Below are 50,404 nucleotides of genomic sequence, written 5' to 3'. Positions count from 1 at the left end.
AATCGGACAGACCAAATGATAAAGCAGCAAACTTTTGTTATGACTCTTGTGAATATGATCACTCATAAACAAAAATACTTATTTTATCACCCAACCCGATGAAAACTCTTTGTTTTCAAACTTTCAGCTGTGACCGCCGAAGCAGAGCTTCGGGGTATTTTTTGAATAAACACTTAACTAATATTTAAATTGGTACAAGCTTTTAAGATTTGCTAAGTTTTTCACCTGAATGATTTAAAGTTCCCTTTTGTAAGATTGTATTGATCAACTTAAAGTTCTGACTGTTCATCTTTTTATCGAAAGATAAAAAATTCAAATATTTAATCGGTGATCATAGATTAAATTGTAAAACTATTTTTGAAAAATATATTCATATAACGTTAAATGAGTTAAGAGTTGTATATCTCCTTGCCAAGAACAGAAGTGCTCTTCATTAATTCTATCCATTAGCACCATTATTCCATTATTTTTCTCAATTATCTTTGTTATCCTAAATATATACTGTTGATTAGTAGTTTTTATATTTGCTAACCGAATTTCTTTGCCAATAAACTTTGATAACAAATTATCATACCGTTTATCGAAGTACAGCATTTTTTTAGGAACATTAACTATCTTTCCGGGAATGAATATTGGATAACTAACACTTTTAGAGGATAAGACTAGTGCCACGACTATAAAAGTAAGCAGGTATACACCCCACTTCGTTACAAAAGATGGCTTCTTCTTTAGTATTTTTTGAAATTCCAGACTTCTTTTGAAAGTTTCCATATCAATAACCGAGCTCGAGCTGATTTCTGACCAAATTATAATACTGACCTTTAAGATTGACTAGTTCTTTATGGCTTCCCTGTTCAACGATTTCTCCTTTATCGAGAACAAGTATCTGATGTGCGTTTTTTACGGTACTGAGTCGATGAGCGATTACCACAACGGTACGTCCCTTAAAATATTCGTTAAGATTTTCCATAATGACTTTTTCATTGTTAGCATCTAAAGAACTTGTAGCCTCATCAAAGAATAGAAATTTAGGATTTTGATAAACCGCTCTGGCAATCAATATACGCTGTTTTTGTCCCAAGCTAATGTTACTGCCTGCATTTCCAATAACAGTTTTATACTTGAGGGGTAGGAGTTCTATGTAGTCTTGAATATTTGCCATCCTCACAGCAATTTTAAGTCTATCTTGATCAATATTACTTTCTCCAAGGGCAATATTATTTTCTATGGTTGTAGAAAAGATATAACCATCCTGCATAACCACCCCGCATCTCTTCCTCCACTTACCGGCATATAGAGCATTGAAATTTTTTTCGCCTATTTTTATTTCCCCTTTATCAAGTTTATAAAATTTCAGTAGAATCTTCATCAATGTTGTTTTTCCGCTTCCACTTGTCCCTACAATAGCAGTAATCTTACCTTCTGGGATGTGTAGCGACAGGTTATTAAGGACAACTACATTTGTTCCATCATATTTGAAAGACGCATTTGAGACAATAATATCAGCAGAATTAGCTCCATGATCCAAATGTGTATCAATATACTCATAAACAGAGGCGTCCTCATCATCTCTGTTGTTTATTTCATTAAGCCTATCTAAGCTGATTTTCGCATCTTGAACTGAACCAACAAAAGAAATAAGCTGAGATATCGGAGCATTCATTTGGCCGATAATATAGGAAATGCTGAGCATTTCGCCGAGCGAAAGTGTGCCATAAATAACTGCCCTGGCGGCAATAAAGGTAATTGCTATGTTTTTAAGTTGCGTAAAAAAGCCATTTCCTATCGTCTGGTATTGCTCGAGTTGAAGTCCTTTTGAGGTTAATGAAAACAATCTGACCTGGATATCTTCCCATCTCCAACGCATCGCATCTTCCGCATTATGAAGTTTAATTTCAGACATTCCCGAAACGAGTTCAAGTATATTGTTACTATTTTCAGAGGCAATATCGAATTTACTATAGTCTAATGATGCTCTTCTTTTCATGAACAACAGTATCCAACTAACAGAGAAAATACTGCCGGAAAAAAAAATGAGGAAGATCTTTAAACTGTATGAAGCTAAGAGAATAGAAAATAGTGTAAAATTACCCAGTGCAAAAAAAGCCTCCAATGTAGAAACGGTAAGAAAACGTTGTATCCTGTTATTATCGTTTAACCTTTGGATAATATCTGTTATTAACTTCACATCAAAATATTTCATAGGTAATTTCATCATCTTGATGATGAAATCAGAGGTAAGTGTAATACTTACCCTACTATTAACAAAAAGCAATATCCAGCTTTTAAGTAGCTCTAAAACAGTAGAACCAAAAAAAACAAATAGTTGGGCGATAAGGATAACGAAGATAAAATTAACATCTGAAAAAGCTATCCCAGTGTCTACAATCCGTTGATTAAGAATAGGAAACAGCAAATTAAGGACAGATCCCAGAATCATACACACTACAAGTGCAAAGAGGTTATTCTTATAATCTTTAACATAACTGATTATAAACTGGAGACCTTTTTTTTTCTGAGTTTTGTTATTGCTGACAGCTAATTCCATCACATTAAAATTTTCATTCTTTTCTAGCAAAAGGACTATCCCTTTTTTTGAATCTGATCCTGCCGTCCAGTTTCGCATTATCGTTTCTTGTGAAAGGCTGATTATCCCATAGGCAGGATCTGCTACAACAAATCTTTCGTAACAGAAGTCAATCTTCAACAGTTTTATGACAAAATGGATACGCCTGATTTTCTTCAGAACAACAAAATGATTCTGACGCCAAAAAAGTATACTTGGGGGAGCGGTATTGTTAACCAATTGATCAATACTGATTTCTGTTGCAACAGCATTCATACCTAAAGAAAGTGCGGCCTCCTTTAACCCACCGAGATTTACACCCTGACGAGTATTATTACATAGTTCTCTTAAATATTCAAGGGAAACTTTTTTTCCGTAAAAATTGCAAATCATCTTTAAGCACGTAGGACCACAGTCCATCATGTCGAGCTGCCTGAAAAATCTGAACCGTTTTTTTAACATACTCCATCACCATTTTGGAAAATCTGGAAAGTATTATTTCCTGCTTCTACCAATCGATCGGTTATAAACATACAATACCTTAATTCAGAATCCCTGATATCTTCTATAAGATCAGGTTTTGCTTTCCAAAGACGTTGGAAAGATTCTGTTGAAATAATCTCAGTAAGCTGATTATGATTTACATTACCGAAGGAATTAGGATGAAGCAAGCAGTTTTTAATATGTCCAAACTTATTTATAGCTACTTTCCCATTATAATAAGGGTTTGCATTAAGTGCTTCATAGAAAAAGTTCATATTTACGAAATACTTGTTTTTGGGATATGGTTTATAAAACAGTGTCTTACTGATGTCTTCATGGGTTAAGATGATCCGATTATCAGCCGAGCTTTGCGATAAAGATTCGGAACCATAAACAATCAATTGCCCAAGTTTGTTATATCGCGTCATCAAGGATTCCAATTCATTGATCTTCATACCTATATTGTATCTGACCAAAAGGCAAATATAGCGTGTAGTAGTACCTTCACAATAGCCTAATACTTTATGCATGTGTTCTATTGATACATTGTTATCATCAAAACGAAGTTCGATCTGCTTGCAGTTCATCTGATCTAGATTGTCAAATAAGGCTAAGATATCATACCCTTGAGGTTCACCATATTCTATTACAGCATTTGAAATAACAGATGGTTTATAATAATGATCTTCTATTTGCGGAAAATCTTTTGGAGTATCGGTAATGAAGGCCCAATTGTGTTCCAATAGAAAGGTAAGATACTCTTCAAAGGTTTCTCTACAATGATGATAACTTTTCCTAATACTTGAAACAGGTTCAAGTTGTAATTCTTTTATCAACTCATACATCGCATTTGGAATGAGCTTTATAAATCCAAGCGACAGATTATAAAGCGCACTCCGTTCTTTCCCTAAAACTGGAACACAATCGGCATATATTCTGAGATAATGATTGTTAGAATTGTTGGGTATCATTGATAATGGGAATGTCAAGGTAAATATTGGAAATTGGTTTCTCTATGTCGAAGGTCAAATAGGCATCTGCACCATGCCTTTTGCTCTGACTATATTTGGCGCCAATGCGGAGTTCAGGGACATGATCGGTTGACATTTTGGTTAGAAACCGATAGCCAAGTGGTAATTTTTTTATAGTCTCGGCTGAAAAAATTATTTCTTTGTTATCTTGTATGTTCATAAATGATATCTTTAGATTTTATCCATTCCGCAATTTTTTTTTCAATAAAATAATTATTCCTGTATGAACCTGCACCATACTGACCTACAGGATTAACCTCAATAAAATAATATACTCCATCTTTGTCTTTAATTATGTCGATAGACCCCGTATTTAGGCCTACTTGGAACAGGGTTAGATGGAGTTTTTCTTTAATATCGTTCGGGAGTATATAGGGCACCCAATGTGTAGTATCCAGTGATGCACTCTCTTTAATATCTATACTTTCTGACTGACCTGAGAGGAGCACCGCAGAAGAATAAAATTCTCCATCGAGATAGAAACTCCTTATTTCAAAATCGGCAACAATCCTCTCCTGAAATAAAGTCAGACCAAACTCTTCTGGTAAATGCTCAAGGTCTTTTTTTGAAATCCCTTTTACGTACATAAAATGAGTGTGCTCTTTTGTTATGAAATAAGATGAGTGATTAACAGGTTTAAAAATGACTCCGTTTGGACATCGCTCAAGGAAGCTTCCTAGTTCTTTCCTTCTATTTACTACAACTGATGCGGGAACATTCATCCCATTTGATTTTGCGATGCTCAATAATTCAAGTTTGTTTACCTGAAGAACATGTGGTTTTGGCATCCAGGTTTTTTCGCGCAGTAAAAAAAAGAAATATTCAGCAAGGTATTTGGCCTCCTGTCCGAGTTCATTATTAAGTTGACGAAAAAAAAACTCATCTTCCCCAACATGTTCAACACTTTGGAAAAGTCTTCTATAGCAGATCACATTTACTTCTTTCACCAAATCGATATCGCCATAATAAACCGCTCCCAAGTCCATATTAAACTTTAGCCTCGAAGTGGAACTTACAAAATCATCAATAGTTAGTTTTAAAAATCTTACATTAAAATGTATCAGCCAGTCAATTATAGGATCAGTTCCCTGTTCAAATTTTTTAAAAGAGAGTATTAGTACCATAGTTATATATCAACCTACCTGAAAATTCAAGCAGGTTGATTTTTAATTTTTACTAGTCGTTATTTGAACTCGTATCGTAGTTGTTTGATGTATCATGATTGTTCGAATTATCATGATCATTCGAATTATCATGATCTTTTGATGCAAGTGCTGCTAAAGTACCTCCATAAGTAGACATTAACAATGTTTCTTCATTCATTGACTCGAACTGGTTCAAGCTTAAAAGTTCTTTTTTCATTTTTTTTCTTTAGATTTTTATTGCTTACTCTGCTAGGTTTTCAGCTTCCCCTATACACGGCCTATGTAGTTTCTTATTTAAAAATTACTGCTTTATCCTTTGACTCTCTTGTTTGTTTCCCTTTTCGCGTTTGCGTTCTTCAAACGGTTTACCTTTAAAAAAACGATATGATACAGAAAGGCTGATCTGCCTACTATCCTGTTTGAAGTGTGATGTTGTGTTTTGGTTGAGAAAATTAATGAGCGTATTTTCTTGGTTGGTGTAAAAAATATCGCTTCCTCTGAGTGAGATAGAGGCATTGTCTTTTAAAAACGACTTGCTTGCTCCTACGGAAACGCTACTTTTATGTTTAATCAACTCGACGCCTGAGGTATGGGGAGAAACATAGAATCCAGAAATATCAAGATTAATACCATGTGGCAGTTTGATGCTGTTATATATATTGATATCTATAGAACTCTGGCTCGAACGGAATCCGTTTCCAGAAGTGAGTACGGTGGTATACCTGTTCAAATAATAAGATAAATTGATATTGGACGAAAACCATTTCGCAAAAGTAATGGGTATAGTCAGCCCGATATTATAGTTTAGAAACCGATTGAGGTTCTGGTATTCAACTGCCGTTATCTTGGACTGATCGTTTTGTACCGGAACGGTAGCATATGCATTATTGGTTTTTGCAGCAGAAACCGTAAGGTAGTATTTGTTTAGGAGCATATAGCTTAGTTCTACTGTATGAGAATACATCGGACTTAGGTATGGATTTCCCTTTGAGAAATTATATCTATCCGTATAGATAATAAAAGGATTAAGATCTGAATAATTTGGTCTATTGATACGCCTATTGTAGGAAACATTCAATTGATTCTTTTCGTTGATATTATGTTGAATGGCAATCGTTGGAAAAAGATCAGTATAGTTTTTGGTGATATCTGATTCTCCATTGTTAAGAATTCCCCTAGTATGTGTATTTTCAAGACGCAGCCCTGCATTGAAATTCCATCTTTTTCCTTCCTCTCTCGTCCAGGAAACATAGGCAGCGGTGACCTTTTCGTTATAACTAAAAATATTACTGTTGTTTACTGTTGAAATGGTACTATAGGATATGCTATTATCTGTTCCAACCTTACTGTATTTCGATCCAAATTCAAGATAGTCCTTGTTTTTGAGTAAAGCCTTATAGTCACCCCTTACGGTGAGTATACGGATATTAGTGGGGCTATTATAGTTGATCAGGAAAGAAAGCCCTGGTGCGGATGATAAATGGTCAAAGGTGGTAGAACTGCTCTGGTACTCCATAAGATCCCTATTCAGGTTATAATCAACATTAAATTTAAAGCTTGACCCTGAAGTATCTGTTAGCAAAGTATAATTCAAATTTGTATTCAGGTCATTAATCTTTTTCAGCAATTCGCTTCCAATAATGGTAAGAGAATCGGGAGACGATGAAAGATTTTTGTAGATATAGGTGGATGATGGTGAACGGTCGTTATTGTTATTATGGCCCGCATCAACCATTAAGCCAATTATATTTTTCTTGCCAATATAAAAATCTGAACCTGCGTTAATAAAATTCTGTCTGGTTGTAGACCTCCCAAATGTCTTGGAAAAATAACGGTAACTGTTTACGTTATCCAAAAAATTTCGTTCTCTCTCTTCATCAGCCAGATAGTTACTTTTATTATGGCTATAATTAATAAAAGTATTCACGACACCTGTTTTATAGCTTATATTTATACCTGCTGTACCATTACCATAAATTCCCTGTGTATAATCCGTGTAAATATCGGTACTGAGACCAAACTGTCTGTTCTTTTTAAGTTTGATGTTAATCAGTCCTGCGGTTCCTTGTGCATCATATTTTGCCGATGGTGAAGTGATCAGCTCTATAAGGTCAATATTGTTAGATGGGGTTGATTTAAGAAAGGCTGCAAGCTGCTCCCTTGTCATTTTAAGCAGTCTACCATTTACCATAAAACTAAGTCCGTTTTTACCGTTAAGTTGTATATTTCCTCCAGTACCTATTACAACACCCGGCAATAGCTGTAGCACATTATTAAGCGTGTTTCCTTTTGCTATTTCGCTTGTTCCTACATTAAAAACCATCCGGTCTATTTTTCTTTCGAACATTGGCGCTTTTCCATTAACTACAACATCGTTTAAGGCAAGTACTTTTTCTCCGAGTATAATTTCTGTTTGTGTATCATTGGTTAATGTGATTTTTTTCTCACTGTTGATAAAATTTAATGATGAAACCAACAAAGTGTAACTTCCTGTAGGTAAATCTAGCATTTTAAATCTGCCATTTTCGTCGCTGCCCGAAGTTCTTACAATAACAGAATCACTCGTCAAAAGACTAACCTTTGCACCCGCTACCCCAACATTTGCTACATCACTGATTTTCCCTTTCAATATTACCTTTTTTTCTTGAGCATTTACACGAAGAAATCCTACCAAACAGATAATGATGAGCAAATACTTTAACGAAATACGGGTTACAGGCAGCTTAAGCATATTTTAAATTGGGAATTTTATCTTATTAAAGTCGATAAATGGGAAAGGATTTTTCATCATGCTCAAAACCTAAGTTTAAATCTATCAAAGAAATACATAATAAAATCGTGGTGGTTTTACAATACTAATTAAGTCACTATTATCAATTGCCGATATCAAAAATCTGTGTATATAAAGAAATCCATTGATATACTCAGGTCATCACTTGTTGAGGTATCATGTTTCTTTGATTCATAATGATTGTGTGATGAATCATAGGATTCTGAATTAGCAAGTTTTCTTACATAAACTGTAGAAATTAATTTTTCTCCCACTAATACTTCAATCCCACAAAATGATTATATATTTTTCATATTTAATTAATTACCTCAAAATTGTATTTAAAAAAAATAAAATAAAATTTTCTGCACCAACTACCATCTAATCGACATGAACAACCATCCAGATCACATAAATGACCATTTTTATATTTCAAGTTTTTTGGCACTTGGAAATATGTAACATAACTATTACTTTAGTCTAAATTATTCCAAAATAGAATAATTAGTTACTATAAATATTTAGGAAAATGTATACTTGCATTGCTATTGATGATGAATCTTTTGCTTTAGAAATTATTACAGATTATATTGCTGCACAGCCAAAGTTAAAATTGCTGAAATCATACAGTGTTGTTGAAAATGCGCTTAAAGAAATCGAAAACCTTAGAAAACCGGTTGATATAATTTTTCTTGATATTGAAATGCCAAGCATAAATGGCCTAGAACTAGCTAAACTGATCAAGCACAAAACCAATAAACTGGTATTTACCACCGCCCATGCTGCTTATGCCATAAATGCTTATGAGTTGGAAGCAGATGCTTTTTTGTTAAAACCATTTTCACAGGCAAAGTTCGATCAAATCATAAAAAAAATATTTTCCACAACAACTTCAACTCAAACCAACAAAACTGAAGATTTTATATTATTAAAGAGTATCGAACAAAGAAACAGGTTTGTTAAAATAAAGCTGGACCAAATTTATGCTATAGAAGCCCAAGAACGCGTAATCAAAGTTCATTTAGAACAGGAAACCATTCTTTCCAATTCAAGTTTTGCCGAAGCTTTAGCTTTATTATCTTCAGAAAAAGGTTTTTCCCAGGTACATCGGTCATTTATTGTTGGGGATAATCAGGTAAAAACATTGGAAAGATCTTATATCATCTTGAACAATGATATCAGAATCAATATCGGGAGGAAGTACCTTTATTTTTATCATAAGATGACGAATAAGAATTAGAATCACGCCTTTTCCGTACTTTTGTGCTATGCTTACCCAACGTCAATTATTTTTACAACACAATGCACAAACCTCTCCCGAACCACTTATGCTCGAATTTGTAAGGGCTAAGGGCGTTTACATCTATGATTCATCAGACAAAAAACATTTAGATCTTATAGCCGGTATCGGCGTAAGCAACGTTGGCCATTGCCATCCGGCAGTTGTTAAGGCCATACAAGAACAGGCCGAAACTTACATGCATTTAATGGTTTATGGCGAATATGTGCAAACACCTCAGGTAAACTTTGCAAAAGCCCTGGCTGATATTTTACCAGAAAGTTTAAGCTGCACTTACTTCTTAAATTCGGGCACCGAAGCCGTTGAAGGTGCCATGAAACTGGCGAAACGTTATACAGGAAGAAAAGGTTTCATTGCCTGTAAAAATGCCTATCACGGGAGTACGCAAGGTGCAGAAAGTTTGATGGAAAGCGATTTTTATTCGTCAGGTTATGGTCCGTTTTTACCTCATGTGAGTTTTATTCAACATAATGATACTGCTGACTTAAATAAAATTACGGATGAAATTGCAGCTGTTTTTATTGAACCGATTCAGGGTGAAGCCGGAATTAGGGTAGCAGACCTGGCTTATATGCAAGCCTTAAAAGCAAAATGCCAGGAAACGGGAACACTCTTAATTTTCGATGAAATACAATCAGGTTTTGGGCGAAGTGGTAAGATGTTTGCCTTCGAGCATTATAATATAGTACCAGACGTTCTGCTACTGGCGAAGGGAATTGGTGGCGGAATGCCCATCGGTGCTTTCATCAGTTCGCTTGAAATTATGTCCGTTCTATCGCATACCCCAATCTTGGGCCACATGACCACTTTTGGTGGTCATCCGGTTTGTTGCGCAGCCGGTTTAGCCACCTTGAGAACTTTGGTGGATAATAAGATTGTGGATGAAGTGGAAGAAAAAGGGCAACTCTTTAAGTCGCTTTTAAAACATCCTGCAATTAAAGAAATCAGAGGGAAAGGCTTGATGCTGGCTGTTGAATTTGAAAATTTTGAGATCAACAAGAAAATCATTGATGCCTGTATCTTAGATGGTGTACTGTCAGATTGGTTTTTGCATTGCAGCAATTCCATGCGTATTGCTCCTCCCCTCATTATCACTAAAACAGAAATTGAGGAGGCCTGCAACATTATCCTGAAAAATATTAACTTAGTTGTTGAAGGGAAGCTGAAAGACTAGAGCAGAAAGAATAAAGCGGAAAGATTAAAGCTGAAAGACTAAAGCAAAGTGACATACTAAAGATTAAAAGCTCAAAGTATATAAATAAATAGCAAAATGAACGTACTTATAGTTGAAGATGAAAAAAGCCTGGCGCTTGAAATGGATGAATTTTTAAGCAAAGAAGGATTTATAGTTGAGCATGCCTGGAAAAAATCATCTGCTGAAGAAAAAATATTCGTTAACAATTACGATTTCATTTTACTTGATTTAGGCCTACCTGATGGTGATGGTTTTGAGGTATTAAAACAACTCAAAGCCATGAAGGATCGTGATGATGCTGTGATCATTTTAACCGCCAGAAGTGCAGTTGATGATCGCATTAAGGGTCTAGATGAAGGTGCAGATGATTATTTACCAAAACCGTTCTCCTTAAATGAACTTTTAGCACGTATGCATGCCATTATCAGAAGGAAACATAAGCTTGAAAAAAATGAAGTTAATGTTCATAACTTCTTGTTAAACATTCAAAACAGAACTGTTTCTTTTGGAGAAGAACGACTGAATTTAACTAAAAAAGAATTCGAAATCTTTAATTACCTTGTATTAAACAAAAATCGCGTAGTGTCTAGAATGAGTTTAACTGAACATGTTTGGGGTGATATTTTAGAAGTTAATTCTGACTCCAACTTTGTAGATGTACACGTTAAAAATTTACGTAAAAAACTGGCCGCAACCACGCCTATTGACTGGTTTGAAACCGTAAGGAGTATTGGATACAGGATTAATTGTTAAGAGAAGAGCTGAGAGATTGAAGAATCGGTTAAAGGGTTAGAAGTTTAGTATTTACAGAGCCAAATAATAGTTTTTAATTAACAGTTTGCGGTTTTAAAATGGGAAGGTAAAGAAGTCGGCTGATTGATTATTATGATTACAAAACATTTAATTCTTAAAATTTATCTTTTTTGACACTCAAAGACCTAAACAATTCGATATCTTATCAATCTAATCCTCTAAACTTCTAACCCATACTAACCCTCTAACTCAATATCCAATCCACCTATACGGCTAAACCCCTAACCTTCTAAACCATAATAACCAACCAAATCCTTCAGCATGAAATTACAGGTTAAGTTTTCTTTATATAATGCGGTAACTAAAATTGCTATTATATTACTATTAGGAGCTGCAATCTTATTTTCTTTGGAAAAGCTTGCCTATAATCAACTGGATAATAGACTGATCAAGAAAAAGAATAAGATTATCAAAAACCTGACAGATAGCGAAATTGATAGTTTACTGAATAATCAGGATTCCTTCACCGATTATAACATTTTAAAAGAAGAGTTTATCGTTTTACAAGATATTCCCGACAATCAAAAGGATTCTTCAGCGATTGTTTATACAGAGAGACGTGAAATTGAAGGCAATATTGAAGTCTATCGCATCTTAAATTATAAGTTCTCTTACCACACCAACTGGTATAACCTGGAAATTGGTGAAACCATGACTACCCTACAGTCAATTAAAAACTCTATTCGTTTTTATACACTCATCGTATTGGTTATTGCCCTCTTGATCACTCTAGTGGCTGATTACGCTTTTTCAAACTATTTGCTCAAACCTTTTTATATGATCATCGATAAAAAAATTAATAAGGTTGATGATCCACTACATTATAATTATCAGAATATTCCTACCACTACTGAGGATTTTAAAATGCTAGACAATAGCGTAAATACCTTGATGCGAAAAATAAACACTCTTTTTGCCTTAGAAAAACAGTTTATCGCTAATGTTTCGCATGAATTACTAACCCCTATTTCTATTTTAAGCACGCGCTTTGAAAATATGTTAAATACGCCAGAAATTCCGGTAGAGCATGAGAATAAAATTTATGCGTCGATTAAAACACTAAATCGGCTGAAGGTGATTATTAATAGTCTGCTTTTAATTTCAAAAGTTGAAAATAACCAATACCTGAAAACAGAAGAGATAGACCTTCGGGAAAAACTTACTGATATTTATGAAGATCTGGAAGATAGAATAGCTGATAAAAATATTAGCTATCACATTGATATCCGAGATGATTACAGGTTCATTGGTAATAAAGCACTTATGCATACACTACTGATGAACGTGATTAATAACGCCATAAAATATAACCGTGATGGTGGGCAAATATCTATAACCGGCAATTTCGTTAATCACAAATATATACTTACCATATCAGATAACGGATTTGGTATGAGTGAAGAACTGGTGGAAAATGCTTTTGATCGTTTTAAAAGAGGAAATACGGAAGAAAATGGATTTGGTTTAGGTTTGGCCATTGTTCAAAGTATAGCCATTTTTCATAAAATTGATATTGAAATTAAATCTGTAGAACAATTAGGTACCAGCATTTCTCTAATTTTTTAGACCTATCCAGGTTAATCACCTATTAATTTCATCTATTTCAAATTCGTACCTTTGGAGCTACATGCCAATGCCACTATTTATTAAGAAAGTTTTTCTGCTCGTTATCGGCTTTTTACTATGGCTTGTACCAGATTTGATGGCTCAAAAAGTGGTACAAATACAGGATTCTATTCCCCAGCATATTTTTACTTTTAAAGAAATTGAGGTTCTGGAAGATTCTGCAGATCAATATAAATTCAATCAAATAAGCAGTAAGGCATTTGAACATTTATTCAAGGCCAGCATCACCAGCACGCCACAGACTAAAAATCTTAATCAAACTTATTGGTTCCGAGTAAAAATCAGGGGAAATGAAAAAATAGAAAAACCATTTTTGCTGGAGTTTTTTGATCAAACCATCGATCACATTACAGCTTTCATTCCACAAGCTGATGGTACTTACCATATTGAATCATTAGGCGACACACAGAATTTTAGTAAAAGACTAATCAACCATAAAAACTTTGAAATTCCTATTAAAAATAATAACAATGATATTCAGACATACTATTTCAAGATAAAATCATCTCAAATCTCTGATATCATTATTGTACTAAGGTCTGCCGAATGGTTCATTTCATATGCACTGGATGAATACTTCTATTTTGGAATTTTTTACGGGATGATTCTGGTATTCAGTTTCTATAACCTGATTATGTATATTTCCATCAGGCAGAAACAATACCTGTATTATGTTCTATATAACCTGAGTGTTGGATTTTTCGAAATGAGTACAGATGGTATTGCCTATCAATATCTGTGGCCAAATGCACCAGCCTGGAATCAGATTGCTTATGCATTTGCGCTTTGTACTACAAGTGTATTTGCATTGCTTTTCACCAGAGAACTATTACTAATTAAATCAAAAGCACCTAAAATAAACAAATTAATTACTGGTGTACTTACATTAAGAATTGCCTTTTTTATATATTGTTATCTTTTTGATCAAACTTTATTCAGTTTTAAATTTATAGAGGCTGTCCCGCTATCAGTCGCTTTCTTCACCGGAATTTATATTTACAAGAATGGCTACAAACCTGCCCGCTTTTTTGTACTGGGCTACAGTTTTCTATTTATAGGCTTTGTGCTTAAGTTCTTAATTATGATGGGCATCAACTGGTTAAACTTTGGTGTCATCAGTTATTACAGTCTTAGTTTTTGTTTTATTATGGAAATGGTTTTCTTATCCTTCGCCATTGGTGATAAGGTAAGGATTTTGAAATTAAACAGGGATAAGGCACAAAAGAAGATCATTCGCCAAATGGCAGTTAACGCACAATTGAAAGATACAATAAACCGTGAACTGGAAAGTAAAGTAGAAGAGCGTACACGTGATGTTTTTCACAAATCGTTAATTATTGAAAGTAAGAACCAGGCATTAGAAGAAGCTAATATTTTATTGCAGAAGCAGGCTGAAGAGATTTCAAGAATGAATGTGTTATTGGAGCAGGACAACGAAGAACTGCAAACCAATGTTGAAAAAATAACCCGAGATAGGGTAATGAATACTGAGGTAGATTTTGAGGAGTTTAGTAAAATTTACCCTGATAAAGAAACCTGTTATGAATTTTTAGCAGAACTTAAATGGAAGAATGGTTACCATTGTAGAAAATGCAGTAATGATCATTATTTTAGTGGCCACATCTTACATAGCCGCCGTTGCAGTAAGTGCGGTTATGAAGAATCAGTTACTACTTACACCATTTTTCACAATACAAGAATTCCAATTAATAAAGCCTTCTATATGATTTTTCTGATTTATTCATCAAAGGGAAAAATCTCATCACATAAACTTTCAGAGTTATTAACTATCAGACAAAGCACTTGCTGGACCTTCGGATCACGAATTAAAAAAGTGATGGAAGACCGCAAGAAAACGCTTAAAAAAAGCGGCAAAAATGGTTGGAGCCAACTGGTAATTGAATAATTCATGGCATTAATTAGTCACATTTTTGTGATTTACCCATCATCAGCAAAATAATTTGACTGGTATTTAAGCGTATCAAGATCGCTCCGAAGCCTTATCCTTTCTAAGTACTTAGCAGCTGATAATCAGGGTAAAGTGTGTTTAAATAACTGCGGTACTAAAGCGTATCATAATTTTTATAAAACACTATAAATCAATTATTTACACTAAAATTAACTTTAATAAAACTTGCTTTTAACATGAATTGCATAGTAACTTTACCTCATATAATATTAACAAAGCAAAAATTATGAGAAAAAAATTTACATTGCTTATGGTATTTTTTCTTGGCGCTATCTCTTGGAGTATGGCACAAAACATTACCGTAACTGGCCAGGTAAAAGATCAGAAAGGTCTGCCTCTACCTGGTGTTTCCGTTAAAGTGAAAGGCTCAAACCTGGGTGCATCAACGGCAGACAACGGAACTTTTACCATTTCTACACCACAGAATGCGATACTGGAATTTTCTTTTATTGGATTTAAACCGATAGAGGAATCTGTAAACAACAGAACCAGTATTAACGTTACCCTATCTGATGATAACCAACAGCTTAATGAGGTGGTTGTAATTGGTTACGGCACAACAACTAAAAAAGACCTCACAACATCGGTGGTTTCAGTCTCTTCAAAAGATTTAGAGAATCAGCCGATCACTAACCCGCTACAAGCTATCCAAGGTAGAGCAGCAGGTGTACAAGTGAGTTCACAATCTGGTAAACCGGGTGCAGGCATTTCGATCAGTATCCGTGGTAATACATCAATCACCGCATCTAATAGTCCGCTTTATGTGATTGATGGAGTGACTTCCAGAGATGCCAGCTTTTTAAATGCCAACGATATTGAATCGATGACGATTTTGAAAGATGCATCCGCAGCAGCTATTTATGGTTCAAGTGGTGCGAATGGAGTGGTTTTAATTACCACTAAAAAGGGATCAGCAGGCAAATTAAAAGTAGCTTTCAACGCCTTTACAGGTTTTTCTAACTTCTGGCAAAAACAAGATGTATTGAACAATGAGCAATATATTGGTTTAATGAAGGAACTAGGTTACACCACTTTCGGTGGAAATAACAATACTGACTGGCAAAAAGAGACTTTTGGCACCGGAACACAAAACCAATATCAGGCATCCATCTCAGGTGGTGTAAAAGGCGGTCAGTATTATTTTTCTACTGGTTATCAGCAAGATAAAGGTGTTGTTGCGCCAGCTAAACTGGATCGTATCACAGCAAACTTCAACGGATCACAAAACATCACGTCTTGGTTAAAGCTTACGGGTAATGCCGTGTTAACATCAAGTAATTCTATCGATGTTGGAGATAACAGCAGTGTTTCGCGTGGTGGCGTAATCCTTGGCGCACTAACTACCCCTCCTACTATTGGTATTTTTGAGCCAAATGGTCAGTATACTACTATTCCGAATGCAGGTGGCTGGGATAATCCTTTAGCTTTAGCTTTCGGATCAAACAATAAAACACGTAATTTCAGATTCATTGGTGCTTTCGGCGCTCAGGTGAGCTTTACTAAAGATTTGTTCTTCAAATCTACCATCAGTACCAATTCGAATAGAAAATTTTACCAGTATCATACTGATAATTTCTTAACCACTTATGGCCGTCAGGAAAGAGGTGTTTACAGGGATAACACTACTAATGACCATGTTTGGTTAAATGAAAACATTTTGAATTACACCAAAAATGTAGGTAAAAATGCTTTTACGGCAACAGGCGGCTACACCATTCAATCTTCAGATTACCAATATAAAAACAACGAATTGACTCGTTTTTATGATGTATCTGGCAATCCAACGGCACCATCAGTAGCTTTAACAGTGCCACAAAGGGCACAGTGGAGTAAACAATCTTACCTAGCCAGGATTACTTATGCTTACGATAGCAAGTATTTATTTAGTTCAAACTTTAGAGCTGATGGTTCATCTAGATTTGCGAAAGAAAACCGTTTTGGTTATTTCCCGTCCTTTTCAGCAGGTTGGAGAATTTCTGGAGAGAACTTTATGAAGGACAGCAAGACCATTAATGATTTAAAATTACGTGGTAGCTGGGGTAAAGTAGGTAACGATGAAGGTATTGGGGATTACGCTTACTTAAAACTTTACAACGTAAATGCACAAGGCGAATATAACCTTCAAAACCCTGCAAATGATAACCTTTCCTGGGAAAAAACTACACAAACCAATATTGGTTTGGATTTAACCATGTTCAATAGCCGCATTACCTTCACTGCTGATGCTTATCTAAAAAAGACAAATGATCTTTTAATTAACGTACAGTTACCTCCATCATCAGGCTTTGGAAGTCAGGCCTATAACGTTGGTGCCATGGAAAACAAAGGCTTGGAGTTTGTTTTGTCAACTAAAAACTTTGATCGTGATCAATTCAAATGGACTACAGATTTGAATTTCTCCATCAACCGGAATAAAGTAACTGATTTAGGTGCCACTACACAATCATTAAACTTTGCTGGCATTTACGAACGTGATGATGCCGTTCGTGTAGTAGCAGGCAAGCCGCTTGGAAGTTTCTACGGCTATGTATTTACCGGTGTAAATCCAGCTAACGGAGCGGCACAATATGCAGATACCAATGGCAATGGCATTACAGGCTCGGCAGATCCGGGCGATAGAACATTCATTGGTTCAGCACAACCGAAATTTACCTATGGCATCACCAATAATTTCACTTATGGGAACTGGGGATTAAATTTCTTCTTCCAGGGTGTTCAGGGTAATGAATTATTTAATGCATCAAGAATTGATATCGAAGGGATGTTTGATTCGAAAAATCAATCAGCAGCCGTATTAAACAGATGGACTACTCCAGGTCAAATCACTAACATTCCTAAAGCGCTAAGAAGTAGTTCAGAAAATTCCCTTACTTCCAGCCGTTTTGTAGAAGATGCCTCTTATCTGCGCTTAAAAACCGCTACGCTTTCTTACAGTTTCGGATCATCGGTATTGGAAAAACTAAAAATGAGCAAGCTCACTTTATTTGCTACCGGGTATAACTTATTAACATTTACAAAATACTCAGGTCTGGATCCTGAAGTGAACATGAATTCAGCAAATGGCCCGTCAATGGGCGTTGATTATGGCACTTATCCACAATCAAGAAGTTTATTGTTTGGTATTAATGTTGGATTTTAAAGATTAAGAAAATGAAATTAAAAATATATTCATTAGTGGCAACCGCAGCATTAGCGATTACTTTGCAAAGCGGATGCAAAAAAGATTTCCTTGAAAAACAGCCTTTCAATCAGGTTACAGCAGATGTAGCCTTTACAACAGCTGCTGCAGCAGAGAAATTAATGGCTGGCGTTTACGGTGGTATGTACAACGACTATCACATTTGGGATTATATGGTTAACGGTGATGTTACGGCAGATAATGCCTATGCAGGAGGTGATAACCCAGCCAATATCCAAATTGATCTTTTCACCACCAATTCAACAAATGGAAATGTTGGCCGTGATTGGACCGGACTTTATTCTAATATTAAAAATGCAAATGAGGTTTTGGAAAATGTTCCGAATATTCAGGATCCTGCATTGGACGCCACCGGCCGGAGAAATCAGATTTTAGGAGAAGCTTCTACGTTAAGGGCTTACTTTTATTTCCACCTGGTGAGGTTGTATGGTGGTGTACCTTTAGTTTTAACCTCACCAACCTCTTTAGAAGAAATGCAAAAATCCCGTTCATCTGTGGATGAGGTTTATGCACAAATCATTAAAGATTTAGAATATGCTTTACCAAATGTTCGTGCCACAGCCTCAAATAAAGGCATTATTACCAAAGGAATTGTTAATGCGCTTTTAGCAAAAGTTTATGCATCAAAACCTAATCCAGACTGGAGCAAAGTACAACAATATGCTGATGCCACTATAAATGGTGGTTATAATCTAATGGGATCTTTTGATCAGTTGTTTGATGGCGCACATAAAAATAACAGTGAATCTATCTGGGAAATGCAATATGATGGCTGGGGTGGCCCGAATGGCCGTGGAAATTGGATGACTGGCGTAATTGTAGGTACTGGATGGAAGCGTTTTTGCACGCCAACAAATGATTTGATTGCTGCCTTTGATGCAGAAGGTGATGTAATCCGTAAAAACTCTAGTGTAAGCTTTAAAAACGTAAGCACAGAAGGATGGTCTGATGATTATTGGTCTAAATCTAATTATCCGTTCATTAATAAATACCGCAATGATGATTTAGCTAATTCATATATTCTTCGTTTGGCCGATATTAAGTTACTTAAGGCAGAAGCTTTAAACGAACTAAGTACCTCAGGCTGGTCGGCAGCTGCCCCTGTAGTAAATGAAATCCGTCGTCGCGTAAATCTGTCCGCAACTCCGGCGAATGATCAGCCATCCATGCGTCTGGCTATAGAAAAAGAGCGCCGTTTAGAACTGGCTTTTGAAGGTCATCGTTGGTTTGATTTATTAAGAACCAATAGAGCGATCGTAGTAATGAATGCTCAGAAAAACGGCAATGGTGCAAACCTAAATTATAATGTTACGGCTTCGAAATTATTGTTTCCGATTCCACAGGCAGAGCTAGACAGAAATCCAAGTATCAGATAATATTAACACACCAAATAAACCTTCAGGTTCGGGATAAAACTTATTGCAATCCCGAACCTTTTAAAACTAAGGTTTCGATTTTAAAACTTTTATCTCCCTATGAAATTCATTTATAATATTTGTTTTGTTGCTAGTCTGCTATTATCTGCCTGCGCCAGTAGAAATGTAAATTTAGGCAATGAAGCCAATCAAAAAGTTGCTCCTAACTCAGCTAAAAATGAAGTGGGCTTCTGGTTAACCAAAGGTGATCAATCTCAATTGCTTCAAAAACAAAATATCTCGCTAAACTTCTCCGATGGAACTAATTCAAATCCAACTATTGAAGTTGATCCGGAGACTAAATTTCAAACCATTGATGGTTTTGGATATACTTTAACAGGTGGAAGTGCAGCTCTAATTAATGCCTTGCCTGCAACGGAAAAAGAAAATTTACTGAATGAGCTTTTTTCGGCTACCGATCGTGCCATCCGTATTAACTACATCAGGATAAGTATTGGAGCTTCTGATTTGAGCGCAACTCCTTTTACTTATAACGATTTGGCAGAAGGAGAAACCGATAAGGAACTCGCTAAATTTTCAATTGCAAAAGAGCAGGCAGATTTGATTCCGATTTTAAAGAAAATTGTAGCCATTAATCCAGCTATCAAGATTTTAGGTTCACCGTGGACAGCTCCAACCTGGATGAAAACGAATAAAAGCTTTATTGGAGGAAGTTTGAAACCAGAATATTATCAAACCTATGCCAAATACCTGGTCAAATACATCCAGGCCATGAAGGCTGAGGGAATTGTAATTGATGCCATTACTCCTCAAAACGAGCCTCTACACCCAGGGAATAATCCAAGTATGTACATGACAGCTGTTGATCAGGCAAACTTTATTAAAACAGCTTTAGGTCCTGTATTTAAAAATAGTGGTATTAAAACCAAAATCATCATCTACGATCATAATGCAGATAAACCTGAATATCCAATCACTATTTTGAATGATGCTGAGGCGAAAAAATATGTGGATGGTTCTGCCTTTCACTTATATGCTGGTCCAATTACAGCTTTATCTAAAGTGCATGATGCACACCCTGATAAAAATGTTTATTTCACTGAGCAGTGGGTTGGCGGACCCAGTAATTTTGCAGAAGATTTGAAATGGCATGTATCTACTTTAATTATTGGTGCTACCAGAAATTGGAGCAGAAATGTATTGGAATGGAATCTGGCTGCAGATCAAAATTATAATCCACATACTGATAAAGGCGGTTGTACATCATGTTTAGGCGCAATTACCATTGCACCTGCAATAAACAGAAACGTAGCTTATTATGTCATTGGCCATGCTTCTAAATTTGTTCCGGCAGGATCAGTTCGAATTGCATCCAATTTGACCAATAATTTGCAGAACGTGGCTTTTAAAACTCCAGATGGGAAAAATGTACTGATTGTTTGCAATAACAATAGCACCACGACCAACTTCAATATTAAATATAAAGGAAAAATAATGACTAGCAGCCTGGATCAGGGTGCTGTTGCCACTTATGTTTGGTGATAAACTTAGTTTAATTGTCAGGATGGCCTCGCAAATGCGGGGCTTTTCCTTTTAAGAAGGTTTTTAAAAAATTGAAGAGTATAAAAGCTAGTGCTCATTTCTGGCAAGGGCTTTGATGTTAGGTCAATTAAAACTAAAATTATGAGAAACATCATTCCAATACTCGCTATTTTTACATCTACTATGGTTGCCTGTCAGGGCAACAGCACAAAAAGTACGGCAACAGATGCTAAAGTTGCTGAAACAGATACAAATTCCAACCAATGCTTTAAATACATTAACAAAAAAGATACGGCCTCTTTAAGCTTAGTGATCAAAGATGATAAAGTGAATGGTACATTAAGTTATAACCTGTTTGAAAAGGATAAAAATAACGGCACCATTACCGGTATTGTTAAAGGAGACACCATTATCGCAGATTATACTTTCCAATCAGAAGGCACTACATCAACTCGTGAAGTAGTATGGTTAAAGAAAAATGACGACTTAGTTGAAGGATTTGGAGACACAGAAGAAGTGAAAGGTAAAATGAAATTTAAAAACACCTCTAATCTTCGTTTTGATCAATCGATGGTTTTCAAGCCGATCGTTTGTAAATAAATCTCCAATTATGTTGTTGTTAAAATCAGGTATTAAGTATTTTCAAACCTTTCCCAAAAGCCATCTATAGGCAATTTGGCAAAAATATTAACAGGTTCTTTCTTTACCGGATGCAGAAACTGGAGTCTGCGGGCATGTAAGCAAATACTCCCCTTTCTGCTTCCGCGTGGATAGCCATATTTATTATCTCCAACTATAGGACAACCCATAGAAGAAAGCTGAACCCTAATCTGATGCGACCGACCAGTAAGCGGATCAACCTCAATAAGATAATAATCTCCTACTTTTGAGAGTAAACGATAAGATAATTCTGCCCGTTGAGAGCCCTGAACTTCAGACTTATAATAGGTTACTACATTTTTCTGAGGATTTTTAATCAACCAATGGATCAATGTTCCTGACTCATTTTCGGGTTTGTTCTTTGCCACTGCCCAATAGGTTTTTTTAACCTCACGATTTTTAAAGGCTGCATTCATCCGCTCTAAAGCCTTGCTTGTTTTTGCAAACAAAATCACACCGCTTACCGGACGATCTAAACGATGTACTACACCTAAAAATGCCCCGTTTGGTTTATTATATTTTTGGGCAATGTATTTTTTCACCTGTTCATCTAACGGTTCATCACCGGTTTCATCAACCTGTACAATATCTCCTGCTCTTTTATTAATGGCAATTAAATGGTTATCCTCAAAAAGTATATCTTTATCCGTAATGGGCATAGGGTTTATTGGTCTAGTTAGGTTAAAAGGTTGTCGAGTTAATAGACTTCTGACTAAAGACTCAGAACTGAAAACTCCAAACTCACAACTCTAAACTTAATACTGTTCTTTTTCGCTTGGGAAGTCATTGCTTTTAACATCCCTAATGTAGGATTGTGCTGCTCCCAAAATATCATCATATAAATTAATGTACTGACGTAAGAACCTGGGTTTAAAACCTTTTGTTAATCCGATCATATCATTTACAACTAAAACCTGTCCGTCGCAGCCATTTCCTGCACCAATACCAATAGTAGGAATATCTAAACTATCGGTTACTTCTTTACCAAGCGCAGCAGGAATTTTCTCCAGTACAATCGCAAAACAGCCAGCGGCCTGCAAAGCCAAAACATCAGTTTTTAATTTGTTGGCTTCTTCTTCTTCTTTAGCACGAACCGTATAAGTACCAAATTTATAAATAGATTGTGGTGTTAAGCCGAGGTGTCCCATTACCGGAATACCTGCTGTAATAATGCGCTGTACAGATTCTATAATCTCCTCGCCACCTTCTAACTTTACGCCATGTGCACCAGATTCTTTCATAATTCTGATGGCAGAGTTTAAGGCTTCTTTTGAATTTCCCTGGTAAGAACCAAAAGGAAGATCGACCACTACAAATGCACGTTTTACCGCTCTGATCACAGATGCCGCATGATAAATCATTTGATCTAAAGTGATAGGCAAAGTTGTTTCATGGCCTGCCATAACATTTGAAGCAGAATCGCCAACGAGCAAAACATCCAATCCGGCATCATCTAAAATGGTAGCCATTGAATAATCATAAGCCGTAAGCATGGATATTTTTTCACCACGTTGTTTCATTTCCTGCAAAATGTGTGTGGTTATTCTTTTAATTTCTTTATGTACCGACATGGGTTTTATTTTGTTGCCCCAAAAGTATTGTTTTTTCCTTAAATAAGCGGAAAGGGCAAAGCTAAAAGACCAAAGCAAATTTTTTAAAGGATAATTATTCAAAACACTATAAATGCCAAAGTATTTTCGATTTTACCTCACAGCTTATTTCACTTTTTTCTTTACATTTCCATTCTTAAACCATATCTTTGTACCCCGAAATGGAAGGGATATATTCATCTTTTTTTGCACCCTGCAAAAACAGCTTAAATGCTGAGATAAACCCTTTTTTCAAGTCTTTTTCAACTCAAAATCCATATTGTAATTACCATGACTAACTACACCAAGTTACCTGCGATTTTATTACTGGCCGATGGCACTATTTTTCACGGCAAAGCAGCTGGAAAAATTGGAACCACTACTGGCGAAATTTGTTTTAATACCGGGATGACGGGTTACCAGGAAATCTTTACCGATCCAAGTTATTTTGGACAAATAATGGTTACAACCAACTCTCACATCGGTAATTACGGAATCCAGAAAGAAGAAATTGAATCGGATTCAATTAAGATTGCAGGCTTAGTTTGTAAAAACTACAATATAGTTTACAGCCGCAAACAAGCAACAGAATCTATTCAGGATTATTTTCAGAATGATAACCTGGTTGCTATTTCTGATATTGATACCCGTGCCTTAGTGCGTCATATTAGAGATAAGGGTGCCATGAATGCCATCATTTCTTCAGAAATTACGGATATTGATGAATTGAAACAAAAACTTGCGGAAGTTCCTTCAATGGAAGGTTTAGAATTATCATCAAAAGTAAGTACAACTGAACCTTATTTTTATGGAAACCCTGATGCAAGCTTAAAAGTTGCAGCACTGGATTTAGGGATAAAGAAAAACATTCTACGCAGTTTCGAAAACCGAGATATTTATGTGAAAGTTTTCCCTGCAAAAACAAAGTTTGCCGAAATGGAAGAGTTTGGTCCGGATGGTTATTTTATTTCTAATGGCCCTGGTGATCCATCTGTGATGCCTTATGCTGTAGAAACCATTAAAGAAATCATGGAAGAAGACAAACCCTTATTCGGTATTTGTTTAGGCCACCAGTTATTAGCAGAAGCAAATGGTATTGGCACTATGAAAATGTTTAATGGCCACCGCGGCCTTAACCATCCGGTAAAAAACATTATTAAAAACCACTGTGAGGTTACTTCACAAAATCATGGTTTTGGAGTTATTCCGGATGAAGTTAGAAGTTCTGATAAAGTTGAAATTACCCATGTTAACCTGAACGATAAATCTATCGAAGGTATTCGTGTAAAGGGCAAAAAAGCCTTTTCTGTTCAATATCACCCAGAGTCTTCTCCAGGTCCTCATGATTCTCGTTATTTATTTGATGATTTCGTGAATGTAATGAAGGGCGAATTGGTTTGGTAATCGGGTACAGGTTGTAAGTTACAAGTTGTGAGTTACAGGTGATGTGTTATATACTATAAACCTGTATTAAACCTTTAAAAGTTCGGCTTAAGGGTTATGCACCCAGACTTTCAACTGTTAACTTTCAACCTTTAACCAAAAAAATGCGAATCCAAATCGATTCGCATTTTTATTTCAGCGTCATTTTTCCCTTTTTTCTGATTAAATTCACTTTCAATTCATTTAAAGCTCCCTATCTTCAACACATGGAAACAAATAAAGCCATTATCAGCGTCAAAAATCTGATTAAAAAGTATGATGATTTCATTGCCGTTCAGGATTTAAGTTTTGAAGTTTATGAAAATGAAATTTTCGGTTTACTGGGGCCTAATGGTGCCGGAAAAACAACTACACTCGAAATTATTGAAACACTCAGAGAGAAAACTTCAGGAGAAATTATCGTTGATGGCTTTTCAGTGGATAAACACCCAAACTCAATTAAACAGATCATCGGTGTGCAATTGCAGGCAGCCGGCTATTATCCTAACTTAAATCTGATCGAATTGATTGAGCTCTTTGCGGGTTTATATGGTGCTAAAATCAAGCCAATGGAAATGCTTGAAAAAGTTAATCTTCAGGATAAAGCTAAAGCAAAATACAAAGCGCTATCTGGTGGACAAAAACAGCGTTTCTCCATAGCTACTACACTAATCAACCAGCCAAAAATTATTTTTCTGGATGAACCTACAACTGGTTTAGATCCGCAGGCGAGAAGAAATTTATGGGATTTAATTATAGAAATTAGAAATGCCGGTACCACTGTTGTAATTACAACGCATTATATGGATGAAGCTGAGCAACTTTGTGATCGTGTTGCTTTTGTAGAACGCGGAAAAATCATTGCTGTGGATACTCCTGATAACCTCATCGATCAATTGATCAGTAGTGGTTTTGAACGCAAAAAGGAAGTAAAAAAAGCAAACCTGGAAGATGTATTCATTAGCATGACGGGTAAAGAATGGAGGGAATAGCCCTTAATCCCTTTAAAAAGAAACTTTTAAAACTAATGCATTAACATCAATTCAAAAGATTTCAGCAATATATTTATGCAAAAAGACATTAACAATGGAACGGATAAAGCTCCTTCCAGGCGCTCGGGGTCATATAGCAATACTACAGCAACATTAGCCTTGGCTAAAGCAAGTTTCCGATCTATTATGCGGAGCCCTTCCGCAGTTGTATTTACCCTTGCTTTCCCCCTTATATTCATTTTAGTATTTGGCTTTTTAGGTGGTGGTGGCACTCGGATAGATGTTGGAATTACACCTGGATCAGACATCAATAATCCTGTTATTGGTATGCTCCAAAAAACTGGTATGATTAGATTGGTTAAAGATAAATCTAATGATGAGTTTAACAAATTACTGGAAAAAGGTAATGTGGATGCCATGATAGATGTGCATAGAAAGGTAAATACCGCAGCCTATTCCGTTAACGTAATTTACACCTCAGCTTCAAGAGATAAAGGCGGAATTTTAAAATCAGTTTTAAATAACTTATTCTATGATAAAACCTTAAAACCAACAATAGCAGAGATCAAAGAAAGCAGTGTGAAGGGCAGGGAATACAAAACAATTGATTTTATTTTACCTGGCCAACTGGGTTTCTCATTATTAAGTACAGGGGTTTTTGGAACTGCTTTTGTTTTTCTGAGCTTACGTCAAACACTGGTGATTAAACGTTTTTTTGCTACCCCTGTAAAAAGATCAAGCATTGTAATTGGTGAAGGAATTGCCCGAATAGGTTTTGCTTTAATTGGCGCTTTATTTATTATTCTTATCGGGCACTTTTTCTTCGGTTTTACACTCGTTCACGGAGCCGTCACGGTTGCAAATATGTTATTGCTTGCCATTATGGGAATTATCGTTTTCATGGGCTTCGGTTTCATTATTTCGGGTATTGCTAAAAGTGAAAGTATGGTGCCCCCTATTTCAAATATTGTAACGTTGCCACAATTTTTATTATCTGGTACTTTCTTTTCTATAGAGGCTTTTCCAACCTGGCTACAACCCATTAGCAGGGCTTTGCCTTTAACTTATTTAAATGATGCTATGCGTAAAGTAGCTTTTGAAGGGATGGGCTTATGGGATGTAAAGTTTCAGATCATGATTCTGCTTATCTGGGGAATTGTAATTTACGCCATCGCTGTGAAAGTTTTTAAATGGGAATAATGAATTAAAAACATAAAAACAAAGGCTGAACTAATGGTTCGGCCTTTTTATTATAAATTTTAATATCGGTTGATGTGTTTTAATATCCGATCCGATTTATATATTTGTTTTATGTGGAAATTTGATTTAGGAGACCTGGAAGAGCTACATCCCATGATTAATCGGCTGAATGATAAAAAAGCCAATCTTGATTCATCAAGGCCACTACCCAATAGTGCACTACAACGGATTAAAACCGATTTAAGTCTGGAATGGACCTACAATTCAAATAGTATAGAAGGCAATACCCTTAATTTGCAAGAAACCCAAATGGTACTTCAGGAAGGGATTACCATTAAAGGAAAATCACTAAGAGAGCATTTCGAAGTATTTAATCATGAAAAAGCTATTGATTATTTATACACACTGGTAAAAGAAAACTATCAGTTACGAGGTATTGATATATTATCGCTTCACGGTTTAGTGTTAAGAAGCATTGAAGATGATTTTGCAGGCCGGATCCGAAATGGAGGTGTTCGTATTGTTGGGGCTAATTTTACACCACCAAATGCAAACAAGGTTTCAGATTTACTTGATGAACTCATTGATTTTGTCAATGATAATCCACTAGGTTTAAATGAAATCATTTTAACTACCATTTTCCACCATAAACTGGTTTGGATTCATCCATTCTTTGATGGCAATGGAAGAACCGTTCGGTTGGCTATGAATTTGCTATTAATGAGACGAGGTTTTCCACCTGCTATTATTTTAAAAACGGATCGCAAGAAATATTATGAAGCGATTAATCAAGCTAATAAAGGAAGCTATTACAAGTTATGCTTATTGATGTTGCAGGCCATTGAACGCTCGTTAAATATGTATATTAACGCTTTACCTGGCAATAGCTATGGCAATTACGAGCCTATTGCCAGTATTGTTGCAGAGCCGGATATTCCTTACGGCCAAGAATATGTAAGCTTATTGGCGAGGCAAGGTAAAATTGATGCACATAAAGAAGGAAAAGATTGGCTAACCACTAAAAAGGCTGTGAAAGAATATATCATCAACAGAAAAAGAATACGTTAACCTTTTTTAACTTTTTGCTTAAAATGAATCAGGTACTTTTGTGTAATGAAAAATCTGCTGATCATCGCTGTGTTCTTATTTATCTCACTAAGAACTATAGCACAATTCAAATTTCTATCTAACAATACTTCTAATGAATATAATGCAAAGATATTTGTTGCTGATTGCAGTGATGGACATTGTGAAGGTAAAGCAACAATCATTCTTTATGATAAGATTTCAGAAGAGGAAATTCAGACATTCCATTCTGCAGACCTTGATTTCTCTTTAACTAACAAACAAGATGCCCGTATTGGGTGGCTTGATCTTGGGAAATACCAAAGTCCATTAATCTTTGGAGATTTTAATTTTGATGGCGTTGAAGATCTTGCTGTTAGAAATGGAAACAACGGCGCATATAGTAGTCCGTCTTATGATGTTTATCTTTCGGGAAAGAACAGAACATTTGTACTTGATAAAAGTCTTACTCAGCTGGCTAGTGAGAATCTAGGAATGTTTTTAGTAGATCGAAAACTAAAACAGATTTCTACAGAACAAAAAAGCGGATGCTGTTTTCATAAAACCACGAGCTACATCATGGATAGCAAAAAAGGTCTAGTGGAAGTATCATCAGTAATTGAAGATTCCAGTATCGGAGATGAAGTAACGGTAATTACACAAAAAATGATTGGCGGAAAAAAGCAAAAAACAGTTCAAAAGTTTAAGGCGAAAGATTACTATGCAGAACAATAAGGAGTTATAATGCTGCTTTAACCAAAAACGGCAAGATTTCTTTTTGAAAGCTTACAAAATTCTTCCTAACATCAGCATCACTTACTGAAGTAAACGCGAATGAAAATACAATACTTTTGCTTGCCTTAAGTAAAAAAGCTAAACCTTCTCTCCTGGCTGGATTATTTTTAAAATTATCCAATTCCAGATAAGCGGCAAGTAATAACGCTTCCAACTGATCAGACAAATGCTTTAAAAACTCTTGTGAATTTGCATTTTCACGTACAAAATCCCAACCAATAAACTCATTACAAGCGGTGAACGATAAGCGGCTGGTTTTCATCACCAATGCTTTCAGATGTTCCTCTTCAGAAGCGTAACTTACTTTATTATTGATGATTTCATAGAGATTCTGATCTAAATAATCCATCAGGATACTATCTAAAACCTGCTCCTTACTTTCGAAATACTTATATATAGTGGCTTTTGCTATCCGTGCTTTTTTGGCAATTTCGTTAACACTGGTTTTGTGGTATCCGTACTTTCTAAAAAGTTCTTTGGCAGCTTTCTTTACCGTTTCCTTTATCTTTTCAGCTTCCATTAATTAGTTACATTTAATAAGACATTCCCCTGCAGGGAAATGTTATAAATTTTTAGTGTTTTCTCTGCCGGTGCTTTCTGTGGCGTTCCGTCAAGCAAAGAAAACTTTGCACCAGAACATGGATCAGTAGCCGTTAAACCACTATCATCAGGAACAATGGCACATTTTTTTTCAGGGTTAACTGTGCTGCAACGATCAAAGGCTACAAAACTACCTAAAGGTGTTTTAACAATGATTAATCCGGCAACACCTTGGTTAGATACCAACAATACATTATTTTTAGCTTGCAAACTAAATTGCGTAAGGGTTACATTGTAATTAACAACTACTTCGGGCACATAGTTTTCCTCTTTACCGCAGCTGCAGAATAAAACTAAAACAATAAGTAAGCTATATATGTGACGCGGCATTAAATTAAGGCTGATTTAAACTGTCTTAAGAAACGGGCGTCATTTTCTGAAAACAGACGTAAATCCTTAATCTCATATTTTAAATTGGCTATGCGCTCTATGCCCATTCCAAAAGCAAAACCACTGTATTTTTTTGAATCTATGCCACAGTTTTCTAAAACATTAGGATCTACCATTCCGCAGCCTAAAATTTCTACCCAACCACTGTATTTACACAACTGGCAGCCTGCACCTTTACAAATGGTACATGAAATATCCATTTCGGCAGATGGTTCTGTAAAAGGGAAATAAGATGGACGGAAACGCACTTTCGTACCTTCGCCATACAATTCCTGTACAAAGTAAAATAAGGTTTGCTTTAAATCTGCAAACGATACATTTTCATCAGCATACAAACCTTCTATCTGATGAAAGAAGCAATGTGCCCTTGCTGAAATAGCTTCGTTGCGGTATACCCTGCCCGGCATAATAGCCCTGAAAGGTGGTTGCCCCTGCTCCATCATGCGTACCTGTACGGATGAGGTATGCGTACGCAAAGCAATATCTCCCTTTTCACCACCTTTTTTAATGAAGAAAGTATCTTGCATGTCTCTTGCAGGATGCTCTTCAGGAAAGTTTAATGCAGAGAAGTTATGCCAGTCATCCTCAATTTCTGGTCCTTCGGCAACAGTAAAACCTAGCTTAGCAAAAATCTCTACAATTTCTCGTCTAACGAGCGCTAAAGGATGGCGAGAACCAATTTCAAAACCTTCTCCTGGAAGTGTTAAATCCAGTTCATTCACAGTTGCCTGCGATTCACTGCTTTCAGTAATTTCCTTTAATGTGTTAAATTTTGATTCGGCAAGTTGCTTAAATTCATTCAGAACCTTACCTAATGATTTCTTTTCTTCAATAGAAACAGATTTAAATGCATCGAAAATTTCTTTTATAACGCCTTTACTTCCTAAGTATTTTATACGAAACTGCTCTAATTCATCTGCTTTGTCTGTTACAAAAGCATTAATTTCCTGGCTGTATTGTGTAATTTTATCCTGCAACATGGGTTCAAATATACATCAAAATATCTTAACAATTTAAACATACAGAGTTCAAAAAATCTGTTTACAATATCAGCACAAAAGAAAATGAACTCAAAACAACAAAAGCCACATGATGTGGCTTTCTAAATATATACACTGGTTGGTGAGACACCAACCATTAGGTTAAATTTAAATGACACCTAAATCTTTTCCAACCTTTGTAAATGCAGCAATAGCTTTATCCAGGTGATGTTGCTCATGAGCTGCCGAAAGCTGAACACGGATGCGGGCCTTGCCTTGCGGAACAACCGGATAGAAAAATCCGATCACATAAATTCCCTCTTCCAGCATTTTGGCAGCAAAATTTTGCGCAACCTTTGCATCATATAACATCACTGGTACAATAGGATGAAAACCAGGCTTGATATCAAAACCAGCCTCGGTCATTTTTTCACGGAAATATTTGGTATTACTTTCCAGTTTATCTCTAAGCGAAGTCGTTTCACTTAACATGTCTAAAACAGCTATAGATGCTCCGGCAATTGCAGGCGCAAGTGTGTTAGAGAACAAATAAGGACGTGATCTTTGACGCAACATATCAATAATTTCTTTTTTACCAGAAGTAAATCCTCCTGAAGCACCGCCCAAAGCCTTACCTAAGGTGCCAGTAATAATATCAATGCGATCCATCACATTAAAATGCTCATGTGTACCACGTCCGGTTTTACCAATAAAACCAGAGCAATGCGATTCGTCAATCATGATTAATGCTTCGTATTTATCAGCTAAATCTGCGATTTTGTCTAATGGCGCAACAGATCCATCCATCGAAAATGCACCATCGGTAACAATAATTCTATGGCGACAATCTTTAGCAGCAATCAGCTGTTTTTCTAAATCTTCCATATCTGCATTTTTATAACGGAAGCGCTGTGCTTTACATAAACGAACACCATCAATAATTGATGCATGATTCAGCTCATCTGATATAATGGCATCTTCGGCATTAAATAAGGGTTCAAATACACCTCCATTTGCGTCAAATGCTGCTGCATACAAAATAGTATCTTCAGTGCCTAAAAATTTAGATATTTTAGCTTCAAGTTCTTTATGCACATCCTGGGTACCACAAATAAACCTTACTGATGACATACCATAACCATGATCATCAATTGCTTTTTTAGCTGCCTCAATCACTTTAGGATGAGAGGAAAGGCCTAAATAATTATTTGCACAAAAGTTAATGACATCCGCACCGCCACTCACTTTAATATCTGCACCCTGAGGCGTAATAATTATGCGTTCCCGTTTAAATAATCCAGCGTTTTCAATTTCTTCAAGTTCTTTTTGAAGAACAGGTTGTAAGGTTTTGTACATGGCTTTTTTTATGGTTGATTACGGCATCAAAGTTATAAAAAAAACTATGCTCCTCTTTAAATTCCAATCTGAAATACCATTTTAATAAAATGAGAACCAAGCTTAACCTGTTGATGCCATATATTATCTTGCAAAAATTAAAAAAGAAGGCTTGTAAGCTAATTTTTTTTCAACTTAACAAACTTTAACATTGAAAATCTGTATAGTCTTAAAACTTATTCGATATTTATAGCTTACTAATCACTACCATGATAAAATTTTGCGCGCTCCTCCTATTTTGTAGTTTGGCTAATTTTGCAATTGCACAACAACATATTATTTCAGGAACCATTAGAGATACAGGCGGGCAACCAGTACCATTTGCATCTGTTTATATTAAAAATACCACCACAGGCACTTCAGCCAATGTGGATGGAAAGTATGCTATTAAGCTGAATAGCGGTCAGTTTACACTTAGTTTCAGGGCAGTAGGCTACAAGCAACAGGATCATATTATAAACTCCACTGCAGATATTGTTTTAGATGTTAAGCTTTCTGCTGAAAGTTATACGCTTGATAACGTAAACATCAAGGCAAATGCGGAAGACCCTGCCTATGAAATCATCAGACAAGCCATTAAAAAAAGAAAAGAACACCTGGAGGAAGTGAAAGCATTTTCATGTGATGTTTACATAAAAGGTGTTCAACGGCTAAAAGGTGCACCCAAAAAATTTATGGGTAGAGATATCAGAAAGGTGATGGATTTGGATACGAATAGAAAAGGCATTATTTATCTCTCAGAATCGCAAAGCAGATTCAATTTTCAAAGGCCAAATGATATACGTGAGGAGATGATTTCTTCTAAAGTAGCAGGTACAAACAGTGCCTTCAGCTTTAATAAGGCTTCAGATTTAATTATTGATTTTTATGATAATTACCTGTTAGAGAATAAATTAAGCGCTAGAGGTTTCATATCTCCAATTGCTGATAATGCCATGTTTTATTATAAATATAAATCTTTGGGTGATTCGAAAGAGAATGGCACACTCGTTCATAAGATAGAAGTTATTCCACGGAGAGAAAATGACCCCGTATTTAGGGGAATTATATACATTATTGATGAAAGCTGGAGAATTTACAACACTGATCTTTACCTGACCAAAAATGCAGGAATCAATTTTATTGATACCTTAAACATTAACCAACAATTTACAAAGGTAAAAGATGTGTACATGCCTACCAGCGTTAACTTTCAGTTTAATGGAAATATCTTAGGTTTTAAATTTGCCGGGTATTTTGTGGGGGTATATAGTAACTATAACCTTGATCCAAAATTTCCAAAAAGCTTTTTTAATGGCGAAATCCTGAAAGTTACCCAAATGGTTAATAAAAAGGATTCTATCTACTGGAGCAGTAATCGTCCCATTCCTTTAACGCCTGATGAAAAATTAAACTATGTTAAAAAAGATAGTATTGCCAAGCTTAAAGAATCTAAAAAATATCTAGATTCTCTGGAAAGAGAGAATAACAAGTTTGGATTGGGTAAACTTTTTATGGAAGGCCATAGCGTTAACGACCGCTATGATAAAGAATATTATTCGTTTGATCCTATCAGAAGATCTATTTTTTACAATACGGTAGAAGGTCTTGTAATCAGATATGGGGTTACTTATAAAAAGGTTTTTGATGATAATGCTTCTTATAGTATCAGACCTGAAGTAAGGTATGGTTTTGCTAATCAAAAATTAACGGCGAGTTTAACTGGTAACTACCTTTATAATCCATTAAAAAGAGCCAGTGTTAGTGCCTCTTTTGGCAATGGAATTTTTGATATGAATAATTTAGGTTCCATGACCGCAATTGGCAACACCATTAATTCGCTGTTGTACGAAAAGAATTTTGCGAAATACTACGAAAAAAGTTTTGTTAATATTAATACCACTAGAGAGCTCGCTACAGGTTTACAAGGTAGCTTAGCTTTTGATTATAACAAAAATCATTATCTCACCAATAGCACTGATTTTAAATTTTTTGATAATAAAGATCGGGAATTTACCTCAAACAATCCATTTAGCCCCAATGTGGAGACACCATTATTTCCAACTTACACTTCTGTATGTGCGACTGCAAGTTTAACTTATACCATCGGACAAAAATACATCACCAGACCGGATGGCAAGTTTTACACTGAATCGAGGTATCCAAAAATAACTGTATTGTATAAAAAAGGTTTGAATGGCGTATTGGGAAGTGATATCGATTATGACTTTGTAAAAGTAGAAGTTTCTCAGGATAGAATCGGATTAGGTTTATGGGGATATACTTCGCTATTGGTTGGTGCTGGAAAGTTTTTAAATAACAGCAAAATGTATTATCTGGATTATAAACACTTCCAAGGTAACATTTCTACCATCTTCCCTCCTAACCTCAGAAAGTTTCAATTCCTTGATTTTTATCAGTTCAGTACCAACCAACAATATTTTGAAGCACACCTTGAACATAATTTTGCAGGCTTTTTCTTAAATAAAGTTCCAATTTTACGTAAGGCTAGATTAGAAGAATTTATAGGTGGAGGGTATTTATCTTCACCAGAAAAAAGAAATTATAAAGAGTTTTACTTTGGTATTCAACGATTGGTATTAAGAGCAAGTTACGGCTTTGCCTATGATGGTGCACAAAAGTTGACTCAAGGATTTAGGATCAGCTATGGGTTTTAATTGAGATTAAAGGTTAGATTGGTTAGGGGCTAGAAGGGTTAGGCCTATTACTAAATCTTTTACTTGTAAATAGCAGGTATAAAAATACAATTTATGAAAATAGATTACTTTTCAGCTAGAAAGTTACCACTAAGCTACAAAGTCATCCCTATTTAAATACCTAAACACTAACCCTCTAAACTAAAAACCTTTACCTAAACTCTTCTTGCATACATCTTTTTTATTATCTTTGCACCGCTTTAAACGCCGTTTGCAACGGTATCAACAGCGTTATGAAAAAATATCAGACACTACTTTATTATTGCTATAGTTACATAGCAGATGCAGAACAATTTGCTGCCGATCACTTAAAATTTTGTAAATCTTTAAATTTAGTTGGCCGCATTATTGTGGCTGATGAAGGTTTAAACGGAACGGTTTCAGGCACTCAAGAATCTTGCGATGCCTACATGAAAGCTATACATGCTGATGAACGTTTCGCTAAGACGGAATTTAAAATTGATGATGTTGAAGAACCATCCTTTTTAAAAATGCACTGTCGCTATAAGTCAGAAATTGTTCATTCTGGTTTGAGGGATACCTCGATTATCAATCCAAATGAAAAAACCGGCAAACATTTAGAACCAACTGACTTCATGGCGATGAAGGATGATGAGGATGTGATTATTTTAGATGTACGATCTAATTATGAGCACAACCTGGGTAAATTTAAAAATGCCATTACGCTAGATATTGAAAATTTCCGTGATTTTCCTGAGCAGATAAATCAGCTTGCTCAATATAAAGACAAGAAAATTTTAACTTACTGCACCGGAGGCATCAAGTGTGAAAAAGCTTCTGCACTGCTTTTACATCATGGTTTTAATGATGTTTACCAATTGCATGGCGGCATTATTAAATACGGAAAGGAAGCAGGAGGTAAAGACTTTGAAGGTAAATGTTACGTTTTTGATAACCGCATTGCCGTAGATGTTAATCAGGTTAATCCTACTATTGTATCCGTTTGTTATAATTGCGGTAAAACCACTCCAAAAATGATTAATTGCGCCAACCCAGAGTGCAATGAACACATTACACAATGCGATGATTGCGGAGTGGAATTGCAGGGATGTTGTTCTACAGCTTGTACCACCAATCCACGGAAACGCCCATACGATGGAACAGGTTATTATGTAAAAGTTCCTCAACCTGTTGCGAAGAAAGTAGAAATGATATGATGGAGTTGATAGTTAATAGTTAGTTCCTGATAGCTTAGCTAAATATTGCAGAAGGCTGTATGGGGCAATCGAAAGCTGAATTCTCCAGATTTTTGACACATTCTGTTCGATCTGGACTAGAAGTTGCAATTTGTTTATTTATGTCCTCATCTCGGAGTTATATCACTTAAGCTGAATTTAAGAGAATTTATAGTGAATATGAACAACTTTGCAAAATGATATCTAAGTTGAAGAGTTCATTATAATTTTTAATTTATTAATCTTCATTATGGGGTGATAGCTATGGACTATTGACCAATTAGTTTAATAATAAAACCATCAACTAACAAGCATCCAATGTTTTTCATTTACTTTGTAAAGCGATGGCTTAATTACATTCCATTATATGTTTAGCGTTTTACGTCTGTTATTATTATTCTTACTGTTATCCCATTCTACTTTTGCATCTGATATTAAGAGTATAGGTGTTCCATATATCGAAAATTATTCTAAATCTATTTATGGTGCGGGTAATCAAAATTGGAGCATAGCCAAAGATAATCATGGTATTATGTACTATGGCAACGCCGAAGGTTTACTCACTTTTGATGGAAAGTACTGGCAAAAGCATAAAATGCCTAACGGGCAAATTGTGAGATCTGTAGCAACAGATAATAAAGGAAAAATTTATACCGGATGTTTTGGAGAATTTGGCTACTGGGCCATCAAAAATAATAAATTAACCTACCATTCCCTCACCTCCCTGTTACCAAAGGGATCGAAAATTACAGATGAAATCTGGAAAATTTATATTGATCAAGACAGGGTAATTTTCCAGTCATTCTCCAAAATCTTAATTTATCAAAATCAAAAAATTTCAGTCGTTTCATCATCAAAATCATTACTTTTTCTACATAAGGTAAATAAAAGGTTTTTTGTAGAAATTTTAGAAAACGGATTACATGAACTTGTTGGCGATAAGTTGGTTTATCTGCCGCAAAGTGATCAGTTGGGTAAGCAGGGCATTCTATCTATACTGCCCTATAAAAATGGAGGACTTTTAATTGGAACCAGTAAAAACGGCCTTTTTATTTATGATGGAAAAAATTTCAATCCACTAAATACACCTGCCAATGCTTTCCTAAAAACCTATCAGCTTAATAATGGTGTTCAATTACTTGGCAAGTATTACGCTTATGGTACAATTTTGAATGGTTTAATCATTATTGATGAAAATGGTAACATCGTACAGAAAATTAATAAATCAAGTGGACTTCAAAATAATACCGTATTAAGTTTATATGCTGATGATGAACAAAATTTATGGGCAGGTTTAGACAATGGTATTGACAGGATTGAATTAAATTCACCACTATATTTTTATTTTGATAAAACGGGTCAGTTTGGTACAGTTTACTCCAGCATAATTTTCAATAATAAAATCTATCTCGGTACTAATCAAGGTTTGTTTTATAGTGAATGGTCACCAAATACAGCATCGAACTTAAACTTTAAACTGATTCAAGGCTCTCAAGGGCAGGTATGGGAATTAAACATCATTGATAATGAATTGGTTTGTGGCCATAATAGCGGCACATTTAAGGTTTTAGGCGATCGGATAGAATGGATCTCCAGAACAAGTGGTGGCTGGACTATTAAAAAGTTAAACTCCAATCCAAATTACCTAATTCAGGGCACTTACGTAGGGCTATCTCTTTATCAAAAAACACCTGGCACCGGGTTGAAATTTATTACACAGATTTCAGGTTTTGATGCGCCATCACGATTTATTGAACAGGACAATAAGGGTGATATTTGGGTCGGACATGCCTACAAGGGCCTTTATAAGCTTACGCTAAATTCAGATTATACTAAAGTTGTCTCGACAAAATATTTTGATGAAAGAAATGGATTGCCGGGAAATTACAACATTAATATTTTCAATTTAGAAAATAGAATTGTCTTTTCAACTGACCATGGCTTCTACACCTATGATGAACTGAGCAATAAATTTACAAGATACGAGGTATTAAATAAGAAGTTAGGTTCTTTCGCTTCCTCTAATAACATCATCAAGGCAGGTGAAAAAAAATACTGGTTCATCAATCATGGTAAAACATCATTGGTCAATTTTACCGAACCAGGCAAAATAGAAATAGACTCTAACCAATTTAGTCTACTGGATGGACGAATGGTTCAATATTATGAGAACATCAGCAAAATCAGTAATTCTATTTATTTAATTAGTGTAGATGATGGCTTTGTTATTTATCATACGCAACAAAATCAATCAAATGATAGGAACAAGCTTCCTAGAATACTAATCAGACGTATTGACGACATTACTGATAAATATTATACACTTAGTGAAACAGGAAATGATATGGAAATTCCATATCGTAGAAATAATATCAGAATTTCTTTTTCCCTCCCCTATTACAGGCAGGCGAAAGTTAAATACCAGTATTTTTTAGAAGGTTACTCGAAGGATTGGTCAGAGTGGAGCGATGCAACGGATAAAGATTTTACCAATCTGGCTAGTGGAAGCTATAAGTTTAAACTTCGGGCCAAGCTAAATGATTCATCCGTTACAGATGTTACTACATTTAAATTCACAATTTTAAGGCCATGGTATTTAAATAACTGGGCACTGCTTGTATATTCTTTGCTTTTTGCAGTGATATTAATTTTTGGAAAGAAGATCTATGAAAGAAAACTAAAGAAGGATAGTCTGGCAATAAGTGCCCGTTTAAAGGCTGAACGAGATGAAATTTTAAGGAAGGAAGCTGAAGCAAATGAAAAACAAATCAATAAGCTTCAAACGGAAAAACTTCAGGCAGAATTGGCTTCTAAAAATAGGGAGCTGGCCAATTCTGCCATGACATTAGTTTATAAAAACGAGTTATTGCAAAAGCTAAGTGACGAGATTGCAAAGTTAAAAGATGAGAATGGCAAAAAGCTTTCTGAAGATCAGACCCGTAAAATTCAAAAGGTAATTAATGATGGAATGAATGATGAAAGGGACTGGCATTTATTTGAAAATAGTTTTAACGAAGCACATGAAAGTTTCTTCAAAAAGTTAAAGGCACAGCATCCTGATTTAGTTCCTAATGACCTCAAACTTTGTGCATATCTAAGAATGAATATGAGCAGCAAAGAAATGTCATCACTTTTGAATATTAGCTTGAGAGGAGTTGAAATCCGAAGATACCGTTTACGTAAAAAATTAGAAGTACCTCACGATAAAAACCTTACCGAATTCTTAATGGAATTGTAGATCAGGCTTTACAAAAACTGCGGGGAACGATCTCATGAATTGGCAATTTTTGCCTGAAACTCCATTACACCTTGTTTTTCGACTACATCATTACCTCTCACAAGCTAAAATTACACCCCACAAAAACCTTCGTGTACTTTTCACACTTAGCCTAATGTTAAAATAATGTTAAAAAGCTAAAAACTGCGTTTTTGGTCTGAAATAGCATTTGGTTCTATTCTTTCACATAGCAATCCGGCTCTCATGATGTAATGATGTTGAGGTAAATTCACTTGCACAAGCGAATAAACAACCTCACTTTTATATTAACAATTAAACTAAATTTTAATAATAGCATGAAAAGAATCTTTACAAGAATTTCTGTTCTCGCTGCATTTTGCTTGCTAACCATTAACGTAGCATTTGCGCAAAACATTACCATTAAAGGTAAGGTAACTGATGGAGGTGATAAGACATCTCTCCCAGGCGTAACCATTGTTATAAAAGGAGCACAAGGCGGAACGCAGACAGATGCAGACGGAAATTATTCAATCAGCGCACCTGCTGATGCAACTTTAGTATTCAATTTTGTAGGTTACACCGCCCAGGAGCAGGTTGTTGCTAACCGCACAACTATTAATGTAGCTTTAGCTTCATCAACACAACAACTCGAGCAGGTTGTAGTTGTGGGTTATGGTACACAAAGAAAAATTGATGTTACCGGATCTGTAGCCAGTGTTAAGGGCGAGGATATTTCAAAACAACCATCTACCAATCCAATTAGTGGCTTACAAGGTAAAGTTGCAGGGGTTTCTATCAGCAATAACGCTACACCTGGATCGTCGCCTCAAATTACCATTCGTGGAACGGGAACTATTTATGGTAACACAGGACCATTATATGTGGTAGATGGTGTTTGGTATGATGACATTACATTTTTGAATCCTGCAGATATTGCTAGCATTAATATTCTGAAAGATGCCTCTTCACAATCCATTTATGGTATCCGTGCTGCAAATGGTGTGGTATTGGTTACTACTGTTAAAGGTAAGACAGGTAATGCTACCATCAACTATAACGGTACTGTTGGTGTGCAAAGTGTAACGAATGCGGTTGAAATGACTAATGCAAGTGAATATGCAACTGTAGTAAATGAAGCATATGCTATAAATGGTTCCAGCCCTTTGTTTACAAATACAAATCTTGGAGAAGGTACAGACTGGTACGATCAGGCATTAAGAAATGCGATCATTACAAACCATCAGCTTTCCATTAATGGTGCAACAGAGAAATCCAGTTATAATTTTTCATTGGGTTATGTAGATCAGGATGGTATTATAAAAACCAATAATTATAAGAGATATACAGCACGTTTATCAAACGATTTTCAGGTAAAGAAAGACCTTAAAATAGGGTATAATGTTACAGGTAGCTCTAGTATCTCTAAAAATGCTCCTGCATCAATATACCGTGCTTTATATACCGCTGCTCCGGTTCTATCGGTTTTTAATGCAGATGGTTCATACGGAGATCCGACTAAAGTACCTGTTGGAAATGGTACTGTAGATTTAGGAAATGGAAGTAACGTGAATCCTCAGGCTACACTTGATTTTAACAATAGCAGAACTTCAAAATACAGAATAACCGGAAATGTTTATGCAGAGTTAAAATTCGCGAAACATTTCACGTTCAAAACCAGCGCTGGTGGAGATTTCGGCCAGGAAGAAAACACCAATTATACCCCAAAATACAAGGCTACAACCGCACAAAACGCTAATATAAGTACACTCTCTATTGGCAGGGTTGAAACAAGAAATTGGATTTTGGAAAATACATTAACCTATGACAATAAGTGGAACGATCACAGTTTAACCGTATTAGCAGGTCAAACTGCACAACGTTATAAATCTTACACTACAACAGGAACCGCCCAGAATGTTCCATATCAATCTGAAGGAGATCTTTACCTGCGTTTAGGTAATGCCGATGGAAGGAAGATTGAAGATAGTGGCTCATTAAATACGGCTACATCCTATTTTGGAAGAGTAAACTATGGTTTTAAAAACAAGTACTTATTAAATGCTTCATTAAGAGCAGATGCTGCATCACAGTTTTTCGGCGGAAGTGATTTATGGGGATATTTTCCTTCAGTTGGTGCGGGTTGGGTAATAACCAATGAAGATTTTATGAAAGATCAAAAGATCTTCAGCAATTTAAAGTTAAGAGGTAGCTGGGGTAAAGTAGGTAACGCAGGTGTACCTATAAATCCTACAACATTAACAGTAGATCAAAGTGCTGGTTTAATAGCATTCTATAATGGGATTGCGAATACTGGCGCAAGTGTAACCAGCATTGTTCCTTCAGCACTTTTTTGGGAGCGCAGTGCAGGAACTGATATTGGTTTAGAAATGGGTTTCTTTAACAACAAACTATCAATTGAAGCGGATTACTACAGTAAAAAGACAGAACAGGCAATCTTTAATATCCCTATTTTAGGTTCATTAGGTACATCTAACAGTTTGTTACTAGGCAACCAGGCCGATTTTAGAAATAGAGGATTTGAACTTTCTGCTACTTGGTCTGATAAAACTGATGGTGGTTTAACCTATTCTATCAGTGGAAATATAGGCATCAACAATAATAAAGTTCTGAATGTAACCTCTGGCTCTAATCCAATAGACGCTGGTGGTAATGGATTAAATAACGCAGTAGTACCAACCAGAACTGTAGTTGGGCAACCAATAGGATCATTTTTTGGTTATGAGGTAACCGGCATTATACAAACTGCTCAAGAAGCTGCAACTTCTGGTTTATCAGGAGCTAAACCCGGAGATTTCAAATATGCTGATCTAAACGGAGACGGTACTATTGACCAAAGGGATAAAACCTTTCTTGGAAATCCAAATCCTAAATATACCTATGGTGTAAATACAAATTTCGCATACAAAAATTTCGATCTAACTCTTGACATTCAAGGTGTTGCTGATGTAGATGTATATAATGCGAACTTAGGTAACAGGTTAGGTAATGAAAACTACACTAAAGAGTTTTATGATAACCGCTGGACTGGTGCCGGATCTACCAACACTTATCCTTCAGCAAATTTAGCTGGCGGAAATAACAATCAAACCAACTCATTTTATGTAGAAAGTGGTGCATACATTAGGTTAAGAAATATTCAATTGGGTTATAATTTACCACAAAAATTAACTTCCAAATGGAAAATACAAAAATTACGCGTGTTTGCAAATGCACAAAACGCAGTTAATTTATTTGGATACCGTGGCTTTACTCCTGAAGTTGGTGGAGTACCGACCAGTGCAGGTATTGATCTCAATGTATATCCAATGTTTGCTACCTATAATATCGGTGTAAACTTAACCTTTTAATTGATTTGAAAATGAAAACATATATGAACATAAAATTACAAAAATGGTGTGTAGTTGGTGTTTTATCCACCTTAGTACTCGCATCTTCTTGTAAAAAAAGCTTTCTAGATGTAGATCCTCAAGGACAACAGGCTGCCCAACAGTTCTGGAAAACCCAAGATGATGCAACTAAAGCCGTTAACGCAATTTATGGAAACTTACGTACGTGGGAAAACCTGGCCTTTCCAGCTATAGCGATAGAAAGCACTGGATCTGACGAAGCTGATAAAGGCAGCACACCTGTTGATGCTACCTTCTTTAATTTATATGATACTTTTACTGTTACCTCTACAGAAGGTTCTTTACAAAGTTTTTGGACTGGTCAGTACAGAAATATTAATCTTTGTAACCAGGTACTAGATAACGTTCCTTCTATTTCTATGGATGAAAGTTTAAAATCGCGTTATCTGGCTGAAGCGAAATTTGTAAGGGCTTATTCATATTTTAGATTAGTCAGAGCTTACGGTGGTGTGCCACTTAGATTAAAAGTTCCGGCAGATGCATCTGAATATAATATCCCACGAGCAGATAAAGCAGCAGTTTATGCTCAGATCGAAAAAGATTTAAACGAAGCTGCTGCGGCATTACCTGCATCTTACGGTGCTTCAGATTTAGGTAGAGCTACAAAAGGCGCAGCTCTTGGTATGCATGCTAAAGTGGCTATGTATCAACAAAAATGGAGTGATGTATTATCGTTAACCAATCAGGTAATTTCGATGGGTTACTCTCTATTTCCAGATTTTGAAAAGGGATTTCGTACTCAGAATGAAAATAATGTAGAATCATTATTTGAGGTTCAATGTGAATATTATCCTACAAACTTAGATGCATCTAATTCACAATATAGTCAGGTACAAGGTGTGGCTGGAGAACCAGCTGGAGGCTGGGGATTTAATACACCTTCTCAGGCCTTGATTGATGGTTTTGAAACAGGTGACCCAAGAAGAGATGCGACTATTCTTTTCCCAGGTGAAACGACTCCACAAGGAGATTTTATTAAAACCAATATAGTTAACATTGGCTATAATCAAAAGTCATATGTTCCTTTCAGTATGTTCATCGCTGGAAATCAAGGATCTCAACAAAATTTTAGAGCGTTAAGATTCGCTGATGTCTTGCTTATGAATGCTGAAGCAGCAAATGAATTAGGAAACCCTTCTTTAGCCTTAACATCTCTAAATAAAGTACGTGCTCGTGCAAGAGGTACTTTATCCGGAATTCTTCCGGATGTCGTCACTACAGATAAAGCATTACTTCGTTCGGCGATATATAACGAAAGAAAAGTTGAATTAGCTTTAGAGAATGACAGGTATTTTGATGTGATCCGTCAAGGCAGAGGTGTTGAAGTATTTGGTGTTAAAGGTTGGAAGGCTAATAAAAATGAAGTATGGCCAATCCCACAAACAGAAATTGAATTAAGCGGGGGCTTGCTAACGCAAAATCCTGGTTACTAATAAAAATTTTGATAAAGGTTGCCAGATGATCTGGCAACCTTTTTTTTTAAAGTCGCTATGTTAAAAACTTACCCTATTCGTCACATCTTAATTTTCTCGCTACTCCTCCTGGTTTCACTTTCATCATGTGCACAAAAAGAAAATACTAATGATAGTGCTAAGCTGACCATCAAAAAAAATCTTTCTGATGAGCAACTTTTAGACCTCGTTCAAAAACAAACCTTCCAATATTTCTGGGATGGTGCCGAACCTACATCAGGAGCTGGAAGAGAGCGCTTTCATGAAGATAATATTTATCCTGAAAATGATAAGAGCACAGTTGCAACCGGAGCTACGGGTTTTGGTTTAATGGCTATTTTAAGTGGAATTGACAGAGGCTACGTAAGCAAAGAGGATGGTTTAAAACGGCTGAACAAAATACTTGATTTCCTGGCCAAAGCTGATCGTTTTCATGGAGTATGGCCACACTGGATTTATGGTGAAACAGGTAAAGTTCGCCCTTTCGGCCAAAAAGACAATGGTGGTGATTTGGTGGAAACTTCGTTTGTAGCACAAGCGCTGATTTGTATTAATGCTTATTACAAAAATGGATCTGCTGAAGATAAAGCCCTTGCGAAAAAAGCAGACAAACTCTGGAAGGATATTGATTTCAACTGGTACCGCAATGGCAACCAGAATGTACTATACTGGCATTGGTCGCCAGAATATAAATGGGAAATGAATTTCCCGGTTAAAGGTTATAATGAATGTTTGATTATGTATGTTTTAGCTGCATCATCGCCTACACATACCGTTCCTGCAGCAGTTTATCATCAAGGCTGGGCGGATAATGGTGCAATCAAAGCTAATTTTGAAGTGTACGGTCATCCATTTAAATTGAAATATCAGGGACAAAAAAATTCCGTGGGCCCTTTATTTTGGGCGCATTATTCTTATCTGGGCTTAAATCCGAATGGTTTGAAAGACCGCTATGCGGATTACTGGGAAAACAATGTGAATCATACCCTTGCCATACATGATTATTGTGTGGCCAATCCAAAGAAATTTAAAGGTTATGGCGAAAACAGCTGGGGCTTAACTGCAAGCTACTCCGTAAAAGGCTATGCTGCACACAATCCTCAGGAAGATTTCGGTGTAATTTCTCCCACTGCAGCCATTTCTTCTATTCCATATACGCCAAAAGAATCAATGAAGGTTATCCGCCATCTTTATGAAGATTTAGGTGATAAAGTATGGGGAAAATATGGTTTTTATGACGCTTTTTCTGAAAGTGATCATTGGTACCCAAAAAGATATTTAGGTATCGATCAGGGACCAATAGTAGTAATGATTGAAAATTACAGATCAGGTTTATTATGGAAATTATTCATGAGTAATCCAGATGTACAGAAAGGGCTAACAAAATTAGACTTTCAATTTAAGCCATAGTATTTATTGAAAATAAATGTTTAGCCATCATACACTTAAATCTAAGAACCATGAAAAGAATAATTTTAATTTTAACAGCAATGATGGGATTAGTAATCCTTCAATCAAGTTTTACAACCATACCAAAGGCTAAACATAAAACAATAAAAGCAAAATTTGCTACTGTAAATGTAACCGCCACAAATTCAACCAGTGATGGTGTATATGTACAATTAGAAAATACTACCAGTGGTGGTAGCTATTCATTTTTTATCCCACCAAATTCTCCAAACGGAACCATCATTGGACAAATTCCAGAAAACGGAGACATTTATACAGTAAAGCTAACCTCAACCGGTGGCGCTCATGATATGTGGGTTTACTGGGAACACCGGACACACGTTACCGGATTAAGCGTAAGTGGAATGGCAATTGGATGCTCGAGCTGCGCAAGAATAAATATTTTTAATTAATTATAACAGAATAATGGCTAAACATTTATTCAAGATTTTTAATAGTATAATTAATCTACGGTTACAAGCAACTGGTTTTAAATTAAATAAGCAGCGTTATAAATGAGAAATATTTTATTGATCTTATTATTTTTCAGCGCAATGGGATCTAAGGCCCAACAAAAAACCTATTGTAATCCCATCAATGTTGATTATGGCTACACCCCTATTGAAGATTTTACCAAATGGGGAAAACACCGCGCCACAGCCGATCCTGTGATTGTTAATTATAAAGGTGATTTTTACCTTTTCAGCACCAACCAATGGGGTTACTGGCACAGTCCGGATATGCTAAACTGGAAATTTGAAGAACGTAAGTTTCTTCGCCCATGGAATAAAACAAAAGATGAATTATGTGCACCAGGCGTAGGTATTGTAGGTGATACCATGGTCGTCTTCGGCAGTACCTACACCAAAAACTTCACCTTATGGGGAAGTACAGACCCAAAAGGTAATAAGTGGTTTCCATTAGTAGATTCACTTGAAATTGGCGGATGGGATCCTTCCTTTTTTACTGATGACGATGGTAAATTTTACATGTACAACGGCAGTAGCAATAACTACCCTATGTATGGAGTAGAATTAGATCGGAAAACTTTTAAGCCAAAAGGAACTCGAACCCCCATGTATTTACTAGAAAGCTGGCGTTATGGCTGGCAACGTTTTGGGGAGTATATGGATAATACCTTTCTCGATCCTTTTGCAGAAGGTGCCTGGATGACCAAGCATAATGGCAAGTATTATTTTCAATATGGTGCGCCCGGCACCGAATTTAGCGGGTACTCTGATGGTGTGGTTGTAGGGAGCAAACCCTTATTCTACGACACAGAGTTTACACCACAATCTGATCCCTTAAGTTATAAAGGCGGAGGGTTTTCACGTGGTGCAGGTCATGGGGCAACCTTTCAGGATAATGCGAAAAATTACTGGCACATTTCAACCAGCATTATCTGTGTAAAAAACACCTGGGAACGCCGGATGGGCATCTGGCCAACAGGGTTTGACGAAGATGATGTGATGTGGACCAATACAGCATTTGGAGATTACCCACTATATCTTCCGTCAGAAAGAAAAGAAAATGGACCCGCCGGACCAGGCTGGATGTTGATCAATTATAAAAAGCCTGTAACCGTTTCCTCCACGCTAGGAAGCTTTTATGCCAACAATGCAGTTGATGAAAGTATTAAAACTTATTGGAGCGCAAAAACAGGCAATAATGGCGAATGGATTCAAACGGACTTAGGCAGTTTAGCCACGGTTAATGCCATTCAGATCAATTATGCCGATCAGGATGCTGAATTTATTGGTAAACAGATTGGTATCTATCACCAGTATAAAATACTGTCTTCAACTGATGGAAAGAAATGGACAATCTTAGTTGATAAAAGTAAGAACAAAACCGATGTTCCTCATGATTATATTGAGTTAGAAAAGCCAGTTAAAACCAGGTTTATCAAAATGGTGAATATCCATATGCCCACAGGAAAGTTTGCTATAAGTGGTTTGCGTGTTTTCGGAAATGGAAACGGTGAAAAACCAGCAGCAGTTGAAAATCTAATGGTATTAAGAACTGAAAAAGATAAACGCAGTGCCTACATTAAATGGGAACCTGTTGACAATGCTTTTGCATACAACCTATATTATGGAACAGCGCCAGATAAACTGTATAACTGCATCATGATTCATGATTTTAATGAATATTGGTTTAAGGCAATGGATAGCCAGAAAGCCTACTATTTTTCAATTGAAGCGATCAATGAAAATGGCGTTTCAGAAAAAACAGCGGTAAAGAAAGTAGATTAAAATTTTAAAAGAATAAAAACACACATATAATGAATAGAGCGAAAATCCTGATTATTTTATTAACATCCTTTGCACTGAACGCATCAGCACAAAACAAAAAAATAGTATCGTCCGAAGAGGCAAAGATGAACATCTTCATCAGCAACCTTATGGCTAAAATGACGGTCGATGAAAAGATTGGTCAGCTGAATTTACCCAGTTCTGGAGATATTACCACCGGACAAGCCAACAGCAGCGACATCGGCAAGAAAATCGAAGCAGGGCAAGTTGGCGGTTTGTTCAACATTAAAGGTGTAGAGAAAATCAAAGCCGTACAAAAGGTTGCAGTAGAAAAAAGCAGAATGAAAATTCCACTACTTTTTGGTATGGATGTAATTCATGGTTATAATACTGTTTTCCCGATTCCATTGGGTGTAAGTTGCATCTGGGATATGGATCTGGTTCAAAAATCAGCTAGAGTTGCGGCGATTGAGGCAAGTGCAAGCGGTATCAACTGGACCTTCTCCCCTATGGTAGATATTTCCCGCGATCCGCGCTGGGGTAGAATTTCAGAAGGTAGCGGAGAAGATCCTTACCTCGGTTCAAAAATTGCAACGGCCATGGTAAAAGGTTATCAGGGTAGATTACAAGCCAACAATGAAATTTTAGCTTGTGTAAAGCACTACGCCTTATATGGAGCAGCTGAGGCCGGTAGAGATTACAATACCACCGATATGAGCAAAGTAAGGATGTATAATGAATATTTCCCGCCTTATAAAGCCGCTGTAGATGCTGGTGCAGCAAGCATCATGGCTTCATTTAACGAAGTTGATGGCATCCCTGCTACTGGAAGCAAATGGTTAATGACGGATGTTTTGCGTAACCAATGGGGTTTCAAAGGTTTCGTAGTGACCGATTATACCGGAATTCCGGAAATGATCGCACATGGTATGGGCGATTTGCAAACCGTATCAGCATTGGCCATGAACGCTGGCATTGATATGGATATGGTTGGTGAAGGTTTTCTTGGCACATTAAAGAAATCATTGGCAGAGAAAAAAGTTAGCATTAATGAAATTAACAGGGCCTGCCGTTTAATTCTTCAGGCAAAATATAAATTAGGTTTATTTACCGATCCTTATAAGTTCTTAAGTACAGAAAGAGCAGAAAAAGAGGTGTTTAATGCAGAAAACCGTCAGGTAGCACGTGAAATCTCGGCTGAAAGCTTTGTGTTACTTAAAAATAACAACAGCATTTTGCCACTAAAAAAATCAGGCACCATTGGTTTAATTGGTCCACTGGCAGATAATACGGCGAATATGTATGGAACCTGGAGCGTTGCTGCCTTGTTTGATAAGTCTGTTACCGTATTACAAGGATTAAAAAATGCTTTAGGCAACGATGCCAAGATTTTAACCGCTCGTGGTTCTAATTTTCTGGCCGATTCAGCTATGGAACATCGCTATGTAAATGTTCACAATCCTACCTATAAACGTGATCAGCGCAGTGAAGAAGACATGATAAAAGAAGCTTTAAAAGTTGCAGAAAAATCTGATGTCATTGTTGCCACTCTTGGCGAAGGTTCTGAATTTACAGGGGAAAGCAGTAGTGTTACGGATATCCAAATTCCGGAAACACAAAAGAACTTACTTAAAGCCTTAGCCAAAACAGGAAAACCGATTGTTTTGGTGCTGTTCACTGGCCGCCCACTGGCATTGAAATGGGAAGAGGAAAATATTCCTGCCATCTTAAATGTGTGGTTCCCGGGAAGTGAAGCTGGCAATTCAATTGCCGATGTATTGTTCGGAAAAGTTAACCCTTCGGGAAAATTGAGTACTACATTTCCTCAAAACGTTGGTCAGGTGCCGTTATATTACGCCCATAAAAACACTGGTCGCCCGTTGGCAGAAGGTAAATGGTTTGAGAAATTCCGATCAAATTATTTAGATGTAAGTAACGATCCATTATATCCATTTGGTTTTGGTTTAAGCTACACTAATTTTAATTATAGTGATGTTAAATTGAGTGCTAATACTTTAACAAAAGGAAAATCGATCACCGCATCAGTTACCTTAAGTAATACCGGTAAATACGACGGAAAAGAAGTAGTTCAATTGTACATCCGCGATTTGGTGGGTAGCATTACCCGCCCGGTTAAAGAATTAAAAGGTTTCCAAAAGGTGAGTCTGAAAGCTGGAGAAAGCAAAACCATCAGTTTCAATATCTCAGAAAATGACCTTAAGTTTTACAATTCAGAACTAAAATTTGTTGCTGAACCTGGAGATTTTCAGGTGTTTATCGGCACCAATTCAAGGGATGTAAAAGAGGCTGCCTTTACATTAAAATAAAGAAATCAAATGCTTACTAAACCCTGACCCATTGCAAAATGGTCAGGGTTTTTTTATTTTTGTCAAATGAAAAAGATTGTGCTATCCGTTTTTTTATTTTTCAGCTTTACGTTTTTAAATGCCCAGGATCTCAAAAAATATGATTACGGAAGTTTTATTAAAAGAAGTGATTCCATTTATTATAGAATACTCTTCCCTGAAAACTTTAATCCCACACAAAAATATCCAATAGTATTCGTGTTGCACGGCCGGGGCGAAAGT

At 36.1% G+C, this 50,404-nt stretch carries 37 protein-coding genes (1 of these 37 cut by a window edge); 25 read left to right on the top strand and 12 right to left on the bottom strand.

Going from position 1 to position 50,404, the window contains the following annotated elements; genetic code table 11:
- Positions 1-772 precede the first annotated feature (772 nt).
- The 6 genes from AN34_RS15430 to AN34_RS15410 form a co-directional block, all read right to left on the bottom strand.
- Positions 773-3,028, bottom strand: a complete 2,256-nt coding sequence (locus AN34_RS15430) for a peptidase domain-containing ABC transporter (RefSeq protein WP_029286859.1) — start codon at positions 3,026-3,028, stop codon at positions 773-775.
- Positions 3,022-4,020 carry a hypothetical protein gene (locus AN34_RS15425; protein WP_029286858.1) on the bottom strand — a complete coding sequence of 333 codons (999 nt, stop codon included), beginning with the start codon at positions 4,018-4,020 and terminating at the stop codon, positions 3,022-3,024. The genes AN34_RS15430 and AN34_RS15425 overlap by 7 nt, the downstream gene beginning before the upstream one ends.
- Positions 4,001-4,240 carry a hypothetical protein gene (locus AN34_RS15420; protein ID WP_029286857.1) on the bottom strand — a complete coding sequence of 80 codons (240 nt, stop codon included), beginning with the start codon at positions 4,238-4,240 and terminating at the stop codon, positions 4,001-4,003. Before AN34_RS15420 ends, AN34_RS15425 begins: the two co-directional genes overlap by 20 nt.
- Positions 4,224-5,204, bottom strand: coding sequence for a hypothetical protein (locus AN34_RS15415; protein ID WP_029286856.1), 981 nt, complete (start codon positions 5,202-5,204; stop codon positions 4,224-4,226). The genes AN34_RS15420 and AN34_RS15415 overlap by 17 nt, the downstream gene beginning before the upstream one ends.
- Before the next feature lie 52 nt (positions 5,205-5,256).
- Positions 5,257-5,442, bottom strand: coding sequence for a hypothetical protein (locus tag AN34_RS21705; protein WP_157263325.1), 186 nt, complete (start codon positions 5,440-5,442; stop codon positions 5,257-5,259).
- Between the two features lie 84 nt (positions 5,443-5,526).
- Entirely contained in the window at positions 5,527-7,956 is a 2,430-nt protein-coding gene (locus AN34_RS15410; RefSeq protein WP_029286855.1) for an outer membrane beta-barrel protein, read from the bottom strand.
- A gap of 568 nt (positions 7,957-8,524) precedes the next feature.
- Here AN34_RS15410 and AN34_RS15405 point away from each other — a divergent pair.
- The 9 genes from AN34_RS15405 (at position 8,525) to AN34_RS15365 (ending at position 21,615) form a co-directional block, all read left to right on the top strand.
- Entirely contained in the window at positions 8,525-9,235 is a 711-nt protein-coding gene (locus AN34_RS15405) for a LytTR family DNA-binding domain-containing protein (protein ID WP_051666633.1), read from the top strand.
- 28 nt (positions 9,236-9,263) lie between these two features.
- Positions 9,264-10,469 (top strand): aspartate aminotransferase family protein, encoded by a 1,206-nt coding sequence (locus AN34_RS15400; protein WP_029286853.1) that lies wholly within the window; start codon positions 9,264-9,266, stop codon positions 10,467-10,469.
- 96 nt (positions 10,470-10,565) lie between these two features.
- The gene (locus AN34_RS15395) at positions 10,566-11,243 is read left to right on the top strand and encodes a response regulator transcription factor (RefSeq protein ID WP_029286852.1); all 678 of its coding nucleotides are present in this window, start codon (positions 10,566-10,568) and stop codon (positions 11,241-11,243) included.
- A 321-nt stretch (positions 11,244-11,564) separates the two neighbouring features.
- Positions 11,565-12,869 (top strand): HAMP domain-containing sensor histidine kinase, encoded by a 1,305-nt coding sequence (locus tag AN34_RS15390; RefSeq protein ID WP_029286851.1) that lies wholly within the window; start codon positions 11,565-11,567, stop codon positions 12,867-12,869.
- Between the two features lie 67 nt (positions 12,870-12,936).
- Complete coding sequence (locus AN34_RS15385) at positions 12,937-14,835, top strand: 7TM diverse intracellular signaling domain-containing protein (RefSeq protein ID WP_029286850.1); 1,899 nt, start codon at positions 12,937-12,939, stop codon at positions 14,833-14,835.
- Between the two features lie 289 nt (positions 14,836-15,124).
- On the top strand, positions 15,125-18,037 hold the full coding sequence (locus tag AN34_RS15380; RefSeq protein ID WP_029286849.1) for a TonB-dependent receptor: 2,913 nt from the start codon (positions 15,125-15,127) through the stop codon (positions 18,035-18,037).
- A gap of 11 nt (positions 18,038-18,048) precedes the next feature.
- Entirely contained in the window at positions 18,049-19,473 is a 1,425-nt protein-coding gene (locus tag AN34_RS15375; protein WP_029286848.1) for a RagB/SusD family nutrient uptake outer membrane protein, read from the top strand.
- A gap of 99 nt (positions 19,474-19,572) precedes the next feature.
- On the top strand, positions 19,573-21,015 hold the full coding sequence (locus tag AN34_RS15370; RefSeq protein WP_029286847.1) for a glycoside hydrolase family 30 beta sandwich domain-containing protein: 1,443 nt from the start codon (positions 19,573-19,575) through the stop codon (positions 21,013-21,015).
- 141 nt (positions 21,016-21,156) lie between these two features.
- Positions 21,157-21,615 carry a hypothetical protein gene (locus AN34_RS15365; protein WP_036677328.1) on the top strand — a complete coding sequence of 153 codons (459 nt, stop codon included), beginning with the start codon at positions 21,157-21,159 and terminating at the stop codon, positions 21,613-21,615.
- Between the two features lie 32 nt (positions 21,616-21,647).
- On the opposite strand, the gene AN34_RS15360 is transcribed toward AN34_RS15365, so the two are convergent.
- Positions 21,648-22,334 carry an RluA family pseudouridine synthase gene (locus AN34_RS15360; protein ID WP_029286845.1) on the bottom strand — a complete coding sequence of 229 codons (687 nt, stop codon included), beginning with the start codon at positions 22,332-22,334 and terminating at the stop codon, positions 21,648-21,650.
- Positions 22,335-22,430: 96 nt separating this feature from the next.
- A complete protein-coding gene (gene panB, locus AN34_RS15355; protein WP_029286844.1) occupies positions 22,431-23,246 on the bottom strand; it encodes a 3-methyl-2-oxobutanoate hydroxymethyltransferase in 816 nt (271 codons plus the stop codon).
- A 309-nt stretch (positions 23,247-23,555) separates the two neighbouring features.
- On the opposite strand from panB, the gene carA reads away from it, so the two are divergent.
- The 5 genes from carA (at position 23,556) to AN34_RS15330 (ending at position 28,678) form a co-directional block, all read left to right on the top strand.
- A complete protein-coding gene (gene carA / locus AN34_RS15350; protein WP_029286843.1) occupies positions 23,556-24,668 on the top strand; it encodes a glutamine-hydrolyzing carbamoyl-phosphate synthase small subunit in 1,113 nt (370 codons plus the stop codon).
- A 245-nt stretch (positions 24,669-24,913) separates the two neighbouring features.
- Complete coding sequence (locus AN34_RS15345; RefSeq protein ID WP_029286842.1) at positions 24,914-25,678, top strand: ABC transporter ATP-binding protein; 765 nt, start codon at positions 24,914-24,916, stop codon at positions 25,676-25,678.
- 75 nt (positions 25,679-25,753) lie between these two features.
- Positions 25,754-26,878: an ABC transporter permease gene (locus AN34_RS15340; RefSeq protein WP_051666631.1), complete on the top strand. Its 1,125-nt coding sequence runs from the start codon at positions 25,754-25,756 to the stop codon at positions 26,876-26,878.
- Positions 26,879-26,989: 111 nt separating this feature from the next.
- Positions 26,990-27,946 (top strand): Fic family protein, encoded by a 957-nt coding sequence (locus tag AN34_RS15335; protein WP_036677325.1) that lies wholly within the window; start codon positions 26,990-26,992, stop codon positions 27,944-27,946.
- A 45-nt stretch (positions 27,947-27,991) separates the two neighbouring features.
- Positions 27,992-28,678 carry a hypothetical protein gene (locus AN34_RS15330; protein WP_029286839.1) on the top strand — a complete coding sequence of 229 codons (687 nt, stop codon included), beginning with the start codon at positions 27,992-27,994 and terminating at the stop codon, positions 28,676-28,678.
- A 4-nt stretch (positions 28,679-28,682) separates the two neighbouring features.
- On the opposite strand, the gene AN34_RS15325 is transcribed toward AN34_RS15330, so the two are convergent.
- From AN34_RS15325 to kbl, 4 genes are all read right to left on the bottom strand, one after another.
- Positions 28,683-29,258 (bottom strand): TetR/AcrR family transcriptional regulator, encoded by a 576-nt coding sequence (locus AN34_RS15325; RefSeq protein WP_029286838.1) that lies wholly within the window; start codon positions 29,256-29,258, stop codon positions 28,683-28,685.
- Positions 29,258-29,668, bottom strand: a complete 411-nt coding sequence (locus AN34_RS15320) for a hypothetical protein (protein ID WP_029286837.1) — start codon at positions 29,666-29,668, stop codon at positions 29,258-29,260. The genes AN34_RS15325 and AN34_RS15320 overlap by 1 nt, the downstream gene beginning before the upstream one ends.
- Complete coding sequence (gene pheS / locus AN34_RS15315; RefSeq protein WP_029286836.1) at positions 29,668-30,708, bottom strand: phenylalanine--tRNA ligase subunit alpha; 1,041 nt, start codon at positions 30,706-30,708, stop codon at positions 29,668-29,670. The genes AN34_RS15320 and pheS overlap by 1 nt, the downstream gene beginning before the upstream one ends.
- A 168-nt stretch (positions 30,709-30,876) precedes the next feature.
- The gene (gene kbl, locus AN34_RS15310) at positions 30,877-32,064 is read right to left on the bottom strand and encodes a glycine C-acetyltransferase (protein ID WP_029286835.1); all 1,188 of its coding nucleotides are present in this window, start codon (positions 32,062-32,064) and stop codon (positions 30,877-30,879) included.
- Positions 32,065-32,312: 248 nt separating this feature from the next.
- On the opposite strand from kbl, the gene AN34_RS15305 reads away from it, so the two are divergent.
- The 11 genes from AN34_RS15305 to AN34_RS15260 all read left to right on the top strand — a co-directional run.
- Positions 32,313-34,760 (top strand): DUF5686 and carboxypeptidase regulatory-like domain-containing protein, encoded by a 2,448-nt coding sequence (locus tag AN34_RS15305; protein WP_029286834.1) that lies wholly within the window; start codon positions 32,313-32,315, stop codon positions 34,758-34,760.
- A gap of 272 nt (positions 34,761-35,032) precedes the next feature.
- Positions 35,033-35,977 (top strand): rhodanese-related sulfurtransferase, encoded by a 945-nt coding sequence (locus AN34_RS15300; protein ID WP_029286833.1) that lies wholly within the window; start codon positions 35,033-35,035, stop codon positions 35,975-35,977.
- A gap of 44 nt (positions 35,978-36,021) precedes the next feature.
- Complete coding sequence (locus tag AN34_RS22150; protein WP_369818096.1) at positions 36,022-36,147, top strand: hypothetical protein; 126 nt, start codon at positions 36,022-36,024, stop codon at positions 36,145-36,147.
- Between the two features lie 215 nt (positions 36,148-36,362).
- Entirely contained in the window at positions 36,363-39,233 is a 2,871-nt protein-coding gene (locus AN34_RS15295; protein ID WP_029286832.1) for a triple tyrosine motif-containing protein, read from the top strand.
- A gap of 335 nt (positions 39,234-39,568) precedes the next feature.
- On the top strand, positions 39,569-42,601 hold the full coding sequence (locus AN34_RS15290) for a TonB-dependent receptor (protein ID WP_029286831.1): 3,033 nt from the start codon (positions 39,569-39,571) through the stop codon (positions 42,599-42,601).
- A 23-nt stretch (positions 42,602-42,624) separates the two neighbouring features.
- On the top strand, positions 42,625-44,094 hold the full coding sequence (locus tag AN34_RS15285) for a RagB/SusD family nutrient uptake outer membrane protein (protein ID WP_197285536.1): 1,470 nt from the start codon (positions 42,625-42,627) through the stop codon (positions 44,092-44,094).
- A 57-nt stretch (positions 44,095-44,151) separates the two neighbouring features.
- The gene (locus tag AN34_RS15280) at positions 44,152-45,522 is read left to right on the top strand and encodes a glucoamylase family protein (RefSeq protein ID WP_029286829.1); all 1,371 of its coding nucleotides are present in this window, start codon (positions 44,152-44,154) and stop codon (positions 45,520-45,522) included.
- A 50-nt stretch (positions 45,523-45,572) separates the two neighbouring features.
- Positions 45,573-45,974, top strand: a complete 402-nt coding sequence (locus tag AN34_RS15275; RefSeq protein ID WP_029286828.1) for a hypothetical protein — start codon at positions 45,573-45,575, stop codon at positions 45,972-45,974.
- A 102-nt stretch (positions 45,975-46,076) separates the two neighbouring features.
- The gene (locus AN34_RS15270; protein WP_029286827.1) at positions 46,077-47,816 is read left to right on the top strand and encodes a discoidin domain-containing protein; all 1,740 of its coding nucleotides are present in this window, start codon (positions 46,077-46,079) and stop codon (positions 47,814-47,816) included.
- Between the two features lie 29 nt (positions 47,817-47,845).
- Positions 47,846-50,143 (top strand): beta-glucosidase BglX, encoded by a 2,298-nt coding sequence (bglX, locus tag AN34_RS15265; protein WP_029286826.1) that lies wholly within the window; start codon positions 47,846-47,848, stop codon positions 50,141-50,143.
- A 66-nt stretch (positions 50,144-50,209) separates the two neighbouring features.
- On the top strand, positions 50,210-50,404 hold the 5' portion of the coding sequence (locus AN34_RS15260) for a prolyl oligopeptidase family serine peptidase (RefSeq protein WP_029286825.1). Its footprint extends 585 nt past the window's final position; 195 of the gene's 780 nt are visible here — the first part of the coding sequence; the start codon lies at positions 50,210-50,212; its stop codon lies off the right edge, out of view.

The sequence above is a fragment of the Pedobacter sp. R20-19 genome, from assembly GCF_000708265.2.
Taxonomy (GTDB): domain Bacteria; phylum Bacteroidota; class Bacteroidia; order Sphingobacteriales; family Sphingobacteriaceae; genus Pedobacter.
This window is presented reverse-complemented; position numbering and strand designations above follow the sequence as displayed.

Bases quoted from the DNA above. Each gene is read 5' to 3' on its own strand.
- AN34_RS15430 (WP_029286859.1), bottom strand. From the start codon at position 3,028: ATGTTAAAAAAACGGTTCAGATTTTTCAGGCAGCTCGACATGATGGAC.
- AN34_RS15425 (WP_029286858.1), bottom strand. From the start codon at position 4,020: ATGATACCCAACAATTCTAACAATCATTATCTCAGAATATATGCCGAT.
- AN34_RS15420 (WP_029286857.1), bottom strand. From the start codon at position 4,240: ATGAACATACAAGATAACAAAGAAATAATTTTTTCAGCCGAGACTATA.
- AN34_RS15415 (WP_029286856.1), bottom strand. From the start codon at position 5,204: ATGGTACTAATACTCTCTTTTAAAAAATTTGAACAGGGAACTGATCCT.
- AN34_RS21705 (WP_157263325.1), bottom strand. From the start codon at position 5,442: ATGAAAAAAGAACTTTTAAGCTTGAACCAGTTCGAGTCAATGAATGAA.
- AN34_RS15410 (WP_029286855.1), bottom strand. From the start codon at position 7,956: ATGCTTAAGCTGCCTGTAACCCGTATTTCGTTAAAGTATTTGCTCATC.
- AN34_RS15405 (WP_051666633.1), top strand. From the start codon at position 8,525: ATGTATACTTGCATTGCTATTGATGATGAATCTTTTGCTTTAGAAATT.
- AN34_RS15400 (WP_029286853.1), top strand. From the start codon at position 9,264: ATGCTTACCCAACGTCAATTATTTTTACAACACAATGCACAAACCTCT.
- AN34_RS15395 (WP_029286852.1), top strand. From the start codon at position 10,566: ATGAACGTACTTATAGTTGAAGATGAAAAAAGCCTGGCGCTTGAAATG.
- AN34_RS15390 (WP_029286851.1), top strand. From the start codon at position 11,565: ATGAAATTACAGGTTAAGTTTTCTTTATATAATGCGGTAACTAAAATT.
- AN34_RS15385 (WP_029286850.1), top strand. From the start codon at position 12,937: ATGCCACTATTTATTAAGAAAGTTTTTCTGCTCGTTATCGGCTTTTTA.
- AN34_RS15380 (WP_029286849.1), top strand. From the start codon at position 15,125: ATGAGAAAAAAATTTACATTGCTTATGGTATTTTTTCTTGGCGCTATC.
- AN34_RS15375 (WP_029286848.1), top strand. From the start codon at position 18,049: ATGAAATTAAAAATATATTCATTAGTGGCAACCGCAGCATTAGCGATT.
- AN34_RS15370 (WP_029286847.1), top strand. From the start codon at position 19,573: ATGAAATTCATTTATAATATTTGTTTTGTTGCTAGTCTGCTATTATCT.
- AN34_RS15365 (WP_036677328.1), top strand. From the start codon at position 21,157: ATGAGAAACATCATTCCAATACTCGCTATTTTTACATCTACTATGGTT.
- AN34_RS15360 (WP_029286845.1), bottom strand. From the start codon at position 22,334: ATGCCCATTACGGATAAAGATATACTTTTTGAGGATAACCATTTAATT.
- panB (WP_029286844.1), bottom strand. From the start codon at position 23,246: ATGTCGGTACATAAAGAAATTAAAAGAATAACCACACACATTTTGCAG.
- carA (WP_029286843.1), top strand. From the start codon at position 23,556: ATGACTAACTACACCAAGTTACCTGCGATTTTATTACTGGCCGATGGC.
- AN34_RS15345 (WP_029286842.1), top strand. From the start codon at position 24,914: ATGGAAACAAATAAAGCCATTATCAGCGTCAAAAATCTGATTAAAAAG.
- AN34_RS15340 (WP_051666631.1), top strand. From the start codon at position 25,754: ATGCAAAAAGACATTAACAATGGAACGGATAAAGCTCCTTCCAGGCGC.
- AN34_RS15335 (WP_036677325.1), top strand. From the start codon at position 26,990: ATGTGGAAATTTGATTTAGGAGACCTGGAAGAGCTACATCCCATGATT.
- AN34_RS15330 (WP_029286839.1), top strand. From the start codon at position 27,992: ATGAAAAATCTGCTGATCATCGCTGTGTTCTTATTTATCTCACTAAGA.
- AN34_RS15325 (WP_029286838.1), bottom strand. From the start codon at position 29,258: ATGGAAGCTGAAAAGATAAAGGAAACGGTAAAGAAAGCTGCCAAAGAA.
- AN34_RS15320 (WP_029286837.1), bottom strand. From the start codon at position 29,668: ATGCCGCGTCACATATATAGCTTACTTATTGTTTTAGTTTTATTCTGC.
- pheS (WP_029286836.1), bottom strand. From the start codon at position 30,708: ATGTTGCAGGATAAAATTACACAATACAGCCAGGAAATTAATGCTTTT.
- kbl (WP_029286835.1), bottom strand. From the start codon at position 32,064: ATGTACAAAACCTTACAACCTGTTCTTCAAAAAGAACTTGAAGAAATT.
- AN34_RS15305 (WP_029286834.1), top strand. From the start codon at position 32,313: ATGATAAAATTTTGCGCGCTCCTCCTATTTTGTAGTTTGGCTAATTTT.
- AN34_RS15300 (WP_029286833.1), top strand. From the start codon at position 35,033: ATGAAAAAATATCAGACACTACTTTATTATTGCTATAGTTACATAGCA.
- AN34_RS15295 (WP_029286832.1), top strand. From the start codon at position 36,363: ATGTTTAGCGTTTTACGTCTGTTATTATTATTCTTACTGTTATCCCAT.
- AN34_RS15290 (WP_029286831.1), top strand. From the start codon at position 39,569: ATGAAAAGAATCTTTACAAGAATTTCTGTTCTCGCTGCATTTTGCTTG.
- AN34_RS15285 (WP_197285536.1), top strand. From the start codon at position 42,625: ATGAACATAAAATTACAAAAATGGTGTGTAGTTGGTGTTTTATCCACC.
- AN34_RS15280 (WP_029286829.1), top strand. From the start codon at position 44,152: ATGTTAAAAACTTACCCTATTCGTCACATCTTAATTTTCTCGCTACTC.
- AN34_RS15275 (WP_029286828.1), top strand. From the start codon at position 45,573: ATGAAAAGAATAATTTTAATTTTAACAGCAATGATGGGATTAGTAATC.
- AN34_RS15270 (WP_029286827.1), top strand. From the start codon at position 46,077: ATGAGAAATATTTTATTGATCTTATTATTTTTCAGCGCAATGGGATCT.
- bglX (WP_029286826.1), top strand. From the start codon at position 47,846: ATGAATAGAGCGAAAATCCTGATTATTTTATTAACATCCTTTGCACTG.